Here is a 57,671-nt window from a genome sequence, read left to right as displayed (position 1 = left end):
GTGTTGTACGTCTCGGCCAGCAGGATGCGGCCCGTCTTGCGGTCCACGACGGGCGCGGGGTTGCCGTGCGTGTCGCCGCCGCCCTCGTTGACGATCTGGAGGGGACCCCAGGTGCGCCCGCCGTCGGTGGAGCGCTTGACCACGATGTCTATGTCGGCCGCATCACCGCAGTTGAGGACACGTCCCTCGGCGAACGCCAGCAGGGTTCCCTTGGTCGTCTTCACGACGGCCGGGATGCGGAAGCAGGCATAGCCCGGGTCCTGCGAAGCCTTGAAAAGAACCTGCTGTTCGAACTCGCCGGTCGTGGCCGCCTGTTCGGCTCCGGCTGGGCTCGGGAGCGCCAGTAACGAGGCGGCGGTGACAAGAATCGTCAGGGTGGATCTCAGACGGGTGCGGAGAGTCGATCTCAGACGTGCGCGGTGGCTTGACGGCATGGTGCGACCTGCCCTTCATGCGTCTGGGCAATCCGGATACTCTGGACATCCCACGTCCAACGTTCTTGTCACGGACGCTACTTGGGCTCTCAGGCACCCCACAAGAAGCGTGCATCGGTCATGTTCACACCAGATCGCACCAGTGCCTCGCACCCCGGACGGGAGGTTCTGCGCGGCGGACCAGGTCCGCCGGAGGTGAGGGAGTGTCAGGGGCGCGCTGTCACTTTGCCGAGATTGCTCCGCGACGCGATCGCCTCGTACGCCTTCGGGGCGTCCTCCAGCACGAACTCCCCGTGCACGGCGGGCTTCAGCGTCCCGTCCGTGACGGCGGCGCGCGAGGCGAACGGCACCCTGCTGGAGCGACTCTCGACGGCTGAACGGGCGCAGTTCATGGGCCTGTTGACGCGGATCTCCGGCACGCAGTCGCAGCAGCAAGCGTAGGCGGGAGGGCTGAAGCAGGGCTGAGGCGGGGCCTCTCCGGCGCAGGGGGCGCTCCCCGCCGTTCGAGGCCCCGCCGCCGTGTCGCGGGGGAGCCGGTCAGCCCTGGCCGGCCGCGGCCCGCAGGGCGAGGCGATGCTCACCCGCGTACACGTTCATGGAGACGCCGCGCAGGAACCCGACCAGGGTCAGGCCTGTCTCCGCGGCCAGGTCGACCGCGAGGGACGACGGAGCCGAGACCGCCGCGAGCACCGGAATGCCCGCCATCACCGCCTTCTGCGCCAGCTCGAAGGAGGCCCGGCCCGAGACCAGCAGAACCGCCCGGGACAGCGGGAGCGTGCCGTTCTGCAGGGCGCGGCCGACCAGCTTGTCGACCGCGTTGTGCCGGCCCACATCCTCGCGTATGTCGACGAGCTCGCCCTCCTCGGTGAACAGCGCCGCCGCGTGCAGACCCCCGGTCCGGTCGAAGACCCGCTGGGCCGCCCGCAGCCGGTCGGGGAGGCTCGCGAGCAGTTCGGGTTCCAGCCGCACCGGGGGAGTGGTGTCGCCCTCCGTGTCGTCGATCGTCCAGCGGGCCGTCGTACGGACCGCGTCAAGGCTCGCCTTGCCGCACAGACCGCAGGACGACGTCGTGTACACATTGCGTTCGAGCGTGATGTCAGGGATCACGACGCCGGGTGCCGTCCGCACGTCGACGACGTTGTACGTGTTGGAGCGTCCCCCACTCTCGGCTCCGCTCGAGCGGGAGGTGCCCCCATCCGTCGCGCCCGCGCAGTACACGATGTTCTGCAGCTCGTCGGCCTCGCCCAGCACGCCCTCGCTGACGAGGAAACCCGCCGCCAGCGCGAAGTCGTCGCCCGGCGTGCGCATGGTGATGGCGAGCGGCTTGCCGTTGAGGCGGATCTCCAGTGGTTCCTCGGCGACGAGCGTGTCCGGGCGGGTGCTCAGGGCCCCGTCCCGGATACGGATCACCTTGCGTCGTTCCGTGACGCGTCCCATGTCGATCAGCCCCGCTTCTGTACGTGCTGGTGGCCGAGGAGGCCCTCGCTGGGGTGCTCGGCGATGCCGGGCGTCCGGTGCGGCAGCCGGGTGCGCTCGTCCCGGGCGTACGCGCGCGCCAACTCCCGTATGGCGGACACCGGTACGCCCGTCACCTTTGCGGCGAGCGACGGGGTCCAGGGCTCGACCAGTTGTCTGTACTCCTCGAACTCGCTCGTCGCCCGCTCGATGAAGGCGTGGTCGGCGAGCCCCGCGTGGATGATCTCGCGGCCGACCGCGTGGGCCAGAGCGATGTCGGTGCCGACGTCCAGGACCAGCGGGTCCGCGGGCCGGGCGTAGACCTGCGGGTGGGGTCTCCTCATGCCGCCGTCCTCAGCGCGAGCAGATCCGAGATGGCGTGGACGGTACGGAGCGTCGGCACCGGGACCTCGGTGATCTCCGCCAGCTCCACGACGGCCGCGAGCAGCACGTCGAGTTCGAGCGGTTTGCCGCGCTCCAGATCCTGGAGTGTGGAGGTGCGGTGATCGCCGACGCGCTCCGCGCCGGCCAGCCGCCGTTCGATGGAGACGCCCACCTTGCAGCCAAGGGCCTCCGCGACCGCCAGCGTCTCGGTCATCATGATCTCGATGACCTTGCGCGTGCCGCCGTGCAGGCACATCTGCCGCATCGTCGCGCGGGCCAGCGCGCTGATGGGGTTGAAGGAGATATTGCCGAGCAGCTTGAGCCAGATGTCGTTGCGCAGGTCCTGCTCGACCGGGCACTTGAGCCCGCCCGCCTGCATGGCCTCGCTGAACGCCTGACAGCGCTCGGAGAGGGACCGGCCGGGCTCGCCGATGGAGAACCGGGTGCCTTCGAGATGACGTACGACTCCCGGTCCTTCCAGCTCTGTTGCGGCATACACAACGCAACCGATGGCCCGTTCGGGCGCGAGCACCGCACTGACCGCGCCGTCCGGGTCCACGCTCTCGATACGGTGGCCGTCGTGCGGGCCGCCGTGCTGGTGGAAGTACCACCAGGGGATGCCGTTCTGGGCGGCGATCACCGCCGTGGTGTCGTGCAGCAGTGGCTCGATCAGCGGCCCGCACGCCGCGTACGAGTTGGCCTTCAGGCCCAGGAAGACGTAGTCGACCGGGCCGATCTCGGCCGGGTCGTCGGTGGCGTGGGCACGCGCGGTGAAGTCACCGCGGGGGCTGAGCACGCGGACTCCGTGCTCCCTCATGGCCGCCAGATGCGGTCCACGGGCGACGAGGTGCACATCGGCGCCTGCGCGGTGCAGCGCGGCGCCGACGTAGGCGCCGATCGCACCGGCGCCGAGAACTGCGACTTTCACTGTGTGGCGCTCCGTTCGGTCGAGGGTACCGAGGAACTGCCGAACTCTTGTCGACGAAATATTGTCTACAGGATGGAATGATGAGCGGCAAGGGTTGGGGCAGGCATCCTGGAGAAGGCCGCCCCGATGATCACGGACTTCTTCGCGGACACCTCCACGCCCGTGTCGGTCTCGGCGGCCGCGGGGTTCGTCGCGCTGCTCTCCGCGGCCAACATGGCGGGCCGTATCGGCTGGTCCTCGACGTCCGACCTGATCGGCCGCAAGAACATCTACCGGGTCTACCTCGGGGCGGGCGCGCTGATGTACGCGCTCATCGCCTGGTTCGGGGACTCGTCGAAGCCGCTGTTCATCATCTGCGCGCTGGTGATCCTGTCGTTCTACGGGGGCGGCTTCGCGACGATTCCCGCGTATCTGAAGGACCTCTTCGGCAGTTACCAGGTCGGCGCGATCCACGGCCGGCTGCTCACCGCCTGGTCAATGGCGGGTGTCCTCGGCCCACTGATCGTGAACTGGATCGCCGACCGGCAGGAGGAGGCGGGCAAGCACGGTTCGTCCCTCTACGGACTGTCGTTCCTGATCATGATCGGCCTGCTCGTCGTCGGGTTCATCGCCAATGAGCTGGTACGTCCCGTCCATGCCCGCCACCACATCCCCGCACCGAGGGAGGCTGTCGATGTCCAGCGAGAGCAGCCCGCCCCATAGGCGGCCACTGATCGCCTTCGCCTGGCTGTGGGTGGGTGCGCCCCTCTGCTACGGCCTGTACGAGCTCGTACTGAAAGCCAAACAATTGTTCACGGGGTGAGTTCCCGAGGGTACGGGTTGAACTCGTGTGGGCCCCGGCCCGGGCGTGCGTACGGAACGCGCGCGGGCCGGGGCTCGCGCGTGCGTACGGAAGATGATCGGGCATCCGAGCGTCTGACAGAAGCCGACAAGCCTGGCGTCCCTTTCCTGTGGAATCACCCTCCGCCGTACCCGTGAGTCACTGATCAGACTGGAGGATCCCGCTACCGAAAGCACGAGGGGGATCGCTCATGAACGGCTCACGGATCGCCGCTGTCGGCCATTACCAGCCCGCCAGGATTCTCACCAACGAGGATCTGGCAGGCCTGGTCGACACCAGCGACGAGTGGATCAGAACCCGGGTGGGCATCCGCACACGCCATATCGCCGGGCCCGACGAGCCGGTCGACGAGCTGGCCGCGCACGCCGCCGCCAAGGCGCTCGCGGCGGCGGGCCTCGGTGCGGTCGACATCGATCTCGTCCTCGTCGCCACCTCCACCGCCGTCGACCGCTCCCCGAACATGGCCGCCCGTGTCGCCGCCCGGCTCGGCATCCCCTCCCCGGCCGCGATGGACGTCAACGTCGTCTGTGCGGGCTTCACGCACGCCCTCGCGACCGCCGACCACGCCGTACGTGCCGGTGCCGCGACCCGTGCCCTGGTCATCGGCGCCGACAAGATGTCCGACGTGACGGACTGGACGGACCGTACGACCTGCGTCCTCGTCGGGGACGGCGCCGGGGCGGCCGTGGTCGAAGCCGCCGAGGAGCCCGGCATCGGGCCGGTGCTGTGGGGCTCGGTGCCCGAGATGGGGCACGCGGTACGGATCGAGGGCACGCCCGCGCGGTTCGCGCAGGAGGGGCAGAGCGTCTACCGCTGGGCAACCACGCAACTGCCGTCCATCGCACGCAAGGCGTGCGAGCGCGCGGGCCTCGCCCCCGAGGACCTCGCGGGCGTCGTCCTGCACCAGGCGAACCTGCGCATCATCGAGCCCCTTGCCCTGAAGATCGGCGCGGTCAACGCCGTCGTCGCGCGGGACGTCACGGAGTCGGGGAACACGTCCGCCGCGAGCATTCCGCTCGCCTTCTCCAAACTCGTGGAGCGCGGAGAGATCTCCGCGGGCGACCCCGTCCTGCTGTTCGGCTTCGGTGGGAACCTGTCGTACGCCGGACAGGTGGTCCGTTGCCCGTGAGCTGCCCGTACGTCACGGTGTGAGGAGCCCCATACCTGTGCTTGCCGGCGTTTGTGCGCCGTAGACTGTAGGCGAAAGACAATTCATAATTGACTTTCGTAGTGCAGCGACAACGCTGCCCAGGAGGGGACCGCGATGTTGTCGACAGGACTGCCGCAGGGAGCGGTGCCCAAGCTCGAACGGCCCGGCCCGCTGCGCGACCGCGTCTACGAAGCGCTGCTGGAACTCATCACCACGCGCGCCCTCCAGCCGGGCCAGCACCTCGTCGAGAGCGAACTCGCCGGGCACCTCGGGGTGTCCCGGCAGCCCGTGCGCGAGGCCTTGCAGCGCCTCAGCACCGAGGGCTGGGTCGATCTGCGGCCCGCCCAGGGCGCGTTCGTGCACGAACCGACCGAGCAGGAGGCAGACCAACTCCTGACGGTCCGTACGCTCCTGGAGGCCGAGGCCGCCCGGCTTGCCGCCGCCAACGCGGGCGCCGAGGCCATCACCGCCCTCGAAGAACTCTGCTCGCAGGGCGAGCGGGCGGTCGCCGCCGACGACGTGGACGGCGCGGTCGCGATGAACGCCCGGCTCCACGCGAAGGTCATGGAGCTTGCGGGCAACACCGTCCTCGCCGAGCTGGCCGCGCAGGTCGACCGGCGGGTCCGCTGGTACTACACGCCGGTCGCCCGGCAGCGCGGCCGCCAGTCCTGGATCGAACACCGCGAGCTCATCGCGGCGATCGCGGACCGCGACGAGCAGCGCGCCACGACGGTCATGCGCGCCCACACGGAGCACACGCGCAAGATGTACCACGAGCGGGAGAAGTAGTCGGGCGACCCGGCACCGAGTCGGGCGACCCAGTACCTCGCGCAACGCCCTGTCACCCGGCGCACAGCCTTGGCTGTGCGCCTCTGGCGTGCCCGGGACCCCTCTTTGTCCTGTGAGTGGAGAAAGTTGACGGCAATCTGTGCGTTACTTCTTCCCACTCCCGGCAGCCGCTGCTACGTTCCCTTCGAAAGCAGGACCGGCGGTGAGTTGACCGGAACTCGACGTACGACGGACGCAAGGCCGATTGAGGCGGGGAGGGGCTCGTGAGACGTATGACGGCACGACCCGCGAACGCCCACCAGGCCAGGCTGCTGCGCCTGTTGCGCGACGGTGGCCCCAACTCCCGTGCCCAGCTGGGCGATCAGATCGACCTCTCGCGGTCGAAACTGGCCGTCGAGGTGGAACGGCTCCTGGAGACGGGCCTCGTGGTGGCCGACGGACTCGCCGCCTCCCGCGGCGGTCGCCGCTCCCACAACATCCGGCTCGCCCCCGCGCTGCGCTTCCTCGGCGTCGACATCGGGGCGACCTCGATCGACGTGGCCGTCACCAACCCGGAGCTGGAAGTCCTGGGGCACATCAACCAGCCCATGGACGTCCGCGAAGGACCGGTCGCGGTCTTCGAGCAAGTCCTCGCCATGGCCGCGAAGTTGAAGGCCTCGGGGCTCACGGAGGGGTTCGACGGCGCCGGCATCGGCGTACCGGGGCCCGTCCGTTTCCCCGAGGGCGTCCCGGTCGCCCCACCGATCATGCCCGGCTGGGACGGATTCCCGGTCCGCGAGGCGCTCAGCCAGGAACTCGGCTGCCCGGTCATGGTCGACAACGACGTGAACCTGATGGCCATGGGGGAGCAGCACGCGGGCGTCGCACGTTCCGTGGGCGACTTCCTCTGCGTCAAGATCGGTACGGGTATCGGCTGCGGCATCGTCGTCAGCGGTGAGGTCTACCGTGGTACGACGGGAAGCGCAGGCGACATCGGGCACATCCAGGCCGTGCCCGACGGAAGGCCGTGCGCCTGCGGCAACCGGGGTTGTCTGGAAGCCCACTTCAGCGGCGCGGCGCTCGCGCGCGACGCCCTGGAAGCGGCCCAGCAGGGCCGCTCGGCGGAACTCGCGACCCGTCTGGAGACGAACGGCAGCCTGAGCGCCGTCGACGTCGCCGCCGCGGCCGCCGCGGGCGACGCCACCGCGCTCGATCTGATCCGCGAGGGCGGCAACCGCACCGGCCAGGTCATCGCCGGACTGGTCAGCTTCTTCAATCCAGGCCTGGTGGTGATCGGCGGCGGGGTGACGGGTCTCGGCCACACCCTGCTCGCCGCGATCCGCACCCAGGTCTACCGCCAGTCGCTGCCGCTCGCGACCGGCAACCTCCCCATCGTCCTGGGCGAGTTGGGACCCACCGCGGGAGTCATCGGCGCGGCCCGGCTCATCAGCGACCACCTGTTCTCACCTGCGTAAGCACACCTGAGCCGTAGAGCTCACCAGCTCACCGGTTCACCAGCTCACCGGCTCACCAGCACAGCGCGCTGCTCCGCCCTGCACCGACTCCGCACCACCCTTGCCCCGCCCCCGCACCGCCCTGCCCTGCAACCGGCCCGCACGCCCGCCAAGGGGAACCGTCATGGCACCCGAACCACCGCTGCTCACCATGTCCGGCATCACCAAGTCGTTCCCCGGAGTCCGGGCCCTCGACGGCGTCGACCTCGACGTCCAGGCCGGCGAAGTGCACTGTCTGCTCGGCCAGAACGGCGCCGGAAAGTCCACCCTCATCAAGGTCCTGGCCGGCGCCCACCAGCCCGACGCGGGCACCATCGGCTGGCGCGGGGATCATGTCACGCTCAAATCGCCGATCGCCGCCATGCGCCTGGGCATCGCCACCATCTACCAGGAACTCGACCTGGTGGAAGGCCTGTCGGTGGCCGAGAACGTCCACCTCGGACATGAACCCACGGCCGCCGGTTTCGTCGTACGGGGAAAAGCGGCGCGGGCTTCAACGGCCGCTCTGCTCAAGCGACTTGGGCATCCGGAGATTGACCCCGCGCGGCTCGTCGGTGAGCTGTCGGCGGCCCAGCAGCAGATCGTCTCCATGGCCCGGGCGCTCTCCCACGATGTACGCCTGATCGTCATGGACGAACCGTCCGCGGCCCTCGACCCCGACGAGGTCGACAACCTCTTCCGCATCGTGGGCGACCTGACCGCCGACGGCGTCGCCGTCGTCTACATCTCGCACCGCCTGGAGGAGATCCGCCGCATCGGCGACCGCGTGACCGTACTGAAGGACGGGCGCGCGGTCGCGGGCGGACTGCCCGCGAAGTCCACCCCGACGCGCGAGGTCGTCGCGCTGATGACCGGGCGCAATGTCGAGTACGTCTTCCCGGACCGGCCCCGGTCACAGCCAACCGGAGAGCCCGTGCTCACGGTCCAAGGCCTTGCCCGTGAGGGGGAGTTCGAGCCGCTCGACCTGGAGCTGCGCCCCGGCGAGATCGTCGGTCTGGCCGGGCTCGTCGGATCCGGGCGCTCCGAGATCCTGGAGACGATCTACGGGGCCCGCAGGCCGACGGCCGGTCATGTCAGCGTGGACGGACGGCCGTTGCGCACCGGAAGCGTACGCGCCGCCGTCCGCGCCGGACTCGGGCTCGCCCCGGAGGAACGCAAGGCGCAGGCCCTGCTGATGCTGGAGTCGGTCACCCGCAATGTGTCGGTGTCCTCCATGTCCCGCTTCGCGCGCGGGGGCTGGATCGACCGGAGCGCCGAAAGCGGCGCGGCACGGGCGGCGACACGCGAGCTTTCCCTGCGCCCCGACAACCCGTCGGTCCCGGTCCGGACGCTGTCCGGCGGCAACCAGCAGAAGGCCGTCCTGGCGCGCTGGCTGCTGCGCGGCTGCCGCGTCCTGCTCCTCGACGAACCCACCCGCGGGGTCGACGTCGGCGCCCGCGCCGAGCTGTATGCGGTCATCCGCCGCCTCGCCGACGAAGGCCTCGCCGTCCTGCTGGTCTCCAGCGAGATACCCGAAGTCCTGGGACTGGCCGACAGGGTGGTGATTCTCCGCGAGGGCCGGGTTGTCCACTCCGGCCCTTCGCGGGAACTGGACGAGTTTCGCGTACTCGACCTTGTGGTGACTCCGCCGGTTCCCGAAGGAGGTGGCTTCTCACTCGGCCGATGACCGGCCTCATGACGGTCAAGCCCTGACCGTTGCCTTTAGGCAGCAGCCAATCTAGCAGCGTCATGACGGGAGTTGCCCGTGCTCAGCAAACCGCACCCACCGGGACCAACGGCCGAACGAAAGACCGATCGCGCGGCAGACCGGGGCGGCCCGCTGCGTGCTCTCGTCGCCCGCGCCGACGTCCGCACCGTCTCGCTCCTCGGCGTGCTCGCCGCCCTGATCATCATCGGCGGCAGCACCAAGCCCGACGAGTTCCTCGACACCCGCAACCTCCAACTCGTCCTCACCCAGGCCTCGGTGATCGGCGTCGTCACCGTCGGCATGACGTTCGTCATCACCTCCGGCGGAATCGACCTGTCGGTCGGCGCGATCGTCGCGCTCTCCTCCGTGTGGGCGACCACGGTCGCCACCCAGGAGTACGGCTTCGCGGGCATCCTCTTCACCGCGGTGATCGTCGGCGTGGGCTGCGGCCTGGTCAACGGCGTGCTCATCGCATACGGCGGGATGGTCCCCTTCATCGCGACGCTCGCCATGCTCGCCTCGGCCCGCGGCCTGGCCCTCCAGATCACCGACGGCAAGACCCAGATCGTCACCGTGGACGGGATCCTGAAGCTCGGCGAACGGGACTCGTACGTGCTCGGCATCCCGCCGCTGGTACTCGTCTTCGCCGTGGTCACGGTCATCGGCTGGCTGGTCCTCAACCGCACCACCTTCGGGCGGCGCACGGTCGCCGTCGGCGGCAACGCGGAGGCGGCACGGCTCGCCGGCATCGACGTACGACGGCAGCGGCTGTACCTCTATCTGCTCTCGGGACTGTGCTGCGGCATCGCCGCCTTCCTGCTGATCATCCTGTCCGGCTCGGGCCAGAACACCAACGGCAACCTGTACGAACTCGACGCCATCGCGGCCGCGATCATCGGCGGCACGCTGCTCAGCGGGGGCCGCGGCACCATCACCGGCGCCGTGCTCGGCGTCCTCATCTTCACGACGATCACCAACATCTTCGCGCTGAACAACCTCCAGAGCGACGTCCAGCAGATCGCCAAGGGCGCGATCATCGTCGCCGCGGTCCTGGTCCAGCGGCGTACAGCAAACACCCCCTGACAGCCCGGCGCGCACACGGGCACGTACGACCTGACACGGGAAGGGTCCACCGCCATGCCAGAACCCACCAGCCTCACCAGTCGCAGAGGACTGCTCTTCGGGACCGCCGCCGTCTCGGCCGGTGCCTTCCTCACCGGCTGCACCAGCAACGACCCCAAGGACGAGAAGCCGGCCGCGAACAGCCAGCCCGCCGCCGACGACAAGCCCGGCAAGCCCGTCACCATCGGCTTCGCGGGACCGCAGGCCGACCACGGCTGGCTCAACGCCATCAACGACAACGCCAAGAGCCGTGCCAAGAAGTACGCGGACGTCACACTGGAGATCACCGAGGGCTCCAACGACACGGCCGCCCAGATCGGTCAGATCGAGACACTGATCAACAAGAAGGTCGACGTCCTGGTCGTGCTGCCCGCCGACGGCAAGGCGCTCACCCAGGTGGGCCTCCAGGCCATGCGCGCCGGCATCCCCGTCGTCAACCTCGACCGGATCTTCAACTCCCCGCAGGCGTACCGCTGCTGGATCGGCGGCGACAACTACGGCATGGGCCTCAACGCCGGTCACTACATCGGCGAGAAGCTCAAGGACAAGAAGAACGCCCGCGTCATCGAACTCGCCGGGCTCGACAACCTGGAACTCACCCAGCAGCGCACCGAGGGCTTCGACGCGGCCCTCAAGAACTACCCGAACATCAAGAAGGTCGCGCGGCAGGCCGCCGAGTTCACCGTCGAGTCCGGGCAGGCCAAGATGGCCCAACTCCTGCAGGCCCAGTCGAAGTTCGACGCCCTGTGGAACCACGACGACGACCAGGGCGTGGGCGCGCTGCGCGCCATCAAGCAGGCCGGGCGCGACGACTTCCTCATGGTCGGCGGCGCCGGCGCCCTCTCCGCCTTCCAGGCCATCGAAGCCGACAACAGCGTCCTCAAGGCCACTGTCCTGTATCCGCCGACCATGGCCGCGTCCGCGATCGACCTCGCCCGCGCGCTCGGCCAGGGCAAGGGCGTCGGCGGCCTCGCCGAGTTCGAGATCCCTGCCTCGCTCACGCTCTACTCGGCCGTCGTCGACAAGGACAACGTCCAGCAGTACATGGCCACCGGCTTCAAGTGATGCGTCCCGCACCAGGGGTCTGCCCGGCGGATCAGCCGGGTCAGACCCCACCCCCCACCGCGCCACGACGACGAGGAGGACATCCGCATGGGACAGCCGCAGCAGGGCGGCGACACCGAGAAGCCGCCCCTGGGCGTGGGCATGGTCGGCTACGCCTTCATGGGCGCCGCCCACTCACAGGGCTGGCGCACCGTGGGGCGCGTCTTCGACCTGCCGCGCCGCCCGGTCCTCGCCGCGGTCTGCGGCCGTGACGGACAGGCCGTGCGGGCGATGGCGGACCGGCACGGCTGGGCGGCGGCCGAGACCGACTGGCGCGCCCTGATCGCCCGCGACGACGTCGACCTCGTCGACATCTGTACCCCCGGCGACAGCCACGCCGAGATCGCCGTCGCCGCGCTGGCCGCGGGCAAGCACGTGCTGTGCGAGAAGCCCCTCGCGAACACGGTCGCGGAGGCCGAGATGATGGTGGCCGCCGCCGAAGCCGCCCAGGAGCGCGGTCAGATGTCCATGGTCGGTTTCAACTACCGCCGGGTGCCCGCCACTTCGCTCGCCCGGTCCATGGTCGCCGAGGGGCGGCTGGGCACCCTGCGGCACGTGCGGGTGACGTATCTTCAGGACTGGCTGGTGAACCGGGAGTTCCCGCTCACCTGGCGGCTGCGCAAGGAGGCCGCGGGGTCGGGAGCCCTCGGCGACCTGGGGGCGCACATCATCGACCTCGCGCAGTATGTGGCGGGGGAGCGGCTCGTCGGGGTCTCGGGGCTCACCGAGACGTTCGTACGGGAGCGGCCGCTGCCGGGCGGGGCGTCGAGCGGGCTGTCGGCCGTGTCGGGGGCGGGGGGCGGTACGGGGGCGGGTTCCGGCGTCGGCACGGTCACCGTCGACGACGCCGCCCTTTTCACCGGCCGCTTCGCCTCCGGTGCCCTCGCCTCCTTCGAGGCGTCCCGCTTCGCCACCGGCCGCAAGAACTCCCTGCGCATCGAACTCAACGCCGAGCGCGGCTCGTTGGCCTTCGACCTGGAACGTCTCAACGAACTCTCGTACCACGACCACACGGAACCCGGCGCCCACGCGGGCTTCCGCCGCATCCTCGTCACCGAGCCCGACCACCCCTACCTGGACGCCTGGTGGCCGCCGGGCCACGGCCTCGGCTACGAGCACACCTTCGTCCACCAGGCCCGCGACCTCGTGCACGCCATCGCGGCGAGCCGCCCTCCCGTGCCGTCCTTCGCCGACGGGCTGCAAGTGCAGCGCGTGCTCGCGGCGGTGGAGGAGAGCGCCGAGAAGAACTCCGTCTACACACCCATAGCGGTCTGATCCCGAGGAGCCTCGGACATGCCCCGCACCTTCACGCTCTTCACCGGCCAGTGGGCCGACCTTCCCCTCGAAGAGGTCTGCCGCCTCGCCCGCGACTTCGGTTACGACGGTCTCGAACTCGCCTGCTGGGGGGACCACTTCGAGGTCGACAAAGCGCTCGCGGACCCGGCGTACATCGACTCCAGGCACGCGCTCCTCGACAAGTACGGGCTCAAGTGCTGGGCGATCTCCAACCACTTGGTGGGCCAGGCCGTCTGCGACGCCATCATCGACGAGCGCCACCAGGCGATCCTGCCCGCCCGTATCTGGGGCGACGGCGAACCCGAGGGCGTACGGCAGCGGGCCGCCGCCGAGATCGCCGACACCGCGCGCGCCGCGGCCGCCTTCGGCGTCGACACCGTCATCGGCTTCACCGGCTCGGCGATCTGGCACCTGGTCGCGATGTTCCCGCCCGCGCCCGAGTCGATGATCGAGCGCGGCTACGAGGACTTCGCGACGCGCTGGAACCCGATCCTGGACGTCTTCGACGCCGAGGGCGTGCGGTTCGCGCACGAGGTCCACCCGAGCGAGATCGCTTACGACTACTGGACAACGCACCGGGCTCTGGAGGCAGTTGACCACCGACCGGCCTTCGGGCTGAACTTCGACCCGTCGCACTTCGTGTGGCAGGACCTCGACCCGGTCGGTTTCCTGTGGGACTTCCGCGACCGGATCTACCACGTCGACTGCAAGGAAGCCCGCAGGCGCCTGGACGGGCGCAACGGCCGCCTCGGCTCGCACCTGCCCTGGGGCGACCCGCGGCGCGGCTGGGACTTCGTGTCCGCGGGCCACGGCGACGTCCCCTGGGAGGACGTCTTCCGCATGCTGCGCTCCATCGACTACTCGGGCCCCATCTCGGTCGAGTGGGAGGACGCCGGCATGGACCGGCTCCAGGGCGCGCCCGAGGCCCTGACCCGCCTCAAGGCGTTCGACTTCGAGCCGCCGTCGGCTTCGTTCGACGCGGCGTTCGGCAACTGACCTTCTTGTCTTTCCGGGGTGACGGCGCACCCCGGCGTCAGGCATCCCCTACATCACCCACTCGTACGACCAGCCCCGTCATGGAGGCATTTCGTGCACCCGTATGCCAGAAACAGGAAGAACAGGAAGAACACGAGCCACACCAGACGTCCGAGACTTCGCGGGGCGCTCGCCCTGCTGAGCGGCGCGCTGCTCGCGGCCGCCTCCCTCACCCTCACCGCACCCCAGGCCGGCGCAGCCGTCGCCGGCGCGGGGAACGCGGCCTCGGAAAACGCGGCCGCGGCCGAGGACTTCCAGCAAGTCACCCTCGCCAAGGGTGAACCCGAGGTCGGCGAGCCCATGTCGCTCGCCGTCCTCCCGGACCGCTCCGTCCTGCACACCTCGCGCGACGGCGAACTCCGGCTGACCGACAGCGCGGGCAACACGAAACTCGCGGGCAAACTCGACGTCTACGCACACGACGAGGAAGGCCTGCAGGGCGTCGGCCTCGACCCCGGCTTCGCGGACAACCGCTTCATCTACCTTTACTACGCCCCGCCCCTGAACACCCCCGCGGGCGACGCCCCGGAAACGGGCACCGCCGCGGACTTCGCGCCCTTCGACGGCGTCAACCGGCTCTCGCGCTTCGTCCTGAAGACCGACGGCACCCTCGACAAGGCCAGCGAGAAGCAGATCCTGGACGTCCCGGCCACGCGCGGCATCTGCTGCCACGTCGGCGGCGACATCGACTTCGACGCGGCCGGGAACCTCTACCTCTCCACCGGGGACGACACCAACCCCTTTCAGTCGGACGGCTTCACGCCCATCGACGAGCGCGCCGACCGCAACCCCGTCTTCGACGCCCAGCGTTCGTCCGGCAACACCAATGACCTGCGCGGCAAGATCCTGCGCATCAAGGTGAACGCCGACGGCTCGTACTCCATCCCCGACGGGAACCTCTTCGCCCCCGGCACGGACAAGACGCGCCCCGAGATCTACGCGATGGGCTTCCGCAACCCGTTCCGCTTCAGCGTCGACAAGGCGACGGGCATTCTGTACGTCGGTGACTACGGCCCGGACGCCGGCGCGACCGACCCGGCGCGCGGCCCCGCCGGCCAGGTCGAGTTCGCACGCGTCACCGGCCCCGGTAACTTCGGATGGCCGTACTGCACCGGCAAGAACGACGCCTACGTGGACTACGACTTCGCGACCGGCTCCTCGGGCGCGGCCTTCGACTGCAGCGCGCCGAAGAACAACTCGCCCCACAACACCGGGCTGACGGACCTGCCCCCGGCCCAGCAGGCCTGGATCCCGTACGACGGCGCGTCCGTCCCGGAGTTCGGCAACGGCTCGGAGTCCCCGATGGGCGGCCCGGTCTACCACTACGACGCCTCGCTCGACTCGCCGGTGAAGTTCCCGCAGGCGTACGACGGGAACTTCTTCGCCGGAGAGTTCGGCCGCCGCTGGATCAAGCGCATCGTGAGCGACGGCGACGGCATCGTGCAGTCCATCAACTCCGTCCCGTGGACGGGCACGCAGGTGATGGACATGGCCTTCGGACCCGACGGGGCGCTGTACGTCCTCGACTACGGCACCGCCTGGTTCGGCGGCGACGAGAACTCGGGCCTGTACCGGATCGAGAACGCCACCGACGGCCACTCGCCCGTCGCGCAGGCCGCGGCCGACCGCACCTCGGGTCAGGCCCCGCTCAAGGTCCGCTTCTCCTCGGCCGGTTCGTCCGACGCCGACGGCGACGCCCTCACGTACAGCTGGGACTTCGGTGACGGCGGCAAGTCGACGGCGGCGAACCCGGCGTACACCTACAAGAAGAACGGCACGTACACGGCGACGGTGACGGCCAAGGACGCCGGCGGGCGTACGGGCAACGCGAGCGTGCAGGTCGTGGTCGGCAACACCGCGCCCAAGGTGACCCTCGACCTTCCGCGCGACGGCCAGCTGTTCAGCTTCGGTGACACCGTGCCCTTCAAGGTGACGGTGACGGACGCCGAGGACGGGACGATCGACTGCGCCAAGGTGAAGGTCAACTTCATCCTCGGCCACGACAGCCACGGCCACCTGCTGACGTCCGCCAACGGCTGCACCGGCACCATCGAGACCGGCGCGGGCGACGGCCATGACGACGACGCGAACATCTTCGGAGTCTTCGACGCCGAGTACACCGACGGCGGAGGCGGCGGCCAGGCCGCGCTGACCAGCCACGACCAGAATGTCGCCCAGCCCAGGCACCGTCAGGCCGAGCACTTCGGCGAGTCCTCGGGGATCTCGGTCATCTCGAAGGCAACCGCCCACGGCGGCAAGACGGTTGGCGACATCAACAACGGGGACTGGGTCTCGTTCAAGCCGTACGTGCTGAGCGACGCCAAGAAGATCACGGCACGCATCTCGTCCGCCGGATCGGGCGGCACCCTCGAGGTCCGCGCGGGCTCCGCGACCGGCCGACTGCTGGGCTCCGCGACCGTGCCCGTGACCGGCGGCTGGGAGACCTTCCAGGACGTGAGCGCGGATCTCTCCCGCGCGCCGCGCGGCACCACCACGCTCTATCTCGTCTTCAAGGGGAGCGGGACCGGCGCGCTCTACGACGTGGACGACTTCACCTTCACGACGAGCTGACAGGAGAGGAGACGGTCATGCGCGCATCGGTACGGATGCTGACGGCGGGTGCTGCCGCCGCTCTGCTCATCGGCTGTGTGTCGGGACCGGCCGCGTCGCGAGACGCCGGCTCCGGCGCCGCCTCCGACGCCGACGAGAGCCGGGTCCTGGTCTTCTCCAAGACCGCGGGGTTCCGGCACGACTCGATACCGGAAGGAATCGCGGCCGTACGGGCCCTGGGGACGGAGGGCGGCTTCGCCGTCGACGCCACCGAGGACGCGGGCGCCTTCACCACCCGCAACCTCGCCCAGTACGACGCGGTGGTGTTCCTGTCCACCACGGGTGATGTCCTCGACAGCGCCCAGCAGACCGCCTTCGAGCGGTACATCAAGCGGGGCGGCGGCTATGTGGGCATCCACGCGGCCGCCGACACCGAGTACGACTGGGCCTTCTACGGCGGTCTCGCGGGCGCGTACTTCCAGTCGCACCCCGCGATCCAGCCGGCGACGGTCGAGGTCGAGGACCGGGCGCACCCGGCGACTTCGGAGCTCCCGAAGGCCTGGGACCGCACGGACGAGTGGTACAACTACCGCTCCAATCCGCGTGACCACGCCCACGTCCTGGCCTCGCTCGACGAGTCGTCGTACACCGGCGGCACGATGGGCGGCGACCATCCGATCGCCTGGTGCCAGGAGTACCGGGGCGGCCGCGCCTTCTACACCGGGGGCGGCCACACCAAGGAGTCGTACGCCGAACCGGCCTTCCGCCAGCACCTGTTGGGCGGAATCCGGTACGCCATCGGTGCCGCGCAGGCCGACTGCCGCCCGGAGAACGGCTACCGGCCGCTCTTCGACGGCACGGCCGAGTCACTGGCGGCGTGGAGACAGGCGGGACCGGGTTCGTTCGCGCTGAGCGATGACGGCACGCTCACCACGAACGGCGGCCTGGGGATGCTCTGGCACGCGGACTCCGGCTTCGGCGCGTACTCGCTGAAACTCGACTGGAAGGTGGCCGGGGACGACAACTCCGGTGTCTTCGTGGGCTTCCCGGCCTCCGACGACCCCTGGTCGGCCGTGAACAACGGCTACGAGATCCAGATCGACGCGACCGACGCCCCTGATCGCACCACCGGGGCCGTATACAGCTTCCAGTCCGCCGACATCGAGAAGCGCGACCAAGCGCTGAACCCGCCGGGGGAGTGGAACACGTACGAGATCCGCGTGGAGGGCGAACGGCTCCGCGTCTGGCTCAACGGTGTGAAGATCAACGATTACACCAACACCGATCCGGCACGGAGCCTGCGCGACGGGCACGTCGGCCTCCAGAACCACGGGACCGACGACGAGGTGTCCTTCCGTAACGTCCGGATCAAGGAACTGCCCACGAAGTCCGCGGCCCACAGCGGCGGGCCGGCTTCGGCGGGCGACTGAGCGGCGGCGGGCGGGAGGTGCCGTACTCCCGCCCGCCGTCTCGCATTCCCTGTGCGAGCTGATGTACGAGCTGATGTACGAGCTGATGTACGAGCAGATGTACGAGCAGATGTACGAGCTGATGTACGAGCTGATGTACGAGCTGATGTACGAGCTGGCGTACGACAAGGAGGCTGCCCCATGTCCGCGTCCCTTGCTGATCCCCGGGTGGGAGTGTGGCTGATCGGAGCGCGCGGCTCCGTTGCCACCACCGTCATCGCGGGGTGCGCGGCCGTCACCGCCGGGCTGCACGCCCCGACGGGCATGGTCACCGAAACCGGCCTCTTCGCCGACTGCGGCCTGCCCGCGCTGTCGTCCCTCGTCTTCGGCGGGCACGACACGGTGGACTGCCCGCTCCCGAAGCGTGCGGAGTCCCTGGTCGCCGGGGGTGTGCTCCCGCACGGCCTGCCCTCGGCGATCGCGGCCGAACTGGAGGCCGCCGACCGGGAGATCCGCCCGGGCGGGCCCGCACCGGGCGACACCAGGGACCCCGCCGAGCTGGTGGATGCCTTCGCGGCGGACATACGGGACTTCGTACGCCGGTGCGGCCTGGCCCGGGCGGTCGTGGTGAACGTGGCGTCGACGGAGCCGACGTCGCCTGCTGCCGCTGGGGTGGCCTTGACGGAGCCGACGCCATCTGCTCCCGCTGGTCCGGTTGCTTCTGATCTCCCTTCGGTCGGGACCGCGCTGCCGCCGAGTTCGCTGTACGCGGCGGCGGCGTTGCGGGCCGGGTGCCCGTACGTGAACTTCACGCCTTCGACGGGGCTGCACCACCCGGCGCTGGCGTCCTTGGCCGAGTCCAGCGGGCTGCCCTACGCGGGACGCGACGGCAAGACCGGCCAGACGCTGCTCCGGTCGGTGCTCGGGCCGATGTTCGCCCAGCGTGCCCTGACGGTCCGCGCCTGGTCCGGCACGAATCTCCTCGGCGGCGGCGACGGAGCGGCCCTCGCCGACCCGGCCGCCGCCGCGGCCAAGAACGCCGGCAAGGAGCGCGCGCTGGCGGACACCCTGGGCGCGACCCCGGAGGGCGAGACCCACATCGACGACGTCCCCGCCCTCGGCGACTGGAAGACCGCCTGGGACCACATCGCCTTCGACGGTTTCCTCGGCACGCGGATGATCCTCCAAACCACCTGGCAGGGCTGCGACTCCGCCCTCGCGGCCCCCCTGGTCCTCGACCTCGCCCGCCTGACAGCCCGCGCCCACGAAGCCGGCCTCACCGGCCCCCTGAGCGAACTGGGCTTCTATTTCAAGGACCCGGTGGGGGAAGGACCTTCGGCCCTTGGGGAGCAGTACGCGGCGTTGACGGGGTTCGCGGGGCGCCTTCGGGGGTTCGCGGGGGAGGGGCTTTGAGGGGGAGGGGGCCTGGGGTGTGGGGATGGGGTGGGTTGGTCGGCTTGGTCGGGTTGGGCAAGTTGGCCAAGGCGAGTGGGTCCGGCGAGTTGGGCGGGGCTGCCGGGGCGGACAGGTCAGGCGGGCCGGGCGGGCCGGGCAAGCCGGGCGGGCCTGGCGGGCCGGTCACTTCGGGCGGGTCGATCCGGGCAGGCGGGGCAGACAGCGCACACGGACCCAGGGCACACGGACCGAGCGAATTGGCCGGGTCGAGCGGGGCGGGTGGGCCGAGTGGGGTGGGGGAGGCGGCCGGGATTGGCGCGGGTGCGCGGGCCAAGGCCGAGGCCTGGGCTGAACTGCTGCGGCTGCCGGCCCTGTTCACCGTCCCCGGTGACGCCCTCGCCGGGGCCGCCGCGGTCGGCGCACGCCCGAACCCCCGCACCCTGCTCGCCATCGGTTCCTCCCTCTGCCTGTACGGGGCGGGCATGGCCCTCAACGACTGGGCCGACCGCGCCGAGGACGCGGTGGAACGCCCGCACCGCCCGCTGCCCTCCGGCCGCATACACCCGGCCGCGGCGCTCGCGGCAGCCGGAGCCCTGACGGCTGCGGGTCTCGCCCTGGCCGCCCGCGCGGGCCGCCCCTCCCTCGCCGTCGCCGTACCTCTCGCCGCCACCGTGTGGGCGTACGACCTGACACTCAAGCGAACCCCCGCAGGACCCGCGGCGATGGCGACCGCACGCGGCCTGGACGTACTGCTCGGTGCGACGGCCACCGTCGGCACGGCCCCCAGCCGGGGTGGGCTCTTCGGTCGGGCGCCCGCCGGAAGTGCCGCGCACGGTCAGAAGGTGCTCCTCGGTGCGACGGCTACCGTCGGCACGGCCCCCCGCCGGGGTGGGCTCTTCGGGCAGGAGCCCACCGGAAGTGCCGCACACGGTCAGAAGGTGCTCCTCGGTGCGACGGCTACCGGCAGCACGGCCCCCAGCCGGGGTGGGCTCTTCGGTCGGGCGCCCGCCGGAAGTGCCGCGCACGGTCAGAAGGTGCTCCTCGGTGCGACGGCTACCGGCAGCACGGCCCCCCGCCGGGTTGGGCTCGTCGGCCAGGCGGCCACCGGGAGTGCGGTGCGCAGCCTTGACGTAGTCCTCGGTGCTACGGCCACCGCCTGTCGCACCGCCCGTCGCGCGCTTCCCTCCGCGCTGGCCCTGGCCACCCACACCCTCGCGGTGACCACGGTGTCGCGCGGCGAGACGCAGGGCAGTTCGCCGGTGCCACCGTTGGCCGGACTGGCCACGACCGGTGCGGTGGCCTGGGCACTGGCGAACGGCCGGCCGGGCGTGGAGCGAGCTGGCAGCGACTCCCCAACAGCCCTGCAGAAAAGGCGTGTTGGCGGCACGAGGGTGGCCAGTCGCAGCCAAGGGCTCGTCGCGACCCCAGATGGCCCCCGCTCCTCACCGAACCCCTTGTCAGACACCCTGCGCGGAGCCCTCACCCTCGCCTACGCCGCGACCTCCGCCCGCCCTCTCTTCCACGCCGCCCTGAACCCTTCACCTCCGCTCACCCAACGAGCCGTCGCCGGCGGAATCCGCGCCATGATCCCTCTCCAAGCCGCCCTCGCCGCCCGCGCGGGTGCCCCCGTCACCGCAATCCTGACGGCCGCACTCGCCCCAGCGGCCCGCAAGTTCGCGAGGAAGGTGAGCGTCACATGACCTCGAGCCCCCGCCGGACCACCGACGTGAGCCCCCGCCCGGCCGTACCCGCGAGCCCCGCCCCGGACCCGGGTCCTCACCCCCTCCGCTTCGGCTACGGCACCAACGGCCTCACCGACCTCCGTCTCGACGACGCTCTCGCCCTCCTCTCCGACCTCGGCTACGACGGCGTGGGCCTGACCCTCGACCACATGCACCTCGACCCGCTCGCCCCGGACCTGGCCGCCCGCACCGGGAAGGTGGCCCGCAGGCTGGCAAGCCTCGGCCTCGGCGTCACCGTCGAGACCGGTGCCCGCTATGTCCTCGACCCGCGGCGCAAACACGGTCCCTCGCTCCTGGACCCGGACCCGGACGACCGTACGCGCCGTGTCGACCTGCTCATGACGGCCGTGCGGGTCGCCGCCGACCTCGGCGCCCACGCCGTCCACTGCTTCAGCGGCGTCACACCGGACGACACGGACGAGGACACGGCGTGGAAGCGCCTGACCGAGACGCTCGCCCCCGTGCTGGACACCGCCACACGCACCGGTGTCCCCCTCGCCGTCGAACCCGAACCCGGCCATCTGCTCGCCTCCCTCGCCGACTTCCACCGGCTGCGCCGAGCGCTCGGCGACCCGGCGGCCCTCGGGCTCACCCTCGACATCGGCCACTGCCAGTGCCTCGAACCCCTGCCGCCCGCCGACTGCGTGCGCGCCGCCGCCCCGTGGCTGCGGCACGTCCAGATCGAGGACATGCGCCGCGGCGTTCATGAACACCTCCCGTTCGGGGACGGGGAGATCGACTTCCCGCCCGTACTCGAAGCCCTGGCAGCCACCGGCTACCAGGCCCTCACCGTCGTCGAACTGCCCCGCCACTCCCACGCGGGCCCCCACTTCGCGGCACAGTCCCTCCCGTTCCTCCACCGCGCGACCCGGGCGATCCCCCAGAGCCCCGAAGGGAGAACCCCGTGAACCACCCACACCGAACCCAGCAAAGCCAGAAGGATCAGCCGGGCCGGCCAGACCAGCCGGGTCAGCCGGGCCAGCAGAGCCAGCCGGACCGGCAGGACCGGCAGGACCGGCAGGACCGGCAGGACCGGCAGGACCGGCAGGACCGGCAGGACCGGCAGGACCGGCAGGACCGGCGGGACCGGCAGGACCGGCAGGACCGGCAGGACCGGCGGGACCGGCAGGACCGGCAGGACCGGCGGGACCAGCCAAGCCAGCAGGACCGGCGGGACCAGCCAAGCCAGCAGGACCAGCAGAGCCAAGGCGAGCAGGCCAGCCGGCGCAACCCGGTCGGCCACCCGAACCAGCCCGACGAGGCGGCCCAGCCCACCCCCGCAGCCCTGCACACCCGCCTCAACACCCACCTCGACGAGCCCGCCCGCGCCTGGCTCGACCAGGCACTCGACGAGGCGGCCGCCCACCCCGGCACCCACGGCCCCATCTCGGTCTGGGAGTTGCGGATCGCCGAAGCCGGGCGCCGGTGCGGGCCCGAGTACGCCGACGCCGCCCGCGTACTCCTCCTGCACGCCGCCCGAGCCGACACCGGCGCACTCGTCCGCGTCTACCGTCAGGGCACCGCCGCCGAACGCCGGGCGGTCCTGCACGCCCTGCCCCACCTCGTGCCAGGGCCCGACGCGCTGTCCCTCGTCGAGGACGCCCTGCGCACCAACGACACCCGGCTCGTCGCGGCCGCCCTCGGCCCGTACGCCGCCCGGCACCTCGACGCCCACAACTGGCGCCACGCCGTCCTGAAGTGCCTGTTCACCGGTGTCCCCGTCGACGAGGTGGCCGACCTGCCCCGGCGCGCCCACGCCGACGCCGAACTCGCCCGCATGCTCGGCGACTACGCCGACGAACGCACCGCCGCGGGCCGTCCCGTACCCGAGGACCTGTACCGCGTCCTGGCCCTGACCGCGCCGACGGCCACCGGCATGCCCGGGACCCCCGGCCCGTCCCGAAGCCCCGGCCCGTCCGGCGTCCCCGACGCCCACGGCCCGTCTGGCCCGTCCGGCCCGTATGGAACCTCCGGCAAGGAGTCCTGATGCGCATCTTCGACCCCCACATCCACATGACGTCACGGACCACCGACGACTACGAGGCCATGCACGCCGCCGGCGTCCGCGCCGTCGTGGAGCCCTCTTTCTGGCTCGGCCAGCCCCGCACCTCACCTGCCTCCTTCCTCGACTACTTCGACGCGCTCCTCGGCTGGGAACCCTTCCGCGCCGCCCAGTACGGCATCGCCCACCACTGCACGCTCGCCCTCAACCCCAAGGAGGCGAACGACCCGCGCTGCGTCCCCGTCCTCGACGAACTGCCCCGGTATCTCATCAAGGACCAGGTCGTGGCCGTGGGCGAGATCGGCTATGACTCGATGACCCCCGCCGAGGACACCGCGCTCGCCGCCCAGCTCCAGCTCGCCGCCGATCACGGGCTGCCCGCGCTCGTCCACACCCCGCACCGCGACAAGCTGGCCGGCCTGCGCCGCACCCTGGACGCCGTCCGCGAGTCCGCGCTCTCCCCGGACCGGGTCCTGGTCGACCACCTCAACGAGACCACCGTCAAGGAGGCCAAGGACAGCGGCTGCTGGCTGGGCTTCTCCGTCTATCCGGACACCAAGATGGACGAGGAGCGGATGGTCGGGATCCTGCGGGAGTACGGTCCGGAGCAGGTGCTCGTCAACTCGGCCGCGGACTGGGGGAAAAGCGATCCCCTCAAGACCCGCCGCGTCGGCGACGCCCTGCTCAAGGCCGGGTTCACCGACGACGAGGTCGACCGGGTGCTGTGGCGCAACCCCGTGGCCTTCTACGGGCTCAGCGGGCGGCTGAATCTCGACAGCACGACCGCGGACGTCACCCACGAAGGCAATTCCATCCTCCGCGGCGGAGAGTGACCGATGCGCTTCCGCCACCCGGACGGCTCCACCGTCCACCTCGCCTACTGCACGAACGTCCACCCGGCCGAGACGCTCGACGGCGTCCTCGCCCAGCTCCGCGACCACTGCGAACCCGTCCGCCGACGCCTGGGCCGCGATCGCCTCGGCATCGGCCTGTGGCTCGCCAAGGACGCCGCCCACGCGCTGGTCACCGACCCGTCGGCGCTGCGCGGCCTGCGCGCGGAACTCGACCGCCGCGGCCTCGAAGTGGTCACCCTCAACGGCTTCCCCTATGAAGGTTTCGGCGCCGAAGAGGTCAAGTACCGCGTCTACAAACCGGACTGGGCCGACCCGGAACGGCTCACCCACACCACCGACCTCGCCCGCGTCCTGGCCCAGCTCCTTCCCGACGACGTCACCGAAGGCAGCATCTCCACTCTGCCCCTGGCCTGGCGCACCGCGTACCCCGATGAGCGGGCGGCGGCAGCCCGCACCGCACTGGCCAGGCTCGCCGAACGCCTCGACGCCCTCCACGAACTCACCGGCCGCTCCATCCGCGTCGGCCTGGAACCCGAACCCGGCTGCACCGTGGAGACCACCGCCGACGCCCTCGCCCCGCTCACCACGATCGGCCACGACCGCATCGGCATCTGCGTCGACACCTGCCACCTCGCCACCTCCTTCGAAGACCCGCACACCGCCCTGGACGCGCTCACCCAAGCCCGCGTCCCCGTCGTCAAGTCCCAGCTCTCAGCCGCCCTGCACGCCGAACACCCCCATCTCCCCGAAGTCCGCACGGCCCTCGCCGCCTTCGACGAACCCCGCTTCCTGCACCAGACCCGCACCCGGACCGCCGCCGGACTGCGCGGCACCGACGACCTCGGTGAGGCCCTCGCCGGCGACGCCCTGCCCGACGCCTCCCCGTGGCGCGCCCACTTCCATGTCCCGCTGCACGCGGCCCCCGCCGCGCCCCTCGCCTCCACGCTCCCCGTACTCCGTGCCGCACTGACCCGCCTCATCGGCGGCCCGCATCCGCTCACCCGCCACCTGGAGGTCGAGACCTACACGTGGCAGGCCCTCCCGTCCGAGCTGCGCCCCCGCGGCCGTACCCAGCTCGCCGACGGCATCGCCGCCGAACTCACCCTCGCCCGCGACCTGTTGACGGACCTCGGCCTGAAGGAGCTGCCGTGACCCAGCCGCCGGTACCAGCACCTCAGCCCGAGCAGCACTCCGACGAGCACCGCCGTCCCACTCCTCTCCTCGTCCTGGACGTCGTCGGCCTCACCCCCCGTCTCCTCGACCACATGCCGCACCTCAAGGCCCTAGGCCAGTCCGGCTCCCGCGCCCCGCTCGGCACCGTCCTGCCCGCCGTCACCTGCGCCGCCCAGTCCACCTTCCTCACCGGCAGCCACCCCTCCCAGCACGGCATCGTCGGCAACGGCTGGTACTTCCGCGAGCTCGGCGACGTACTCCTGTGGCGTCAGCACAACGGCCTGGTCTCAGGCGACAAGCTGTGGGACGCCGCCCGGCGCGCGCACCCCGGCTACACGGTCGCCAATATCTGCTGGTGGTACGCCATGGGCGCCGACACCGACATCACCGTCACTCCCCGTCCCGTCTACTACGCCGACGGCCGCAAGGAACCCGACTGCTACACCAGGCCCCCGGCCCTGCACGACGAACTCACCGAGAAACTCGGCACGTTCCCCCTCTTCCACTTCTGGGGTCCCGGTGCCGACCTCGTCTCCAGCCGCTGGATCATCGATGCGACCCGCCACATCAACCGCACCCGGCGGCCGGACCTGACCCTCTGCTACCTCCCTCACCTCGACTACGACCTGCAGCGCTTCGGCCCCGACGACCCGCGCTCCCTCCAGGCGGCCGCGGACCTCGACGCGGCCATGGCTCCTCTCCTCGACGACGCCAGGGCGGAGGGCCGTACCGTCGTCGCGCTCTCCGAGTACGGCATCACGCGCGCGGACCGCCCCGTCGACATCAACCGCGCCCTGCGCCGCGCCGGACTCCTGGAAGTGCACACGCAGGACGGCATGGAGTACCTCGACCCGATGGCCTCCCGCGCCTTCGCGGTCGCCGACCACCAGATCGCCCATGTCTACGTGCGACGTCCAGAGGACCTGGATGCCACGAGAGCAGCGCTCGCCGACCTGCCCGGCATCGAGCGGCTCCTCGACGACGAGGGCAAGAAGACCCATCACCTCGACCATCCGCGCTCCGGCGAACTCGTCGCCGTCGCGGAGCCGGACGCCTGGTTCACGTACTACTACTGGCTCGACGACGCCCGCGCGCCCGACTTCGCGCAGCTCGTCGAGATCCACCGCAAACCCGGCTACGACCCGGTCGAACTCTTCATGGATCCCCTCGACCCCTACGTCAAGGTGAAGGCGGCCACGGCTCTGGCCCGCAAGAAGCTCGGCATGCGCTACCGCATGGCGGTCGTGCCCCTGGACCCCTCACCTATTCGAGGCAGCCACGGCCGCCTTCCCATGAGCGACGACGACGGTCCGCTCATCATCTGCTCCACCCCCCGCACAGTCACGGGCCGCGTCGCGGCCACCGATGTGAAGTCATTGCTGCTCCAACTCGCTGGACTCCACTGAATCAGACGCCACTGACAATCCGTATCGAGACAGGAGTCACCCCGTCATGAGCCGCATATCTCCCGACCCGGAGCTGTCCCGCACCCTCAGCAGACGCGGCATCCTCGGCGTCGCCGCCGGTGCCACGGCGGCCGCGTTCCTCGGAGCCGCCGCCACCCCGGCCGCCGCCACCGAGTCGCAGGGCGACGGCCACGGACACAGCCGTCCTGTACTGCCCCCCGGCCGCCTCGGAATCCAGCTCTACAGCCTGCGCGACAAGGTCTCCACCCTCGGCTTCGCACCCGTCTTCGCCGAGCTGCAGAAGTACGACTACGACGAGATCGAGTTCGCCGGCTACACCCAGGGCTCCGCAGGTGCCATCACGCTCGCCCAGCTGAAGCGGCTGGCCCGCGACCACGGACTCAACCCCATCGGCAGCCATGTCGGCTACTACTCCAGCGACCCCAACGCGTACACCTTCGCGACCAACCTCACCAAGGTCCTCGACGACGCCCAGGCGCTCGGCCTCAAGCACATCGGCACCGCGTCCGGGCCCTTCCGGTACGGCTCGACCGTCGACGCCTGGAAGCGGGCCGCGGAGGAGTTCAACACCTACGGTGCCGCGGCCAAGGCGCGCGGCATGAAGTTCTACCAGCACAACCACTCGGAGGAGTTCTCCTTCGCCACCGACCGGCCGGGCGTCCGCCTGTACGACGTGCTGCTCGCCGAAACCGACCCGGACCTCGTCTACCTGGAGATGGACATCTACTGGGCGTACGTCGGCCAGTTCCGCTTCAGCAAGAGGGTGGACGGCACCCCCGCTCCCTTCGATCCGCTGCGCTACGTACTCAAGCAGCCCGAGCGCTACCCGCTGTTCCACGTCAAGGACGGCGTGCGCGACGACACCGTCGAGCACGGCTACCGGATGACGGACGTCGGTGACGGCGACATCGACTACAAGACGTTCCTGTCGTCGGTGACCCAGCGCACCCACCGGGGCCGCACCTACCACCACTGGCAGGCCGAACACGACAACCCGCAGGAGTCCTTCGCCTTCGCCCGTAAATCCAGCGAGCACCTGCACTCGCTCCGGGAGAAGTGCGGCGAGTAACCGCCCGACCGCGCGCACAAAAGGGCACGGCCCCGCCCGAACGGCTTTGGCAGAAGCCATTCCGGCATGACGGCCGTGCCCTTTTGCGTGGATTCACCGCGAATGCGACAGGAGTATATGCGGCCCGCTGATCAGCAGCCCACGGTCCCGCCGTATCCGCCGATGCGAAACCGGGGCGCTTCGGTGTGCACGGTCAATCCCGGCCGAGGACTCAGTCCGTCTCCCGGCTGATGGGCATCGGGTTGGCCTTGACCCCCTTCTTCGGCCGGCCCGGTGGTGTCAGGAACAGTGCGATGAACGCGGCGAACAGTGAGATCGAGCCGGCCAGAGTGAACGCCCCGTTGTGGCCCCAGTTGTCCACCACGACCTTGCCCATGCCGGCTCCCAGCAGGCCGGACACCAGCTTGGAGCTGTAGACCAGGCCGTAGTTGGAGGCGTTGTTGTTCTCGCCGAAGTAGTCCGCCGTCATCGCCGCGAACATCGGGAAGATGGCGCCTCCGCCGAACCCGGAGATGCTGGAGAAGAGCAGGAACAGCGGGAGGTTCTTCATATCGGCGGACCACAGGATGCCGTACTGCGAAAGGCCGAGGACGATGCAGACGAAGATCAGGCACCGCTTGCGCCCGTAACGGTCCGACAGCCAGCCGATCACGCCGCGCCCGGTGCCATTGACGATGGCCTTCATCGACATGGCCGTCGCGACGATCCCGCCGGCGAAGCCGGCCTCCTCGCCTATGTCGACCTGGAAGGCGATGCCGAAGATGTTCACGCCCGAGGTGCACAGCAGGCAGAACCACATCAGCGCTACCCGCCCGGTACGCCAGGCCTCACCCGGGGTGTACTGCCGTACGGCAGGCGGGTTCATGGCCAGCGCCCGCCGGGCACGGGGGTCGTTGGGCGGACGCAGCGGGTCGACCTCGGCCGGCCACCAGTTCTTCGGCGGGTCCTTGAAGAAGGAGCCGGCCACGGCAACCGTCGCGGCCAGGAAGAAACCGACCGTGACAAGTACCCAGCGGAAGTTCGTCAGATCCATGTAGTTGGTGAAGAGGAAGACGAACGGCACGGAACCGTAGGCGAATCCGCCGTTGACGAAGCCGGTCTTGCCTCCCTTTCGTTCCGGGTACCACTTGCCGACCATGTTCACGCAGGTCGCGTAGACCATGCCCGCGCCCATACCGCTGAACATGCCGAACCCGACGTACGCGACGATCACATGCGGCGCGAGCGCGAGGGACAGATATCCGAACAGAGTGCCGAGTGCGCCGAGCATCATCGCCCAGCGGGCCGGCAGTCTGCCGCTTTCCCTGAGCTTTCCGGCGGGGAAGGCCACCGCTGCCTGGAAGAACACCCAGACACCGAGCATCCAGAAGATGTGCCCGTCGTTCCATCCGTGTGCGATATGCAGGGTGTCCTCGGCCGACGCGAATGCGTACTCGGCCGAGCTGATGCCCATCATGCCGACCCACGGCAGGATGACCATCCACTTGCGTGGACGGCCCATGATGTCGATATCGGTCTCACCGATTCGATACTTCCGGCCGTTGGCGTCCGTCACCTCCCTATAGGGGACGGGTGTGGAGATGTCTGTTGTCGCCATGTCGATCGAACCTCTCGTGTTGAAGAAGCCTGGCCAGCGCCCCCTGTCCGTACTTCCCATGCCGGGTCTCGCGGCGAGCGGTTGCCGCGAGTCCCGTGGTTCGAACTCCCTCAGCTCATCGACCGCCCCCCAACAGTCCTGCGGTGTAGGCCCACCGGTACTTGGCGGCGCCGAGCGCCGCGACCGGCTTCCCCGTGGTGTACGGGTAGGCCACGACGCCGTTGCCCGAAGAGGTATGGACAGGCCTCCTCGACCTTGGTGTCACCGGCCGGCGACACCACGACGACTTCTCGATGCCGCGCTCGCGGAACTCGGGAGATGTCGTCACGTCAGATGACCCCGTTCGACTTGAGGAGCCGGAATTCCTCGTCACCGAGGCCGAGTTCGCCGACGTAGACCTCTTCGTTGTGCTCGCCGAGCAGCGGCGGACTGGTCACGTCGACGGGGGAGTCGGAGAGTTTCAGCGGGCTGCCCACGGTCACGAACTCGCCCCGCTCGGGGTGCGGCACCCGTACGATCATCTCGTTGGCGACCAGCGAGGCGTCCTCGATGATCTCCTTGGTGGACAGGATCGGGCCGCAGGGGATGTTGTGGGCGTTGAGCCTCTCCAACACGTGCAGCTTGGGGAGGGTCGACGACCACTCCTCGATCATCTGGAACATCTTCTCCAGCTTGGGCAGCCTGGCTTCGGGGGTGGCCCACTCGGGGTCCTCGGCGAGTTCGGGCCGGCCGATGAGCTCGCTGATCGGCTTCCAGCCGACGGGCTGGACGATGACGTACACGTAGTCGTTCGGGCCGCCCGGCGCACACCTGACCGCCCAGCCGGGCTGGCCGCCGCCGGAGGCGTTCCCCGACCGGGGAACCTCGTCGCCGAAGTCCTCGTTGGGATATTCAGCGAGCGGGCCATGGGCCAGGCGCTGCTGGTCGCGCAGTTTCACCCGGCAGAGGTTGAGCACGGCATGCTGCATGGCCACGTTGACCCGCTGGCCGCGGCCGGTGTGGGTGCGCTGGAAGAGGGCGGCGAGGATGCCCGCGACGGCGTGGATGCCGGTGCCGGAGTCGCCGATCTGGGCGCCGGTCGCGAGTGGGGGGCCGTCTTCGAAGCCGGTGGTCGACATGGATCCGCCCATGGCTTGGGCGACGACCTCGTACGCCTTGTAGTTGGTGTAGGGGCCTTCCCCGAAGCCCTTGATGGAGGCGTAGACGATCTGGGGGTTGATCTCGCGGATGCGGTCCCAGGTGAAGCCCATGCGGTCGATGGCCCCGGGTCCGAAGTTCTCGACCATGACGTCGCTGCGGCGGATCAGTTCCGTGAGGATCTGCTGGCCGCGGTCGGTCTTGGTGTTGAGGGTGATGCTGCGCTTGTTGCTGTTGAGCATCGTGAAGTAGAGGGAGTCGACGTCCGGGAGGTCGCGCAGCTGCTTGCGGGTGATATCACCGGTCGGCGCCTCCAGCTTGATGACATCGGCGCCCAGCCAGGCCAGCAGTTGGGTCGCCGAGGGACCGGACTGCACGTGCGTCATATCCAGGACGCGGATGCCTTCGAGAGCCTTCGTCGTCACAGGTCACCTCACTTGTCCGTGGCTTCCAGCGCCCTGGCGTCGCAGGTCGTGGGCGATGTGCGGCACATTGCATACAGTCGACGGATACTGTATGAAGATTGTTATCCCGCATCCGATGGGTGATGTCCAGGGGGCGTGCAGCACTTTTAAGACGGGAGCCTCATGACGGACCTGTATGAGCATCAAGCACGGGGTCTCTTCCAGGAATACGGCATCTTGGTGCCGCGGGCCGAGGTGACGGACTCGCCCAAGGGGGCGCGGGAGATCGCCCGCCGGCTCGGTGGTCGCGTCGTCGTAAAAGCCCAGGTGAAGACCGGCGGGCGCGGCAAGGCGGGCGGGGTGAAGCTCGCCGCGGACCCGGCGGCCGCCGAACTGACGGCGCGCCAGATCCTCGGCATGGACATCAAGGGCCACACGGTCCGCACGGTGATGCTGGCCCAACCTGTGGACATCGAGAGCGAGTTCTACATCTCGTGCGTCCTCGACCGCGCGGCCGGACGCTTCATCGCGATCGCCTCCGCCGAAGGGGGCATGGAGATCGAGGAGGTGGCGACGAGCAGGCCGGAGGCCGTGGCGCGTATCCCCGTCGACCCGGCGCAGGGTGTCACCTCGGCGAAGGCGACCGAGATCGCCGAGGCCGCGGGGCTGCCACCGCAGACGGTCGACGTGCTCGTACGGCTCTGGCAGGTGCTGACCCGCGAGGACGCCGTCCTCGTCGAGGTGAACCCCCTTGTTCGTACGGCCCGGGGGCAGATCCTGGCTCTGGACGGCAAGGTCACCCTCGACGACAACGCCCGCTTCCGGCAGGCGCGTTGGGGAGAGCAGGATGCCGAGCACGGTGATCCACTGGAGGCGGCGGCCGCCGCCAAGGGCCTCAACTACGTCAAGCTGGACGGCGCGGTCGGCGTCATCGGCAACGGCGCGGGCCTGGTCATGTCGACCCTCGACGTGGTCGCGGGCTGCGGCGCCCGCCCGGCGAACTTCCTCGACATCGGCGGCGGAGCCTCCGCCCAGATCATGGCCGACGGCCTGTCCGTCATCCTCGCCGACCCGGACGTGAAGTCCGTCTTCGTCAATGTCTTCGGCGGGATCACCGCCTGCGACGCGGTCGCCGACGGCATTGTGCAGGCCCTGGACGCCGTCCAGCTGACCAAGCCGCTTGTGGTCCGCCTCGACGGCAACAACGCCGTCCGCGGCCGGGCCATCCTCGACGACCGGGCGCACCCCCTGGTGCAGCAGGCCACCACCATGGACGGCGCCGCGCGCCGTGCCGCCCAACTCGCCCACGCCGGCTGAAGGAGCGGGACATGGCCATCTTTCTCACCAAGGAGTCCAAGGTCCTCGTCCAGGGCATGACCGGCGGCGAGGGCATGAAGCACACACGGCGGATGCTCGCGGCCGACACGGACGTCGTCGGCGGCGTCAACCCCCGCAAGGCGGGCCAGACCGTCGACTTCGACGTCCCCCAGTGCCTCAAGGGCCTGGGAGGTACCCCCATCACCGTTCCCGTCTTCGGGTCGGTGCGCGAAGGCATAGAGGCGACCGGAGCGGACGTGAGCGTCGTCTTCGTCCCACCGGCCTTCGCCAAGGCGGCCGTTGTGGAGGCCGCCGACGCCGGAATCGGACTCGCCGTCGTCATCACCGAGGGCATCCCGGTCCACGACTCCGTCGCCTTCCGCGCGTATGCCGCCACCAAGGGCACGCGCATGATCGGCCCCAACTGTCCGGGCCTGATCACTCCGGGCCAGTCGAACGCGGGCATCATCCCCGCCGACATCACGAAGCCCGGACGCATCGGCCTGGTCTCCAAGTCCGGCACCCTCACGTACCAACTCATGTACGAGCTGCGGGACATCGGCTTCTCGACCTGTGTCGGCATCGGCGGCGACCCCGTCGTCGGCACCACCCACATCGACTGCCTGGCGGCCTTCCAGGACGACCCCGACACCGAACTGATCGTTCTCATCGGGGAGATCGGCGGCGACGCCGAGGAACGGGCGGCCGCGTACATCCGTGACCACGTCACCAAGCCCGTCGTCGGCTACATCGCCGGATTCACCGCCCCCGAAGGAAAGACCATGGGGCATGCGGGCGCCATCGTCTCCGGCTCGTCGGGCACCGCCCAGGCGAAGAAGATGGCCCTGGAGGCGGTCGGGGTGCGCGTGGGCGGCACCCCGACCGAGACGGCGCGGCTGGTGCTGGACCAGCTGGAAACCGAACGTGACGTCACTCATAGTTAATGTGTGGTGACTGCCAGAGACGCGGCGGCCTCACTACGTTCCTCCGTACGGACCTAGCAGCCTCACATCATTCCTCCGTACATACGCGACAACTGCTCGCGCGGGCCCGAGCTTCCTGCGGTTCGGCAGAAGCCGGGCCCCCCGCCCCCGACTGTGCACCGAGAGCGGAGACACCGAATGGCAACCACCCTCAACCCCACCACCCTCGTCGTGAAGTCCGGCACGTCCTGGGCCGACGCCTGGCAGCGCTGCCTCCAGGTCGCGCCCGAGGCGTTCCAGGGCGACCGCGTCCTCAACCTCTGGGGCGCCGCCTGGCGGGCGGACGGCCGGGCGCTGCCCGCCACCAGCCCCGTCGACGGCAGCCCCATCGCGGGCCCGCCGCGCCTGGACGGCGCCACCGCCCAGCAGGCCGTACGCGCCTCACTCGACCAGCACCGCGCCTGGCGCCACGTGCCACTCGCGGAGCGCCGGGCCCGCGTGGCGGCGACCCTCGACGCCCTGACCGAACACCGCGAACTGCTCGCCCTCCTGCTGGTCTGGGAGATCGGCAAGCCCTGGCGGCTCGCCCAGGCCGATGTGGACCGGGCCATCGACGGAGTGCGCTGGTACGTCGACGGCATCGAGCCCATGGTGGAAGGCCGGACTCCGCTCGACGGACCCGTGTCCAACATCGCGAGCTGGAACTACCCGATGAGCGTGCTCGTTCACGCAATGCTGGTACAGGCATTGGCAGGCAACGCGGTCATCGCCAAGACCCCGACCGACGGCGGCGTCGCCTGTCTGACCCTGGCCGGCGCGCTCGCCGCGCGCGAAGGGATCCCCGTCACCCTCGTCAGCGGCAGCGGACGCGAGCTGTCCGAGGCGCTCGTCAGGGCGCCCGAGATCGGCTGCGTCTCCTTCGTCGGCGGCCGCGACACGGGTGCCGCGGTGGCCACCGCCGTCGCCGACCTGGGCAAGCGACACGTACTGGAACAGGAGGGCCTCAATACCTGGGGCATCTGGAACTACACGGACTGGGACGCGCTGACCGCGGTCATCCCCAAGCTCTTCGACTACGGCAAGCAGCGCTGCACGGCCTACCCGCGCTTCGTCGTCCAGCGGGCCCTGTTCGACGAGTTCCTGGCGGCCTACCTCCCAGCGGTCCGCACCCTGCGCATCGGTCACCCGCTCGCGGTCGAGCACCCCGACGACCCGTACCCCGCCCTGGACTTCGGCCCGGTGATCAACGCGGCCAAGGCCAAGGAACTCCACGACCAGGTCGCCGAGGCCATCGACCGGGGTGCCGTCCCGCTGCACCGAGGCAAGCTGTCCGACGCGCGCTTCCTGCCCGGCCAGGACACATCGGCGTACCTCCAGCCCGTCACGATCCTCAACCCGCCCCCGTCCTCACCGCTGCACCACGCGGAGCCCTTCGGCCCGGTCGACACCATCGTCCTGGTCGACACCGAGGCCGAGCTGCTCGCCGCCATGAACGCGTCGAACGGCGCGCTGGTCGCCACGCTGTCGACGGACGACAAGTCGACGTACGACCGCCTGGCACCACAGATCCGTGCCTTCAAGGTCGGCCACGGCAAGCCGCGCTCCCGGGGCGACCGCGACGAGCTCTTCGGCGGCTTCGGCGCGTCGTGGCGCGGCGCGTTCGTGGGCGGGGAGCTGCTGGTGCGTGCCGTGACGCAGGGACCGGCGGGGGAGCGGTTGCCGGGCAACTTCCCGGACTATCACCTCATGCCGTGACGTGAGGTCGGGCGGGCGGCGTCCTTGGCGGGACGCCGCCCGGTCGGCCGCCGCCCAGCCCTCCGGCTTCACCGGTTGCCCAGGTTCATCGGTGGTCCGGCTGTTCGATGCCCTGCCGGTCGGGTCGCAGGGCGAAGGCGCGGTACGCCACCGCGGGGACCGTTCGCTCCACGGCCCGCGTCAGCGGCTCGCCATGTCGTACGAGCGGCTCGCGCGGGTCGGCGGGAGCGACCGGCAGCAGATCGTCGAGTCCGGCGAGCCCGCGCCGTGTGCCCTGCGCGCTGCCCACCGCGCAATCCCGAGCGCCCTCGGCGGCCGCCCTCCCGCGGAGCCCCAGGTAGTCACCTAGTCACCCATGGTGAGACTCCAGGCGCACCCCCTGCCCGACCCGCGCATCCGCTCCGGCGCCCCGGATACGCAGGTGAAAGGCACTCCGAAACCTTGGTATTGTTGTCCATGTCGCCGTGGGGAACACCCCCGGTCAGGCGACAGACACCTGGTCCGGGTGGCGGAATGGCAGACGCGCTAGCTTGAGGTGCTAGTGCCCTTTATCGGGCGTGGGGGTTCAAGTCCCCCCTCGGACACAGAACAGAGTTGCCCCACGGTGCCCTGATTTTGGGCAGGGGACATCGGCACCCGCTTCCGGCTCCCGGCCGGGGCGGGTGTTCGTGGTTTCGGTACCTTCGGCCTGGCTCCTTTCTTCAGCGGCTGTTCACTGGACTTCGAGTTAGCTGATGGTGATCCTCTCTGCCTGGTGTGTGTCCGCGGTCAGGGTCCTGGCCGCGGGGTCGTAGGTCAGGGAGATCTCTTGGCTGCGAAGGTAGGCGATCGCCTGGGCAACGGTGGGCTGCACGGACTCTCTGCTGACCGGATCCGACGTAAACGACTCCGCGTGGCCAGTGAGGCGGAGGAACAGGGCGGGCAGGTGCGGCAGGGCTCGGTCTTCGCGTAGGTAGGTGTTGGGGGTGCGGTCTGGGTCGGGGCGGGTGGCGCTGGTGTGGCCGTGGCGGCAGCGGTAGCCGGTGCGGTGGTGGGTCCAGTGGGATTCCATGCGTCGGCCGCAGATGCCGCAGCACAACAGCCCTGCCAGGAGATAGGTGCGCCCGGGTGTGGTTTCCCGGTGGGTGCGGAGGTGTTGGACGGTGATGAAGTCGGCTTCGCTGACCAGCGCCGGGTGCGCGGGTCGGGCGGAGATGATCCAGTCGTTCGGGGTGTTCCAGCGCATGACGTCGCGGTGGCCGAGTGTGGTGTTGGCGGGGTCGATCAGGTCGTGGTCGGTGCGCTGGCGGTTCCAGACCTGGCGGCCGGTGTAGCGGGGGTTGCTCAAGATCGCGCGCACGGTGGTGAGGGTCCACTGGCGGTGGGTGCGGTGCGGGTTGCGCTGAGGGTCGGCGGCGGACGGGCAGGGGATGTCCGCGTCGTTCAGGGCGCGGGCGATGCGGGACGTGCTGTGTCCGGCCAGACGCTGGGCGAAGATCCATTTCACAATGGGGGCGTACTCGGGGTGGGGGTCGAGGCGCTGGAGGCGGACACCGCGGCGGGCCAGGGCCCGGTTGGGGTGCGGGCCGGCATCCACCAGCCGATATCCGTACGGTGGGCGTCCGCCGAGGTAGCGGCCCTGGTCGCGGGCTTGGATGGTCATGGCAGTGCGTACCCGGATGCGGGTGCGGGCGATCTCGCGCTTGGAGAGGATGCCCAGCAGGACCATCAGCACTTCCTGGGCGAGGATCTTGGGGTCGAAGGGTCCGCCCAGCTCTGGGATCCACACCGGTATCCGGTAGTGCTCGAACAAGGGCGCCAGTGCGGCGAATTGGTTGCCGTAGAAGGCGCGCTCGCTGGAGCCGATGACGATGGCGTCGAAGCCGCGGTCGGGATCGGCCAGGGCGGCCACGAGCGCGGCGGCCCGCGGACGGCGGGTCCAGGGCAGGACGCGGCTATGCCCGACGTCGAAGAACTCGGCCGTCACCCGCCCGTACCCGGAGGTGATCGCCTGTGCGCGGAGCAGCTGCCAACCCCGGGATGTCTCCGGATCCTGATGGTCCTCGGTGGACACCCGGCCGTAGAACGCGAAGCGCAGCCCGTCAGGCGCACCGGGTTCGGAGCCGGGTGAGGGCCGGGCGGTCTCACTCGCCCAGGTGGCCAGCATGCCGGATCGCCCGACGCTTTGATCGGTTCGAGAGCGAGAGTTCGCCCCGCCATTCGTCTCACCTCCCGCGTACGAGGCCGCCGGTCGGGCTCGGTCGGCCCTGGACGGAGAGCGGGTGCGGCCGCGCGTCTCGTCCGGGATGGCTTCGCCTGTGGCTGGGGTGCCCGTTGGGGTGCGGGAGCACAACCAGCGCACTGGCGCATCCGAGGTGTTCGCTTCAGTTCAGGAGCGGGGCCGGGGAGGCGTCAGGGAGCCGTGGGCCGGCCGGTTCGGCTTCCTAAGGCAGTCGTGGGCAGTAGCCCTGGTCGGCCAGCCAGGCACGGGCCCGGCCGCGCTGCCGCTCGTCACTCAGCCGGTGATAGTCGCGCCATGCCTGGTCGCCTGACGCCAAATGTGCTCGGCACGCAGGGCGTGCAGGTAGTCGGCGAACTCGCCTGGGGTGCCGAGCTGTTGGTGGAGCGCACGCAGCGCCTTGAGGTGGCGTACCGCGTACTGGTAGCGGTACTTATTGCCGGTCTCCGCCAGATACCCGGCGATCAAGCGCCGGTAGGGGCCGGTCACGTCGGCCGGGTGCGTCGTGCGCCGTTGTTCGATCAGGTCCTGGAGCAGGTACTTACCCAGGTCGTCAAGGTGGTCGACGGCTACCTGCCAGGCGTCATCGTGCTGTCCGGTCTCTTGCAGGCACAAGATCAGTTCCCGGGCGCCGGCGGGGTTGGCCGGCAGCCGTTCGCGCAGCAGGCCGAGCGCCCACTGAATGGTCTGTGGACTTCCGATGCGGGTGGCGGTGGCCTGCAGCGGATGGAAGACCGCGTGTACGGGGGTGCGCTCGAAGGCCGCGCGGCGCACGGCGAGTGCCTCCTCTTCGTTGCCCGCCCGTGTGAGCAGGTCCACCAGGGCATCGCGCAGCGGCGGCAGGTAAGGGCTGGTGGGGTGGGCGGCCAGACCGCGGCGCGCCCAGACGGTCGCCTCCTCGGTGCGGGCAGCGTCCCGCAGCGCCTCGGTGATCTTCAGATACTGGCCCGGGGTGCGCAGGTCGCGCGCCACCACACCGATGTACCAGTCCGTGTCGCCGACGTTCGCGGCCAGCTGTTCACGCAGATCCTGAATGTGCGAAGCGGCCCCGTACCGGTCCTCATCCGTAAGGCCGGACGCCCGGTCCTCGACCAGGTCAGCGAGGTGCGCCAGTCCGACCGGCCCGAGGCCGGCAGCGAAATCCGCCAGTTGGAGGTCGGGCCAGCCGGGCCCGTCGAACGTGGTCTTGTCGATCCACGTGGCCAACGTCTGCGGACGCCTCGGCGGCGCAGCACAGACGGCCTTGGCGTAGAGGACCGTCAACGCACGCAACGCGTCGCCCACAGTGCCGCCGGAGTCATCCAGGTACATCAACGCCTTCGCCACCCGGTCCACCGCGGTGCGCAGTTTCGGCGCCGCCTGGTCCGCCAGCCCGCCGTCCAGCAGCCGCTCGGCCGCTTCGTGGACGGCCCAGGCCGCATCCAGGTATTCGCCGTGCCCGGCGTAGGGGCCGCGGCGCCTGTCCCGGCGCAGCCCGTCCACCAGCCCGGCCAGCTCCTCAACCTCGCTCATCCGGACATCCCATCAAACCGCCGCGCAGGTAGGCTGCCGGGCCGTGAGCGAGTACCAGTACTACGAGTTCCTGGCCGTCGACCGCCCGCTGACCAAGGCCGAGATCGCCCAGGTAAGAGCGCTGTCTACGCGGGCCCGGATCACCTCCACCAGCTTCGTCAACGAATATCACTGGGGTGACTTCCACGGCGATCCCACCAAGCTCGTCGAGCAGCTTTACGACGCCCACCTGTACTACGCGAACTGGGGCAGCCGCCGTCTTCTGCTGCGTATCCCCGCCTCCGTGCTCCCGGCCAAGACCGCGCAGGGCTACGCGCTTCAGGAGACACTCGCGGTGTGGACGCGCGGCGGCCATACCCTGCTGGACTTCTCCCTGAGCGCCGAGGACGGCGGCGAGTGGGATTTCGAGACCTCCTTCGAGCTCGCCTCGTTCGCCGGGCTCCGCGCCGAGCTCGCGGCTGGGGACCTTCGCCCGTTGTACCTGGGCTGGCTGGCCGCCGTCGCCGTCTGGGAGCTCGCGGACGATGACGAAGAGGAGTACCAGCGCGAAACGGAGCCATCCGTCCCCGCCGGGCTGGCCGAGCTGACCGGGCCGCAGCGGGCCCTCGCGGACTTCCTGCGCGTCCCGCAGGACCTGCTCGCCGTCGCAGCGTCCGACAGCGCTCCGGCCACCGAGTCGGCGGCCGCCCCGGACAGGCTCGCCGCCTTCATCGCCGGACTTCCGGCGCCCGAGAAGGACACCCTGCTGCTCCAGGCAGCCCTCGGCACAGCCCCCCAGCTCGGCCCCGGACTCCTGGCTCGCTTCCGGCAATCCCTACGCACCAGCGAGGGCGGCCCCGGGGTACGCCGCAGCGCGGCCCAGCTCCTGGACGCGGCCCACCGCCACCGCACCGTGCGCGCCCAGCGGGAGCGGGCCGCACGCGGGGCGGCGGAGCAAGCGCGAGTACGGGCAGTCGCCGAGGCCCGCGACGCGCGCCTGGACCACTTGGCCCGCGACCAGGCGACCGCCTGGCGCACCGTCGACGACCTCATCGCCCAGCGCAAACCGGCCGCCTACGACCAGGCCGTCGCGCTGCTCAGCGACCTGCGCGCACTCCACGCACGTCAGGGCAGCGCCGCCGACTTCGACCGCAGATCCGGCGAACTGCGCACCGCCCACCGAGGAAAGCCCTCGCTCATGCGCCGATTCGACGCCCTGGGCTTCCCCAACCCCTGACCGTCCGGCCGGGCGAGCCGAGCCAGGGCGCCTTCATACATGGGTGTTCGCCGAAGCCACCCACTAGGCCGGGCGGCTTTGGCACGGAGTTGGGGACGGCCAGAGGCGGGCGCGTGCGGCACGTCCAGGCACAGCCCGACCGCAGCGCGGCGATGTCGGCCGTCGATACCACATGGCCCGTCCCGGTGTCAGGCCCGTAAAGGAAGGGGGAGTTGGGCTGCCGGTCCTCGGTAGGCTCGCGGTATGAGCAGCGCATCCCCTTCGCCTATCCGAGCCGTCGACTCCCCGTACGAGCAGTTCCTCGCGACGGTGGGCAGGCAGCCGACGGCGGCGCAGTGTGAACAGTGGGCCGACGAGCACCCCGGGGATCCGGACCAGGGCCGCGCGCTGGTGCACGCCGGATGGCTGACCGCCCGCGGCAAGCAGCACCAGGGCGGCGACGACGCAAAGGCGCTGGAGCTGTTCACTCGGGCGACGAAACTCAGCGGCGCGGCCGGCCGACAGGCGCAGGTCGGGGTGGTGGAGACGCTCTACGCGCAGGACCGCGAGCGGGACGCCGAACAGGCCGAGCAAGCCCTACGCGAGGAGCTGACCGAGCAGCCCGATGAGGCCGTGGCCGACCTGCAGGTCTTCGACGACATGGTCGACATGCTCGGGGAGATCGGCAGGTCCGAACGGGCCCTTGACTGGTGTCTGGCCGCCCTGGCACACCCCGCAGCGCGGGAGAACAAGGGGACCGGTGGCGGCGAGGCCGCCCGACTGCGCCACGGGCTGCGCATCAGCCGGGCTCTCCTGCGCCGGGACCTCGGTCTGGAGCCGACCGACGACGACCTGGCCGCCGAAGCCGAGACTGACGCCGAACTAGGGGAATTCGGCGAAGAGTTGGACCGGGCACTGAGTGGGCTGCCGTCGGGGAGGCCGGTGGAGGTGCCCGAGGACACAGCGGCCTTCGACGGGATCGTGCTGCGCTGGGTACGCGAGGACTTCGCCGCAGTACGCACCCGCTGGCCCGAGTCGACCGACTCCTACGGGGACGACTACACCGCCTACGCACAGCGGCTGCAGACCGACGCGCGCGCCTACGCGGAGGCCGGCGCCGCCCGGGTGCACATCGTCAGCGCCACCCTGGCCGCGTACGAGGAGTTCGCCGTCCGTGAAGGGCGCGATGCCGACAACCCGGACACCCGCCGCGCGTTCAGCAGGCATGTGGTGCGCGCCCACCCGGACGAGTCGCTGGCCTGGCCCCCGCCGCGGAACGGGCCATGCTGGTGCGACTCGGGCCGAAAATACAAGAAGTGCTGCGGCGCCCCGGCCAGGAACTGATCTCGCAGGGAAGGACCACACAGTGGAGGGTCTGTCGGACCAGGACCTCGACGCCATGATCGCCGAGGCGCTCGTTGACGCCTACGGCGAGGACGAAGAGCTGGTCGGCTTCCATGCCGTGCTCAGCGACCGCGTTACCGTGCCCTTCACCACCGAAGTGCTGGGAGTCGACGTCATCGTCGAGGAGATCGACCTGCGACCAGGCAGCGGAGTGGTAGCGATCTGCCGCCGCGGACGGATCCTCCAACCCATAGGTCTGCGAGACCTCCCGCTGCCCGACCCTCCGCCCGAGGGCGCCGAATGGATCGAAGCTTTCCGCCACTGGGCCCTGTGAAGCCCTTCGGTGAAAAGCGTCCCGAAGAGGGAGGGATTCGTGCTCCGGAATCGACAGGGCCCTTGCCCCTGCCCCTCGATAAGGCCGGGACCAGAGAGCGCCACCCCTGTGAGGGATGTCGACCGGCGTCCAAGTTCAATACGCTGAGTGGTATCTGCCCTACACCGATAGCTCAAGTACCGCGGTGAGACACGCATTCCGTGGGCTCCCGGTATCGATCCCCCCTCGGACACAACCACTGACGATACGGTGATGAGGGCCTCGACCTTACGGTCGCGGTCCTCGTTGCATTTTCGTAACTGATGGTGATGCCTAGGGCTTCGTAGAGCGGGCCTTTCTTCTCGGCGTCGTACTCGGCCACGATCCGCAGCTTGTACTCGGGGCTGAAAGTGCGGCGCTTCGGCCGGGGGGCCGGGTCGGATCCGGCGGGCTTGGTGCTGGTCATGAGGGGGTGGTTCTCCTGTCGTGCCCTCTCAGGCTGATACGAAAATCCACCCCCTTCGCAGCTCAGGCCGTGTCTGCTGATTGGAGGACCACTTGGTAGCCCAGTTCGTTGAGTTGGCCGACCAGGCGTCGGGTCTTGCGGGCGCGGCCGTCACTGCCGAGGCGTTCAAGGAAGTAGTCGGGGCCGAGGTCGTGGTAGACGACATCGTGGGTGAGCATGTGCCAGGCCGAGACCAGGATCGAGTGCCCGACGGCGACCAGCGCCCGCTTCTTGCCCCGTCGGGCGGCGATGCGTTTGAAGCGGGAGGCGAGGTAGGTGCCTTTGGACCGGCCCGCGCTGGAGGCTGCCTGGCCGAGGACTGCTTTGAGGTAGCGGTCGCCGTGGCGGGTCCGGCCGGACATGCGCCTGCCACCGGACTCGTTGTTGCCGGGGCAGACCCCCGCCCACGAGGCCAGGTGACCGGCGCTGGGGAAGCGGGACATGTCCGCGCCGATCTCCGCCAGGATCACCTCGGCGGCTCGGGTCCCGACGCCGGGGACAGTGACCAGCAGGTCGATCAGCTGCCGAAACGAGCGGCCGTCGGGGGCCTCATGCTGTTCCAGCCGCTGGGCGATCTCGGTGCTGATCCGCTCCTCAGTCGCGTTCGCAGCGTCGATGCGGTCCAGCATGGTGCGCACGACGAAGGCGTGGTGGTCGGTGAACCGGCCGGTGAGGGCCTCGGTCAGGACCGGTATCTTGCCGCGCATCGGGCCGAGCGCCAGTGCGGACAGCACCCGTGGGTCGCGCTCGCCGGCGATCAGGGCCTCCAGCATCGCCCGGGCAGACTTGCCCAGCATGTCCGAGACCACCACGGACAGCTTGATCCCCGCGTCCTCCAGGAACTTTTCCAGCCGCTGGGCCTCGCGGGTGCGCTCCTGGACCACATCGGTGCGGTAGCGGGTCAGGTCACGCAGTTGCCGGATCGGCTCGGGCGGCACGAAGCTGGGCCGGACCAGGCCGTGCTCGACCAGCTCGCACAGCCACTCGGCGTCCTTGACATCGGTCTTGCGGCCGGGGACGGCCTTGATGTGGCGGGCGTTGAGCAGCCAGCACTCGACGTCGTGCTCCAGGACGTAGAAGATCGGCTTCCAGTAGTCGCCGGTGGCCTCCATGCCTACCACGGTGATGCCCTCGGACAGCAGCCAGTCCCGCATCGCCAGCAGGTCGCGGGTCATCGTGGTGAACGTCCGGGTCTCCTTGCGCCGGCGACGACCCTGGCCCGGCACCCGGATGCAGACCTTTGCATCCGCCTTGCTGATGTCGACGGCGGCGCACCGCTCGTGAACGACCTCCATGCCTCATCCCCCTCCGCGTGCCGAACTCCCGCTGACGGCGGGGACGTCCAGCGGGAGCCCAGCAGGCTGAAGAGTCTGATACACGTGCGCGAGGCAACAGTTCCGAGTGCCTGTCGAAGGGGATCCCAGCGTCCTACTAACCCGCGGGCTCGGAACACGCCAAGTCCAGACGACGTCAGCCGGACGCCCCCACCCAGATTTTCACCCCGTCGGGGTGTGCCCGTCAGGGCTTCGGATTACTAACCCGCCGAAGCGGGGCGTCTCACCAGAGGCTGACAGAGAGGGCGGTGAGCCCATCGACAACTACTTCACTAACGCAGCGAAGCGGGTGCAGGTGACCATTCGGTCAAGCGACTACTCATTCAACAGTGAAAACTGTGGGCATTGGCGGCCGGTCGGAAGCTGAAGCGGTTGGCGCCCGACTGCGGCATCACTGAAACCTGCGTGGACGAGACGTGGACGGGTTAGCCGTATGTGGGGCGACTCGCGCAGCCCGTCGCAAGTCAGAAGGGGTGCTTGCGCGCGAACAGCAGACGCCTGTAAAACCGCCGGCGGACGGGAGAGGTCAATGCCCTGAGGACCCCGAACCGCCTCGACTTTCGGGGCTGTCCCTCGTCAGGAGTCCCACCAGTGTCTCGACCGCAACGGGGGCGTCCGAAGTCGTCAGGACGAGCACCGGATCTGGAGTCCGTAGCAGGAATCCACTCCAGACCCGGAAGACAGGGCTGCCATTCTGCCCGCCTTTGTCGAAGGAGATGCACCCAGGCAGTTCATTCACGTCGTCCCGCCCTCCGGGCGCCCAGAACGGAGGACCGTCCACGAACTCCTGGCCGTCGATGCACTTGGCGTAGATCTTGAGTAGGACGTCCACCGAGTGACCCGCGCGAGCGGCGGCCTCCGGCGCCGGCACACCGGAGTTGAGCCACTGGGAGACTCCGGCATGCCGGAGGTCGTGGTGATGCAGTCCACCTGACGCGACCCGCCGCGTTGTTCTGGCGGATCGGCGCACGGGGCCGGCCCGGTTGGAGTCCGGGCCGGCCCCGTGTGGTGGGGTGGGTGTGCGTTACGGAGCGGGGACCTCGTCGAGGATGCCCACCGCGTCGGTGCCCGGGGTGACGACGAGCTTGCGGGTGAGGGTGTAGGAACCGCCCGCCGGCACGTCGACGTTGAATCGGCTCATCACCCAGTTGCCCGCGGCGTAGACGTCGAAGGCGCTGGCCGGCGTGCCGTAGACGAGACCGAACACCTGCGGGTCGGTCCCGGTCATACCGATGTACGGCTTGGTCGGGGTGTACGCCGCCGTCGCACCCGGCGCGACGATGCCGGTGCCCGGGATGACACTGGCCTGGCCGGCCGAGTCGTGGTCCATCGCGTCACCGGTCCACACGCTGAGGGGAGCCGAGCCGGAGTTGCTCAGCTCCGTCGAGACCGTGGCGAAGTTGTCGCCCGGCTTCAGCGTGTACGTCGTCGTCGCCGTCAGACCCGTGAAGCCATTGACTGGCCCGGATACCCGGACGACGCCCTTGTCGCCGGTCGCCTGGACGATCTTGACGTCGGTCGCCCCCACCGTACGGACATCCCACGCGTTACCGCCGGTCGGCTGAGTCGCCGAGACGTAGGGCAGGTTGATCCAGTCGAACTGGTCGGCCATGCCGCGGACGGCGATGTCGACCGGCTTGCCGCGAGTGCTGCCGGAGAGCTGCGAGTCGTTGAAGGCATCGGCGATCGCCATCGAGAGCTTGTCGTTCTCGAGCATGACGTCGCCGTGGCCTGCCTCGACCAGACCCGAGCCGATCTGCTTGCCGTAGCTCGCCTCGACCTTGACCGGGCTCAGCGCGACGTCGGCGACGCCGCTGCCCGCCACCGGCACGGTGACCTTGTCGGCGGCCGTCCGGTAGCCCAGCTTGGACACCCGGACGTCGTACTGACCGGTCGGGGCCTTGACGAGGTACTTGCCCCGGGCGTCGGTGCTCGTGGTCGCGACCACCTTGCCGTCCTGCTCGAGGGCGACCCGGGCACCGGAGACGGCGGCGCCGTCCGCGGTGATCGTGCCGGCCGCGCGAGCGGCGTCCGGGACGGCCTCGTCGTGCAGGTCGATCTCGTCGGCCCACTTCGCGATGTTGCGGGTGGGGTCGCCACCGGCGGTCGCGTAGTCGGTCAGGTGGTAGAAGCTGAACTGCTTGGTGGCACCGGGCTCCATCGTGGCGTCGTAGTAGAGACCCTCGATGTAGCCGTACGCACCGACCGCGGCCGGCCTGTCCTGTGCCCAGGCGAGACCGTGGGCGGCCTGGCCGTTCGTGGTGGCCGTGTCAGCACCGACGTAGACGTAGTTCCCGGTCCAGCCCGAGGTCTTCAGACCCGGGTTGGTGCCGCTGAACCCGGGGATCCGGCCGTTGTCGACCGAGCTGTCGGGGTCGATCATGTAGTTGAAGTAGCCCTGGTAGCCCGTGGTGCCGGTGTTGGTCAGCTTGACCGTCATCTTCACGACCGGAGCGTCGGGCAGGGTCTCGTAGCGGACTTGCGCCTTGATGGCCCCGTTCCCCCGGTACTGACCGTTGCCGACCACGGCCGCGCCGTCGACCGCGAGGTCGGGCAGGTCGATCTGGTCGCCCGGCCGGTCCCACGAGTCGGGCGGCGTGAGGCTCGGACGCAGCAGCATCTCGCCCCAGTCGAGGGTCTCGGCGCCGTTGGCGTCGTTGAGCATGACGTCCGACAGCTCGCCCTGGCCCAGACCGCCGACGCCGTTGTTGCCGCCGGTGTACGGCGTCACGGACGCCCGGACCTTGTCGTTGGCCAGGTAGTAGTACTCCCTGCCCGTGACGACGTCGGTGCGCGTGCTGCCGTTGCCGTAGTCCGGCGCGTACGTCGACTTGCCGGCGACCGGGTGGGTCACCTTGATCAGCTTCAGGTCGGCCGTCTCGTTGCCGGTGGTGCCGACCGTGACGCGGACCTCCGAGCGGTCGTCGACGATCAGGCCGCGCTTGGCCGCCGTGACGGTCCAGGTCGACGCGGGCAGGCCGATGCGGTACTTGCCCTGGGCGTCGGTGCTGGTCACCGCGGTGTCCTGACCGGAGGCGACGGCGGTGACCTTCGCGCCGGCGATCGGATCGCCCGTCTCCGGGTCGGTGACCGTACCGGTCACGGTCGCCCAGCGCTGCGCGGACTCACCGCCCGGCACGTAGGCGTAGAGGTTGCCGTCCCAGGCGCCTGTCACGACGGTGTTGCCGCTGACGGCCGGGCCTGCGCCCACCCAGGTGCCGGTCTCGTGGTTCCACAGGATCTGGCCGGTGTCGGTGGCCAGGGCGTAGAACCTGCCGTTGTTGGCGCCGACGAAGAGCGTGCCACCGGCCACCACCGGGCTGGACATCACGCCACCGTGGTAGATGTCGCCGGGCAGCATCCGCTCCCAGATGACGTTGCCGGTCTGGGCGTCGAGGGCGACGACGGCGCCACTCGGGAAGCCCATGTAGACGACGCCGTCCTTGACGGCCGCGGCGCTCGGGGTCGAGCCGCTCGAGACGAGCGAGGCACGCGGGCTCCGGTACGTCCACAGCGTCGCGCCGGTCTTGCCGTCACGGGCGGCGATGCCGTTGTTGGCGCCGATGAAGACCTTGCCCTCGGCCGCGGTCGGCACGCCGTCCTGCCAGCCGCCGAGCGACTCGGCTCCGGTCCACTTGCGGACGCCGGTGGCCAGGTCGTAGGCGAGCACGCGGTCGGCGGTCTGGTTGCCGAGGTACACGGTGCCGTCCATGACGGCGGGCGTGCCGTCACTCATGGTCGCGCCGGACATCGGGGAGGCCCAGATCTGCTCGCCGGTGCGGGTGTCGAGCGCCTTGAGGACGCCCTGGCTGCCGATACCGAAGCGGGTCTGGTAGGGCCAGAGCACGGTGTGACCGGAGACGGCTGGCGAGTAGTAGCCGTAGGTGCGCTGGTTGTTCGGGGCCGGCGCCTCCTCGGGCTCGGCCTTCCAGCGCAGCTCGCCGGTCTTCGCGTCCACGGCGTACAGCTCCGAGCCGAGGGTCGGCGCGAAGATCAGGCCGTCACCGTAGGCGAGGCTGCCGTGGATCGACTGCGGCACCTCGAAGTTCCACAGCTCCTTGCCGTTCTTGAGCTGGACGGCGTGGATCCGGTTGTTGCCGTCGCCGTTCTCGTCGCGGGTGCCCGCGTAGACGACGCCGTCGTGGATGACCGGCGACCCGGTGAGGAAGGTGCCGTTGGTGCGGAAGCTCCAGGCCAGGCGGCGGCCGGCCTCCTGCTCCCGCGCGACACCGGAGTGGCCCTCGTTGCCGTGGTGCTGGTCCCAGTCACCGCCGGCGACCGGCTTGAGCGCCGGCTCGTCGGTGAGGGCGAAGTCCGCCGACTTGGTCCAGGTCTTGCCCGCCGCGTCGACCACCTTCACGTCGACGCTGTGCTCACCGACCGTCTGCAGGCTGTCGGGCAGGTTGCTCTGCCAGGTGAACTCGCCGCTGCGGTGCAGCGGCCTCCACTTCTTGTCGCCGGCGATCCGGTAGCTCGCCGAGACGACCTCGTCGCCGGTGTCGTAGGCGTTGATCTGGATGCCCGGGAACTTCTCGGCCGGCACCTTCGAGCCCGGCGCGGGGCTGACGATGGTGAGGTGCTCGTTCTCGCCGTACATCCGGAACGGGTTCTCGAAGCCCGGACCCGCCATGTGGATGTAGCGGAAGCCGCGGGGCGCGTTGTCGATCGTGTAAGAGCTCGACACGGTCTGGATGTGCTTGGCGGTCGAGGCGAACGCCGACTTGTTCTCGACGTGGTTGGAGTGCTCGTGGCCGACCAGGATCAGCTGCGCCTTGTACTGCTCGAGCACCTCACCGAAGGCGTCGTACGTCGACGGCGAGCCGAACGGGACGTTCATCGGCTGGTGGGTGAGGACGACGACCTCGATGTCGTTGGCCGGGTCGTCGTCGAGCGGAACGCTCGCGGCGAGGTCGTCCTTGAGCCAGTTCAGCTCCTCCTCGAACGGCGCCGAGCCGTTGTTCTCGAGCACCACGAAGTGCCGGTTGCCGTAGTTGAACGAGTACCACTCCGGACCGACGTTCTTGCGATAGTTGTCGATCCTGTCCGCGTACGCCGACCCGCTCGCGTACTCGTGGTTGCCGACGGCCGGCCAGACACCGACGGCCGACTGCTGGGTGCCGCGACGGTACGCGTCGAACTGCCCCTGGCTGGCGTCGTTGGTGAGGTCGCCGCTGACCGCGATGAACCGCAGGTCGGTGCCCGTGGAGTTGATCTCGCGTACCTGATCGGGCAGCTGTGCGTTGACGTGCGGGTCGGCGATGTTGGCCCAGGAGAAGGTGTCGCCGTCGGAGAGTTCGTCACGGACGAGCGCGAAGTCCGCGGTCGGCGTGGCGTCGTCGGCGAGCTGGCCGAGGTTCGCCCAGAACCTCGGCTCCTTGTACTCGTCCAAGCCGAACCGGTAGCCCCGCGGCTGGCCGGCCCACACGATGTCCGTCTTACGACGGTCAGTGGAGATCGTCAGCGAGTAGGAGCCGTCGGCGGCGGTCGTGGTGGTGACCGTGCCGTCGGAGACGCGCACACCGGCCAGGCCGGCCTCGTCGGAGCTGCGCTGGCCGTCGCCGTTGGCGTCGACGTACGCGACGCCGCTGACGGTGGCCTCCGGCGGGTCGATGGCGGTCGCCGCGTACAGCGTAAGCGGGCCCGCCACCACACTGGAGGCGAGCCCCAGCATGGTGGTGTACAGGACAGCGCGCATGTGCGCGCGTGTCCAGGTGAACACGGACATCGGGATCCTTGAGAGTGCGGGGAGGTGGGTGTCAGGTCAGGAGCGGGGAACGTTCGACGAACCAGACCAGACCGGCACCTGCGACGACGACGGTCGCCGCGACGGTGCCGAGCGTGAGGGCGCGAGCGGCGACCGGCGTGGTCGCGGCCCTGCGCAGGAACAGCAGCGCCGGGAAGGCGAGCGCGATAATCGTCAACTGGGCGAGTTCGATGCCGACGTTGAAGGCGACCAGGTTGGCCAGCATCGAAACCGACAGCGGCCCGTCGATGCTGAGCGCGCCCGCGAAGCCCAGCCCGTGCAGCAGCCCGAAGCCGAAGACCACGGGCAGCCGGTGCCTCGTCCTCGTCGAGAGCAGGTTGTCGAGCGCGACGAACGCGATCGACAGCGCGATGAGCGGCTCGACGATCCACCCGGGCACGCTGACCCAGCCGATCGCGGCCGGCACCAGGGTCACCGAGTGCGCGACCGTGAAGGCCGTGACGACCCCGACGACGTCGCGCAGCCGCTTCGCGCCCAGCAGCAGCGCCAGCAGGAACAGCACATGGTCGAGCCCGAAGTACAGGTGCTCTGCCCCGAGCTTGACGAACCGCGGGATCTCACCGAGCAGATCGGTGTGCCCCACCGTGACGCTGGTGCGGGCGGTGTCGAGCAGCGTCGAACCGCGGCTGCCATCGATGTCGTAGACCACCTTCGTGGTGGTGCCGTCGATGACGCCGTCGGAGGGGCGGAAGATGTCACTGCGGACGGTGAGCGCCCCGGACGCCGGGCAGTCGTAGGCGAGCGCGACCCGCGCCGCGCCGGAGTCGGCGAGTTCGACGCGGGCACCGTCCGCAGCGGTGCACCCGATCGAGCCGCGGCTCAGCCGCAGCCGCTCGCCGACGTACGCCTCCACGTCGCTCGCGTGCGCGTCCAGCGAACTGCGCCGCACCCCGGTCGGCACCTCGGCGGCCGTGCCGTCCGCGCCGGCCGCGTCCGGGCTCAGGGCACCGTCGAGGCTCAGCAGCCGGGCGAGGACGTCGTACTCCACGTCGACGACAGCCGCGACGCCGTCGCCCTGGCCGTGCAGGTCGACCACGACCGAGGTCTCACGGACGTGTGCCTGCGCCGGAGGGGCGACGAAGAGAACGGCAACAAGGGCGACGAGAAACGTCAGCAGACGCACAGTCGAGCACTTCCGTGGTGAGGGGAACGGCGGTCGGCCCCAACCCTGCAGTGCTCGCTCCACACCCGGCAACTAGAGATGACCCAGTTCACCGACCCTTCCACTGCCGGTCACCCACCAGGCGAGGGCCGGGTTTCTGCGCGTCGAAAGCCGGGCTTTAGGGCCCGGCTACGAGGCCCGCGTACGAAGCCGGGTAAGCCGGCGCCCAAGGCCCACCCGCACGAGGTGAGCATGACGTCGTTGACGTCGGCGGCGCGGCTCAACAGCAACTGGCCGAGCCCGATGAGCAGCGACAGGCCCGCACCCGCCCGTGACCACCGCCCCCGCCTGCGGCAGCACCACGCGCAGCAGCCATCCCACGGGGACGAACATCGCGACGTTCCCGACGATGTCGACGATCCCGAGTGCCCGGTTGACGTTGTCCTATGCGTCGTGGACCGGGCCAAGCCCCTCCGCTCCGACCACTCCCGCACACGATCAACGCACCAGGGAAGATCAGACACCTGGAGGTCCGCCGACGAGACCGACTTGGCGGAACCCTGCACGAGTACCAACATGCCGCCTGACCAGGCTGGATGATTTATCGGCACCCGCAGTGTTGGGCGAGGACGGAAGCCCGCAGCCCCCTCAGAAAAGTCGGCGAATGACCTCGATCGTCCGGGCCAGGTGGGGTTCGTTGCGGTCGGTGCGGTGGGCTACGGCCAGTTCGATCGACGCGGCCGGGCGGATCAGGGGGCGGTAGACGACGCCGTCGAGTGCGAGTGCGGTCACCGGCTCGGGGACGACCGCGACTCCGAGGCCGCCGGAGACGAGCGTGATGAGTGTCGAGGTCTCCCCGACCTCGTGTCGGATGTGCGGCTCCACGCCGACGTCTCGCAGGACGCCGAGCACGACATCGTGCATCACCGAGTGGCGGTCCGCGGAGTGCATGATCAGGTCGAGGCCGGCGAGGTCGGTGGCGCGCACCCGGGGCTTCGCGGCGAGTGGATGGTCGGACGGGAGTGCCACCACGAGGCGGTCGCGGCGCAGGGTGTGGACGGTGAGGGACAGGTCGGCCGCGGGCGGGCGCAGCAGGGCCACGTCGATCGCGCCGCCGCGCAGCGCCTCCACCTGATCCGGGGCGAGCATCTCCCCGCGGAAGGAGAAGTCGATGCCCGGCAGCTCGGTGGCGAGGTGACGCGACAGGGTCGGCAGCAGGCTGTACGTCGCCGAGCCGACGCAGCCGAGGGTGAGGTGTCCGACCGCACCGGCGGCGACCCGGCGGGCGTGGTGGGCGGCCTCGTCGACCTCGGCGAGGATCGCCCGTACCCGGTCGAGGTAGGCGCGGCCGGCGTCGGTGAGGTCGACCCGGCGTGTGGTGCGGTGGAAGAGGGTGATGCCGAGTTCACCCTCCAACTGCCGGATCGATTGGGAGAGCGGCGGCTGTGCCATGTGGAGACGCTGGGCCGCACGTCTGAAATGGCGGTCTTCCGCGACGGCGACGAAGTAGCGGAGCTGGCGCAGATCCATAGTCTCAGAGTTTCAATCGACGTCGATATTGATACTTCACAGTATCGGCGGTGCCGTCTAGCGTCGAGTCATGAACAGTGCATACCTGTACGCCGCTACACGGACTCCGTTCGGCAAGTTCAACGGCGCGCTGGCCGGCGTCCGGCCCGACGATCTGGCCGCCGCCGCGATCAGCGGTGTGCTCGCGCAGGCGCCTTCGCTGGACCCCGCCGCGATCGACGAAGTCGTCTGGGGCAACGCCAACGGCGCCGGCGAGGAGAACCGCAATGTCGGCCGGATGGCCGCGCTGCTGGCCGGGCTGCCGACCAGCGTGCCCGGCTCGACGATCAACCGGCTCTGCGGCTCCAGCCTGGACGCTGCGATGACCGGCTCCCGCACGATCGAGACCGGTGACGCCGACGTCGTACTCGTGGGCGGGGTCGAGTCGATGACGCGGGCGCCGTGGGTGCTGCCCAAGCCGTCGCGGGCCTTCCCGGCGGGCGATGTCACCGCGGTGTCGACGACCCTGGGCTGGCGGCTGGTCAACCCGCGGATGCCGAAGGAATGGACCGTCTCGCTGGGGGAGTGCAACGAGCAGCTCCAGGAGCGCTTCGGCATCTCCCGCGAGCGCCAGGACGAGTTCGCCGTACGCTCTCACCGCCTCGCGCACCAGGCGTGGGAGGACGGCTTCTACGACGCGCTGGTCACCCCGGTCGGCCACCTGGTCCGCGACGAGGGCATCCGCCCGGACTCGGACACCGAGAAGCTCGCCGCGCTCAAGCCGTCCTTCCGGCCGAACGGCACCATCACCGCGGGCAACGCCTCCCCGCTCAACGACGGCGCCTCCGCGGTGATCCTCGGCAGCGAGGCAGCGGCAGCGACCATCGGCCGCGACCCGATCGGCCGGATCGTCGGCAGAGGCGCGATGGCGCTGGATCCGCGGGAATTCGGCTACGCCCCGGTCGAGGCCGCGGGCCGAGCGCTCGCCCGCGCCGGGATCACCTGGGACCAGGTCGGTGCGGTCGAGCTCAACGAGGCGTTCGCGGTCCAGTCACTGGCCTGCGTCGACGCCTGGCTCAAGGAAGGCCTGCGCGAGCCCGGCATCGTCAACCAGCGCGGCGGTGCCATCGCGATTGGGCACCCGCTGGGCGCCTCAGGCGGCCGGATCCTCGGGACCCTTGCCGCAGTCCTCAGGGAACGCCGCGAGCGGTACGGCGTCGCCGCGATCTGCATCGGCGTCGGCCAGGCGCTGGCCGTCGTACTGGAGAACCTGGGGGTGTCGAAGTGAGCCGCACCGCCGTGCTGGACTCGGCCGACGAGGCCGTCGCCGGGATCGAGGACGGTTCCACCGTTCTGGTCGGCGGCTTCGGCCTGGCCGGGATGCCGTTCGACCTCATCGACGCCCTCATCCGACAGGGCGCGAAGGACCTCACGATCGTCTCCAACAACGCCGGGAACGGCGACGTCGGACTCGCGGCGCTGCTCGCGGCCGGCCGGGTCCGCAAGGTGCTGTGTTCCTTCCCGCGGCAGGTCGACTCCTACGTCTTCGACGCGCTCTACCGCGAGGGGAAGATCGAGTTGGAGGTGGTTCCCCAGGGCAACCTCGCCGAGCGGATGCGGGCCGCCGGCGCCGGGATCGGCGCGTTCTACTGCCCGACCGCGGTCGGCACCCCGCTCGCCGAGGGCAAGGAGGTGCGCACCATCGACGGACGCGACTACCTGCTGGAGTATCCGATCAAGGGCGACTACGCCCTCATCTCCGCACACCGCGCCGACCCGATGGGCAACCTCGTCTACCGCAAGACCGCCCGCAACTTCGGCCCGGTGATGGCGACCGCCGCCACCACCACGATCGTCCAGGTCGACGAGGTCGTCCCGCTCGGCGAGCTCGAACCGGAGGCGGTCGTCACGCCGTCCGTATACGTCGACCGCGTCGTCCCGGTCAAGTCCCGCCACTACACCGTCCAGGGGGCACGATGACCACCGACTCCACCGCCTCGACCCGCCCGGCGTCCGCGAGTGGGGCGCCGATCGCCGTCGACCGTCCGCTCAGCATGGACGAGGTGGCCGCGGTGATCGCACGGGACATCCCGGCCGGCGCGTTCGTCAACCTCGGCATCGGCCAGCCCACCAAGATCGCCGACCATCTACCCGAGGAACTCGGCGTCGTCCTCCACACCGAGAACGGCATGCTTGGCATGGGGCCGAAGGCCGAGGGCGACCAGATCGACCCCGACCTGACCAACGCGGGCAAGGTTCCGGTCACCGAGCTCCCGGGGGCGGCGTACTTCCACCACGCCGACTCCTTCGCCATGATGCGCGGCGGCCACCTCGACGTCTGCGTGCTCGGCGCCTACCAGGTCTCCGAACGCGGTGACCTGGCCAACTGGCACACGGGCAAGCCCGGCGACATCCCTGCTGTCGGCGGCGCGATGGACCTCGCCATCGGAGCGAGGGACGTCTACGTGATGATGACACTCTTCACCAAGTCCGGCGCTCCCAAACTGGTCCGGCAGTGCACCTACCCGCTCACCGGCGTCGGCTGCGTCAGCCGCATCTACACCGAGGTCGCCACTTTCGACCTGCGGCCCGACGGCGTCCACGTGCTGGAGACGTACGGCACCACCCTCGACGAACTGCGCTCCCGCCTCGACGTCGAACTGCTCTGACCTCCTGAGGCACCTACGGCGTCGGCCCTTCTCCCATCGCTTCGGAGAAGGGCCGACGTCAATAGGCCGATCAGCGTGCCGTATAGCCGCCGTCGATCGGCAGGTTCACGCCCGTCACCCAGCTCGCTTCGTCCGAGGCCAGGTAGAGGACCCCGTAGGCGACATCGATCGGACGACCCAGGCGACGTAGCGACTGATTGCTCGTCATGTACTCCTCGTACGCCGGCAGCCCACCGGGGAACTCAGCCGCGATGCCCTCGACCAGCGGGGTCAGAACCGTGCTCGGGTGGACCGAGTTCACGCGGATGTCGTACTTGCCGTAGCTGGCCGCGTCCTGCTTGGTCTGCATCGAGACCGCGCCCTTGGCCACGTGGTACGCCGTGAACTCGTCGTTCCCGATCATCCCGTAGATGGACGAGTAGTTGACGATGCTGCCCTTGCCCCGCTCGATCATGTGCGGGACGGCATGCTTGGTGCAGAAGAAGACGCCCTTCACATCGACGGCGAACAGGGCGTCCCACTCAGCCTCGGTGAGCTCGTGGGTCGGCTTGTCGACGCCGATGATGCCGGCACAGTTGACGAGGATGTCGAGACCGCCGAACTCCGCTGCCGCCGCGTCGATCACCGATTTCGCCTCGGCCTCCCGGGCGACGTTCAGGCTCCAGAACTCCGCAGTCCCGCCTGCCGCGCGGATCCCCTCCACGACCTCCTTGCCCTTGCCCTCGTCCAGGTCGGTGACCGCGACCTTGGCGCCCTCGGCCGCGAACAGCTCCGCGGTCGCCCGGCCCATGCCCATCGCGGCCCCGGTGATCAGGGCGACCTTGTCGTCCAGACGTCCCATACCGATTCCCCTTCCCTGTCGAGTTCTCAGGCCTTGACCGACGGGTCGGCCAGGAAGGAGCGGTAGCCGTCCTCCTCAGCCTCACGGCAGAACTGCTGGTACACCTGCCCGCCGCCCATGTAGACCTGGAACTCCTCAGGCTTGCCGGGGAGGTTGTCGCCCAGGAACCACGCCTTGGCCTTCTTGCCCTCGGAGTACATGACGGTGGCCTTGCCGGCCCGCTCGGTCTCCTCCATCCACCAGGCCTCCGACTCGGGGGTGGCCTCGAGGAACGGAACGCCGTTCTCACGCGCCCACGCGATGGCCCTCTGGAGCCACTGGGCACCGAGCTGGATCGGGACCGGCAGGTTCGAGTACGGCGTCTGCGGGCCCAGCGACATGAAGAAGTTCGGAAACCCGTTGGCGTTGATGCCGAGGTTGGACTTCAGGCCGTCGGCGAGCCACTTCTCGCGCAGCGTGCGGCCACCGCGACCCACGATGTCGATGTTGGTCAGGGTGCCGGTCATGGCGTCGAAGCCGGTGGCGAAGATCAGCACGTCGAGCTCGTACTCGGTGTCGCCGACCACCACGCCACGCTCGGAGATCCGGCTGATCGGCTGCGAGGCGACGTCGACGAGGTGCACGTTCGGCTGGTTGAACGCCGCGTAGTAATTGTGCCCGGTCGGGACACGCTTGCCGTTGAAGGAGTAGGTGGTCGGCGACAGAAGGTCGGCGACGTCCTTAACCTCGACGATCTCGCGGATCTTCTTGCGGATGAACTCCGAGGCGAGCTCGCTGGCCTCGTGGTTGGTGGCCAGGTCGGTGAAGCACTCGTTGGCGAAGTGGAATCCGCCCTCGTTCCACTTGCTCTCGAAGATCCTCTCGCGCTCCTCGGCGGAGACGTCGAGGGCGCTGTGCTCGGCCGGCTCCATCGCGACGCCGAAGGGGTGGTTGGCCGCCTTCTCGTAGATCTCGTCGTAGTGGTCACGCAGGTAGGCCATGTCCTGCTCGGTGACCGGGTCGTTCGTGCTCTCGACGATGAAGTTCGGTGTGCGCTGAAAGACGTGGAAGTCGCCGGCGACCTTGGCGATCTCGGGGACCATCTGGATGCCGGAGGCACCCAGCCCGATGAGGCCGACCCGCTTGCCGGTCAGGTCCGCGCCATCGCGTGGCCACATCGCGGAGTGGTACTTCTCGCCTTGGAAGGTGGCGATGCCGTTGATGGCCGGGAAGATCGCCTGCGAGAGGACGCCCATGCCGGAGACGAGGTAGGTCGTGGTCAGGGTGGTGCCGTCGCCGAGGTGGACGGTCCAGGTGTTCGCGTCCTCGTCGTAGACGGCTTTCTCCACGCGGGTGGACAGTCGGATGTCCTTGCGCAGGTCGAGCCGGTCGGCGACGAAGTTGAGATACGTCAGGACCTCCGCGCCGGCCGGGTACCGCTCGGTCCAGGTCCACTCGTCGCGGACCTCCTTGGAGAAGGAGAACGAGTAGTAGCTGTACTCGCTGTCGGTGCGGACGCCGGGGTAGCGGTTGACCCACCAGGTGCCGCCGACGCCGTCCTCGCCGTCGACCACGAGGGTCGACAGACCGATCTCGCGCAGGTGGTGGAGCATCGCCAGGCCGGAGAAGCCGGCGCCGATGACGATGGCGTCGTAGTCGGGCTTGCTGGTCATGTAAGTGTCGGTCCTTTCACCGAGTGATGACAGATGGGCACTCAGGGAGGAGCGCGCAAAAGGAAAAACGGGGTAAGACGCGGTCAGAGCTCTGGCCAGGGCGCCGGTACGGTGCTGGTCAGGACCGGTACCAGGCGGCCATGGCGGCGATCTCCTCGTCGGCGCGCGTAAGGCGCCCGGCCTGGAACGGGAAGACGTGCTGCATGCCCTTGCCGATGGAGAACGTCACGTCTACGCCGGCGCGCTCGGCCAGGTCGACCAGGCGCTCGGAGTCCTCGAAGAGGGACTCGGTGTCGGCCGCGCAGACGTAGAGCCGCGGGAAGCCCTCATAGGTGGCGTAGAGCGGGTTGACGTAGGGGTCCGTCGGGTCCGCGCCGCCGGAGAGATACCGGGCGATGTTCCCGGCGAGGCCCTCGCGCGTGATCAGGAAGTCGGTGTCGTTGTTGGTCTCGATCGTGGCACCGCTGTTCTCCATGTTCAGCCACGGCGACATCGTCAGGACTCGTCCGGGCAGCGGGCGGCCGTCGCGGCGCAGCGTGAGCGTCATCGCGATCGCCAGGTTGCCACCGGCGCTGTCGCCGACAAAGGAGACGTCGTCGGCCTTGATGCCCTGATCCAGGAGGGCCTGGTGGACGGCGAGGCCGTCCTGGATCTGCGCCGGGAACGGGAACTCCGGCGCGAGCCGGAAGTCCAGGACGAACGCATGCGTTCCGCAGGCCTTGGCCAGGTGGCCGGCGAGCTTGCGGTGGCTGGCGGAGGAGCCGAGCGCGAACCCTCCGCCGTGCATGACCACCATCACCTGGGAGGGATCCGCGTCGAGGGGGGTCACGAGCACGCCTGGCACGCCGCCGATGGTGGTCGTGGCGTAGGTGACCCCTTCAGGCTCCGCGGTCGCGCGCTGCCAGTCCTCGAAGACCCAGCGCATCAGCTGGAGCGACATCTCCGGGTTGGCCTCGAACTCCGCGCTCCACTCGGCGTAGATCTCCCCAAGCGGGTCTGAAGGACCAGGAAGCGGCATGGGTGCTCCTCAACGTCATCGTTGCTGGTACTGGCTGTTCCTCGGGCCGACAGACGGTCGGCCCGGCCAGTCGAGGATCACCACGCCCAGGCGTCGAAGGTGAACGCTGTCACAAAATGAGGCACTGCGGTCTCACAGTGACTCGCGTCATACGGTCCTGCTCGCGACAGCCTTCTGCCGGGGCCCTCACCGAGCCCGTTTCCCTCACCCAGGCGATCACATC

At 69.8% G+C, this 57,671-nt stretch carries 46 protein-coding genes, 1 tRNA gene and 2 pseudogenes (1 of these 49 running past the window's edge); 32 read left to right on the top strand and 17 right to left on the bottom strand.

The window, feature by feature from the left end:
* Positions 1–434: the 5' end (the start) of a sialidase family protein gene (locus tag C4B68_RS06220; RefSeq protein WP_099498415.1), read on the bottom strand. It extends 1,462 nt beyond the left edge of the window; only the first 434 of its 1,896 coding nucleotides appear in the window; it begins with the start codon at positions 432–434; the stop codon falls past the left edge of the window.
* Positions 435–659: 225 nt separating this feature from the next.
* On the opposite strand from C4B68_RS06220, the gene C4B68_RS44655 reads away from it, so the two are divergent.
* Positions 660–875, top strand: a complete 216-nt coding sequence (locus C4B68_RS44655) for a hypothetical protein (RefSeq protein ID WP_373682165.1) — start codon at positions 660–662, stop codon at positions 873–875.
* Positions 876–971: 96 nt separating this feature from the next.
* On the opposite strand, the gene fdhD is transcribed toward C4B68_RS44655, so the two are convergent.
* The 3 genes and pseudogenes from fdhD to C4B68_RS06195 all read right to left on the bottom strand — a co-directional run bounded on the left by fdhD (position 972) and on the right by C4B68_RS06195 (position 3,201).
* On the bottom strand, positions 972–1,871 hold the full coding sequence (gene fdhD, locus C4B68_RS06205) for a formate dehydrogenase accessory sulfurtransferase FdhD (protein ID WP_099498414.1): 900 nt from the start codon (positions 1,869–1,871) through the stop codon (positions 972–974).
* Positions 1,872–1,924: 53 nt separating this feature from the next.
* Positions 1,925–2,188, bottom strand: a pseudogene (locus C4B68_RS06200) (formate dehydrogenase); the annotation flags it as partial.
* 41 nt (positions 2,189–2,229) lie between these two features.
* Positions 2,230–3,201, bottom strand: a complete 972-nt coding sequence (locus C4B68_RS06195; RefSeq protein WP_099498413.1) for a 2-dehydropantoate 2-reductase — start codon at positions 3,199–3,201, stop codon at positions 2,230–2,232.
* Between the two features lie 96 nt (positions 3,202–3,297).
* On the opposite strand from C4B68_RS06195, the pseudogene C4B68_RS06190 reads away from it, so the two are divergent.
* From C4B68_RS06190 to C4B68_RS06095, 21 genes and pseudogenes are all read left to right on the top strand, one after another.
* Positions 3,298–3,903, top strand: a pseudogene (locus C4B68_RS06190) (MFS transporter); the annotation flags it as partial.
* Complete coding sequence (locus tag C4B68_RS44650; protein ID WP_420824023.1) at positions 3,875–4,003, top strand: MFS transporter small subunit; 129 nt, start codon at positions 3,875–3,877, stop codon at positions 4,001–4,003. The pseudogene C4B68_RS06190 and the gene C4B68_RS44650, both read left to right, overlap by 29 nt.
* Positions 4,004–4,232: 229 nt before the next feature.
* Positions 4,233–5,171 carry a beta-ketoacyl-ACP synthase III gene (locus C4B68_RS06185; protein WP_099498412.1) on the top strand — a complete coding sequence of 313 codons (939 nt, stop codon included), beginning with the start codon at positions 4,233–4,235 and terminating at the stop codon, positions 5,169–5,171.
* A gap of 135 nt (positions 5,172–5,306) precedes the next feature.
* Positions 5,307–5,981 carry a GntR family transcriptional regulator gene (locus C4B68_RS06180; RefSeq protein WP_099498411.1) on the top strand — a complete coding sequence of 225 codons (675 nt, stop codon included), beginning with the start codon at positions 5,307–5,309 and terminating at the stop codon, positions 5,979–5,981.
* 272 nt (positions 5,982–6,253) lie between these two features.
* Entirely contained in the window at positions 6,254–7,435 is a 1,182-nt protein-coding gene (locus tag C4B68_RS06175; protein WP_099498410.1) for an ROK family transcriptional regulator, read from the top strand.
* Positions 7,436–7,598: 163 nt separating this feature from the next.
* Complete coding sequence (locus C4B68_RS06170) at positions 7,599–9,140, top strand: sugar ABC transporter ATP-binding protein (protein WP_099498409.1); 1,542 nt, start codon at positions 7,599–7,601, stop codon at positions 9,138–9,140.
* A 153-nt stretch (positions 9,141–9,293) separates the two neighbouring features.
* Entirely contained in the window at positions 9,294–10,244 is a 951-nt protein-coding gene (locus tag C4B68_RS06165; protein WP_099498975.1) for an ABC transporter permease, read from the top strand.
* A 54-nt stretch (positions 10,245–10,298) separates the two neighbouring features.
* Positions 10,299–11,348: a substrate-binding domain-containing protein gene (locus C4B68_RS06160; RefSeq protein ID WP_099498408.1), complete on the top strand. Its 1,050-nt coding sequence runs from the start codon at positions 10,299–10,301 to the stop codon at positions 11,346–11,348.
* Between the two features lie 87 nt (positions 11,349–11,435).
* Positions 11,436–12,662 (top strand): Gfo/Idh/MocA family protein, encoded by a 1,227-nt coding sequence (locus C4B68_RS06155; protein ID WP_099498407.1) that lies wholly within the window; start codon positions 11,436–11,438, stop codon positions 12,660–12,662.
* Between the two features lie 18 nt (positions 12,663–12,680).
* Positions 12,681–13,679 carry a sugar phosphate isomerase/epimerase family protein gene (locus C4B68_RS06150; protein ID WP_099498406.1) on the top strand — a complete coding sequence of 333 codons (999 nt, stop codon included), beginning with the start codon at positions 12,681–12,683 and terminating at the stop codon, positions 13,677–13,679.
* 93 nt (positions 13,680–13,772) lie between these two features.
* Positions 13,773–16,289: a PQQ-dependent sugar dehydrogenase gene (locus C4B68_RS06145; RefSeq protein WP_099498405.1), complete on the top strand. Its 2,517-nt coding sequence runs from the start codon at positions 13,773–13,775 to the stop codon at positions 16,287–16,289.
* Between the two features lie 17 nt (positions 16,290–16,306).
* Positions 16,307–17,698, top strand: coding sequence for a ThuA domain-containing protein (locus C4B68_RS06140; protein WP_099498404.1), 1,392 nt, complete (start codon positions 16,307–16,309; stop codon positions 17,696–17,698).
* A gap of 61 nt (positions 17,699–17,759) precedes the next feature.
* The gene (locus tag C4B68_RS41760) at positions 17,760–17,921 is read left to right on the top strand and encodes a hypothetical protein (protein WP_167459018.1); all 162 of its coding nucleotides are present in this window, start codon (positions 17,760–17,762) and stop codon (positions 17,919–17,921) included.
* Positions 17,879–19,090 carry an inositol-3-phosphate synthase gene (locus C4B68_RS06135; protein ID WP_099498403.1) on the top strand — a complete coding sequence of 404 codons (1,212 nt, stop codon included), beginning with the start codon at positions 17,879–17,881 and terminating at the stop codon, positions 19,088–19,090. The genes C4B68_RS41760 and C4B68_RS06135 overlap by 43 nt, the downstream gene beginning before the upstream one ends.
* Before the next feature lie 275 nt (positions 19,091–19,365).
* Positions 19,366–20,772, top strand: coding sequence for a UbiA family prenyltransferase (locus C4B68_RS06130; protein ID WP_240634196.1), 1,407 nt, complete (start codon positions 19,366–19,368; stop codon positions 20,770–20,772).
* A complete protein-coding gene (locus C4B68_RS06125; protein WP_099498402.1) occupies positions 20,769–21,722 on the top strand; it encodes a sugar phosphate isomerase/epimerase family protein in 954 nt (317 codons plus the stop codon). Before C4B68_RS06130 ends, C4B68_RS06125 begins: the two co-directional genes overlap by 4 nt.
* Before the next feature lie 377 nt (positions 21,723–22,099).
* Positions 22,100–22,801 carry an EboA domain-containing protein gene (locus C4B68_RS06115; protein WP_180289146.1) on the top strand — a complete coding sequence of 234 codons (702 nt, stop codon included), beginning with the start codon at positions 22,100–22,102 and terminating at the stop codon, positions 22,799–22,801.
* The gene (locus C4B68_RS06110) at positions 22,801–23,649 is read left to right on the top strand and encodes a TatD family hydrolase (RefSeq protein WP_099498401.1); all 849 of its coding nucleotides are present in this window, start codon (positions 22,801–22,803) and stop codon (positions 23,647–23,649) included. The genes C4B68_RS06115 and C4B68_RS06110 overlap by 1 nt, the downstream gene beginning before the upstream one ends.
* Before the next feature lie 3 nt (positions 23,650–23,652).
* Complete coding sequence (gene eboE / locus C4B68_RS06105; protein ID WP_099498400.1) at positions 23,653–24,822, top strand: metabolite traffic protein EboE; 1,170 nt, start codon at positions 23,653–23,655, stop codon at positions 24,820–24,822.
* Complete coding sequence (locus C4B68_RS06100) at positions 24,819–26,249, top strand: alkaline phosphatase family protein (RefSeq protein ID WP_099498399.1); 1,431 nt, start codon at positions 24,819–24,821, stop codon at positions 26,247–26,249. Before eboE ends, C4B68_RS06100 begins: the two co-directional genes overlap by 4 nt.
* 46 nt (positions 26,250–26,295) lie before the next feature.
* Positions 26,296–27,339, top strand: a complete 1,044-nt coding sequence (locus C4B68_RS06095) for a sugar phosphate isomerase/epimerase family protein (RefSeq protein WP_099498398.1) — start codon at positions 26,296–26,298, stop codon at positions 27,337–27,339.
* Positions 27,340–27,550: 211 nt separating this feature from the next.
* Here C4B68_RS06095 and C4B68_RS06090 read toward each other — a convergent pair whose 3' ends face one another.
* From C4B68_RS06090 to frc, 3 genes are all read right to left on the bottom strand, one after another.
* A complete protein-coding gene (locus C4B68_RS06090; protein WP_099498397.1) occupies positions 27,551–28,936 on the bottom strand; it encodes an OFA family MFS transporter in 1,386 nt (461 codons plus the stop codon).
* 115 nt (positions 28,937–29,051) lie between these two features.
* Positions 29,052–29,264, bottom strand: coding sequence for a hypothetical protein (locus C4B68_RS43010; RefSeq protein WP_373682164.1), 213 nt, complete (start codon positions 29,262–29,264; stop codon positions 29,052–29,054).
* Between the two features lies 1 nt (position 29,265).
* A complete protein-coding gene (gene frc / locus C4B68_RS06080) occupies positions 29,266–30,498 on the bottom strand; it encodes a formyl-CoA transferase (protein WP_104879961.1) in 1,233 nt (410 codons plus the stop codon).
* A 162-nt stretch (positions 30,499–30,660) separates the two neighbouring features.
* Between frc and sucC the strand changes: the two genes are divergently transcribed.
* The 3 genes from sucC to C4B68_RS06065 all read left to right on the top strand — a co-directional run bounded on the left by sucC (position 30,661) and on the right by C4B68_RS06065 (position 34,472).
* On the top strand, positions 30,661–31,794 hold the full coding sequence (sucC, locus tag C4B68_RS06075) for an ADP-forming succinate--CoA ligase subunit beta (RefSeq protein ID WP_099498396.1): 1,134 nt from the start codon (positions 30,661–30,663) through the stop codon (positions 31,792–31,794).
* A gap of 11 nt (positions 31,795–31,805) precedes the next feature.
* The gene (sucD, locus tag C4B68_RS06070; protein WP_099498395.1) at positions 31,806–32,738 is read left to right on the top strand and encodes a succinate--CoA ligase subunit alpha; all 933 of its coding nucleotides are present in this window, start codon (positions 31,806–31,808) and stop codon (positions 32,736–32,738) included.
* Between the two features lie 177 nt (positions 32,739–32,915).
* Positions 32,916–34,472, top strand: coding sequence for an aldehyde dehydrogenase family protein (locus C4B68_RS06065; RefSeq protein WP_099498394.1), 1,557 nt, complete (start codon positions 32,916–32,918; stop codon positions 34,470–34,472).
* 85 nt (positions 34,473–34,557) lie between these two features.
* Here C4B68_RS06065 and C4B68_RS06060 read toward each other — a convergent pair whose 3' ends face one another.
* A complete protein-coding gene (locus tag C4B68_RS06060; protein ID WP_099498393.1) occupies positions 34,558–34,761 on the bottom strand; it encodes a hypothetical protein in 204 nt (67 codons plus the stop codon).
* A 210-nt stretch (positions 34,762–34,971) separates the two neighbouring features.
* Between C4B68_RS06060 and C4B68_RS06055 the strand changes: the two genes are divergently transcribed.
* Positions 34,972–35,056, top strand: a tRNA-Leu gene (locus tag C4B68_RS06055).
* Positions 35,057–35,199: 143 nt separating this feature from the next.
* Here C4B68_RS06055 and C4B68_RS06050 read toward each other — a convergent pair.
* Positions 35,200–36,618, bottom strand: coding sequence for a recombinase family protein (locus C4B68_RS06050; protein ID WP_099498392.1), 1,419 nt, complete (start codon positions 36,616–36,618; stop codon positions 35,200–35,202).
* A 348-nt stretch (positions 36,619–36,966) separates the two neighbouring features.
* Positions 36,967–38,202, bottom strand: a complete 1,236-nt coding sequence (locus C4B68_RS06045) for a tetratricopeptide repeat protein (RefSeq protein WP_099498391.1) — start codon at positions 38,200–38,202, stop codon at positions 36,967–36,969.
* Positions 38,203–38,245: 43 nt separating this feature from the next.
* Here C4B68_RS06045 and C4B68_RS06040 point away from each other — a divergent pair, with 43 nt between their 5' ends.
* The 3 genes from C4B68_RS06040 (at position 38,246) to C4B68_RS06030 (ending at position 41,075) form a co-directional block, all read left to right on the top strand.
* On the top strand, positions 38,246–39,418 hold the full coding sequence (locus C4B68_RS06040; RefSeq protein ID WP_099498390.1) for a hypothetical protein: 1,173 nt from the start codon (positions 38,246–38,248) through the stop codon (positions 39,416–39,418).
* Between the two features lie 243 nt (positions 39,419–39,661).
* The gene (locus C4B68_RS06035; protein WP_099498389.1) at positions 39,662–40,741 is read left to right on the top strand and encodes an SEC-C domain-containing protein; all 1,080 of its coding nucleotides are present in this window, start codon (positions 39,662–39,664) and stop codon (positions 40,739–40,741) included.
* 22 nt (positions 40,742–40,763) lie between these two features.
* Positions 40,764–41,075, top strand: a complete 312-nt coding sequence (locus C4B68_RS06030; RefSeq protein ID WP_099498388.1) for a hypothetical protein — start codon at positions 40,764–40,766, stop codon at positions 41,073–41,075.
* A 507-nt stretch (positions 41,076–41,582) separates the two neighbouring features.
* Here the strand turns inward: C4B68_RS06030 and C4B68_RS06025 are convergent.
* The 4 genes from C4B68_RS06025 to C4B68_RS06000 all read right to left on the bottom strand — a co-directional run bounded on the left by C4B68_RS06025 (position 41,583) and on the right by C4B68_RS06000 (position 51,289).
* Positions 41,583–42,854 (bottom strand): IS110 family RNA-guided transposase, encoded by a 1,272-nt coding sequence (locus C4B68_RS06025; protein ID WP_099506022.1) that lies wholly within the window; start codon positions 42,852–42,854, stop codon positions 41,583–41,585.
* Between the two features lie 1,063 nt (positions 42,855–43,917).
* The gene (locus C4B68_RS06015) at positions 43,918–48,618 is read right to left on the bottom strand and encodes an outer membrane protein assembly factor BamB family protein (RefSeq protein WP_099502877.1); all 4,701 of its coding nucleotides are present in this window, start codon (positions 48,616–48,618) and stop codon (positions 43,918–43,920) included.
* A 31-nt stretch (positions 48,619–48,649) separates the two neighbouring features.
* Positions 48,650–49,780, bottom strand: coding sequence for a HupE/UreJ family protein (locus tag C4B68_RS06010; protein WP_167459017.1), 1,131 nt, complete (start codon positions 49,778–49,780; stop codon positions 48,650–48,652).
* Between the two features lie 627 nt (positions 49,781–50,407).
* On the bottom strand, positions 50,408–51,289 hold the full coding sequence (locus C4B68_RS06000; protein ID WP_099502873.1) for a LysR family transcriptional regulator: 882 nt from the start codon (positions 51,287–51,289) through the stop codon (positions 50,408–50,410).
* 70 nt (positions 51,290–51,359) lie between these two features.
* Between C4B68_RS06000 and C4B68_RS05995 the strand changes: the two genes are divergently transcribed.
* The 3 genes from C4B68_RS05995 to C4B68_RS05985 are packed head-to-tail and all read left to right on the top strand — an operon-like array spanning position 51,360 to position 53,937.
* A complete protein-coding gene (locus tag C4B68_RS05995) occupies positions 51,360–52,556 on the top strand; it encodes a thiolase family protein (protein WP_099502871.1) in 1,197 nt (398 codons plus the stop codon).
* Positions 52,553–53,248 (top strand): 3-oxoacid CoA-transferase subunit A, encoded by a 696-nt coding sequence (locus C4B68_RS05990; RefSeq protein ID WP_099502869.1) that lies wholly within the window; start codon positions 52,553–52,555, stop codon positions 53,246–53,248. The genes C4B68_RS05995 and C4B68_RS05990 overlap by 4 nt, the downstream gene beginning before the upstream one ends.
* Positions 53,245–53,937, top strand: a complete 693-nt coding sequence (locus C4B68_RS05985) for a 3-oxoacid CoA-transferase subunit B (protein ID WP_099502867.1) — start codon at positions 53,245–53,247, stop codon at positions 53,935–53,937. The genes C4B68_RS05990 and C4B68_RS05985 overlap by 4 nt, the downstream gene beginning before the upstream one ends.
* A gap of 70 nt (positions 53,938–54,007) precedes the next feature.
* Here the strand turns inward: C4B68_RS05985 and C4B68_RS05980 are convergent, their stop codons facing one another.
* The 3 genes from C4B68_RS05980 to C4B68_RS05970 form a co-directional block, all read right to left on the bottom strand.
* Complete coding sequence (locus C4B68_RS05980; RefSeq protein WP_099502866.1) at positions 54,008–54,778, bottom strand: SDR family NAD(P)-dependent oxidoreductase; 771 nt, start codon at positions 54,776–54,778, stop codon at positions 54,008–54,010.
* Between the two features lie 26 nt (positions 54,779–54,804).
* The gene (locus tag C4B68_RS05975; protein WP_099502864.1) at positions 54,805–56,430 is read right to left on the bottom strand and encodes a flavin-containing monooxygenase; all 1,626 of its coding nucleotides are present in this window, start codon (positions 56,428–56,430) and stop codon (positions 54,805–54,807) included.
* 118 nt (positions 56,431–56,548) lie between these two features.
* Positions 56,549–57,448, bottom strand: coding sequence for an alpha/beta hydrolase (locus C4B68_RS05970; protein ID WP_099502862.1), 900 nt, complete (start codon positions 57,446–57,448; stop codon positions 56,549–56,551).
* Positions 57,449–57,671 lie beyond the last annotated feature (223 nt).

Origin of the sequence: Streptomyces dengpaensis (genome assembly GCF_002946835.1) — a bacterium.
Classification (GTDB): Bacteria; Actinomycetota; Actinomycetes; order Streptomycetales; family Streptomycetaceae; genus Streptomyces; species Streptomyces dengpaensis.
This window is presented reverse-complemented; position numbering and strand designations above follow the sequence as displayed.

What these genes read in the sequence shown, in the direction of transcription:
- fdhD (WP_099498414.1), bottom strand. Translation starts at nt 1,871, where the DNA reads ATGGGACGCGTCACGGAACGACGCAAGGTGATCCGTATCCGGGACGGG.
- C4B68_RS44650 (WP_420824023.1), top strand. Translation starts at nt 3,875, where the DNA reads ATGTCCAGCGAGAGCAGCCCGCCCCATAGGCGGCCACTGATCGCCTTC.
- C4B68_RS06185 (WP_099498412.1), top strand. Translation starts at nt 4,233, where the DNA reads ATGAACGGCTCACGGATCGCCGCTGTCGGCCATTACCAGCCCGCCAGG.
- C4B68_RS06180 (WP_099498411.1), top strand. Translation starts at nt 5,307, where the DNA reads ATGTTGTCGACAGGACTGCCGCAGGGAGCGGTGCCCAAGCTCGAACGG.
- C4B68_RS06175 (WP_099498410.1), top strand. Translation starts at nt 6,254, where the DNA reads ATGACGGCACGACCCGCGAACGCCCACCAGGCCAGGCTGCTGCGCCTG.
- C4B68_RS06170 (WP_099498409.1), top strand. Translation starts at nt 7,599, where the DNA reads ATGGCACCCGAACCACCGCTGCTCACCATGTCCGGCATCACCAAGTCG.
- C4B68_RS06160 (WP_099498408.1), top strand. Translation starts at nt 10,299, where the DNA reads ATGCCAGAACCCACCAGCCTCACCAGTCGCAGAGGACTGCTCTTCGGG.
- C4B68_RS06155 (WP_099498407.1), top strand. Translation starts at nt 11,436, where the DNA reads ATGGGACAGCCGCAGCAGGGCGGCGACACCGAGAAGCCGCCCCTGGGC.
- C4B68_RS06150 (WP_099498406.1), top strand. Translation starts at nt 12,681, where the DNA reads ATGCCCCGCACCTTCACGCTCTTCACCGGCCAGTGGGCCGACCTTCCC.
- C4B68_RS06140 (WP_099498404.1), top strand. Translation starts at nt 16,307, where the DNA reads ATGCGCGCATCGGTACGGATGCTGACGGCGGGTGCTGCCGCCGCTCTG.
- C4B68_RS41760 (WP_167459018.1), top strand. Translation starts at nt 17,760, where the DNA reads ATGTACGAGCTGATGTACGAGCTGATGTACGAGCAGATGTACGAGCAG.
- C4B68_RS06135 (WP_099498403.1), top strand. Translation starts at nt 17,879, where the DNA reads ATGTCCGCGTCCCTTGCTGATCCCCGGGTGGGAGTGTGGCTGATCGGA.
- C4B68_RS06125 (WP_099498402.1), top strand. Translation starts at nt 20,769, where the DNA reads ATGACCTCGAGCCCCCGCCGGACCACCGACGTGAGCCCCCGCCCGGCC.
- C4B68_RS06110 (WP_099498401.1), top strand. Translation starts at nt 22,801, where the DNA reads ATGCGCATCTTCGACCCCCACATCCACATGACGTCACGGACCACCGAC.
- eboE (WP_099498400.1), top strand. Translation starts at nt 23,653, where the DNA reads ATGCGCTTCCGCCACCCGGACGGCTCCACCGTCCACCTCGCCTACTGC.
- C4B68_RS06095 (WP_099498398.1), top strand. Translation starts at nt 26,296, where the DNA reads ATGAGCCGCATATCTCCCGACCCGGAGCTGTCCCGCACCCTCAGCAGA.
- C4B68_RS06090 (WP_099498397.1), bottom strand. Translation starts at nt 28,936, where the DNA reads ATGGCGACAACAGACATCTCCACACCCGTCCCCTATAGGGAGGTGACG.
- sucC (WP_099498396.1), top strand. Translation starts at nt 30,661, where the DNA reads ATGACGGACCTGTATGAGCATCAAGCACGGGGTCTCTTCCAGGAATAC.
- sucD (WP_099498395.1), top strand. Translation starts at nt 31,806, where the DNA reads ATGGCCATCTTTCTCACCAAGGAGTCCAAGGTCCTCGTCCAGGGCATG.
- C4B68_RS06065 (WP_099498394.1), top strand. Translation starts at nt 32,916, where the DNA reads ATGGCAACCACCCTCAACCCCACCACCCTCGTCGTGAAGTCCGGCACG.
- C4B68_RS06050 (WP_099498392.1), bottom strand. Translation starts at nt 36,618, where the DNA reads ATGCTGGCCACCTGGGCGAGTGAGACCGCCCGGCCCTCACCCGGCTCC.
- C4B68_RS06045 (WP_099498391.1), bottom strand. Translation starts at nt 38,202, where the DNA reads ATGAGCGAGGTTGAGGAGCTGGCCGGGCTGGTGGACGGGCTGCGCCGG.
- C4B68_RS06035 (WP_099498389.1), top strand. Translation starts at nt 39,662, where the DNA reads ATGAGCAGCGCATCCCCTTCGCCTATCCGAGCCGTCGACTCCCCGTAC.
- C4B68_RS06025 (WP_099506022.1), bottom strand. Translation starts at nt 42,854, where the DNA reads ATGGAGGTCGTTCACGAGCGGTGCGCCGCCGTCGACATCAGCAAGGCG.
- C4B68_RS06015 (WP_099502877.1), bottom strand. Translation starts at nt 48,618, where the DNA reads ATGTCCGTGTTCACCTGGACACGCGCGCACATGCGCGCTGTCCTGTAC.
- C4B68_RS06000 (WP_099502873.1), bottom strand. Translation starts at nt 51,289, where the DNA reads ATGGATCTGCGCCAGCTCCGCTACTTCGTCGCCGTCGCGGAAGACCGC.
- C4B68_RS05995 (WP_099502871.1), top strand. Translation starts at nt 51,360, where the DNA reads ATGAACAGTGCATACCTGTACGCCGCTACACGGACTCCGTTCGGCAAG.
- C4B68_RS05985 (WP_099502867.1), top strand. Translation starts at nt 53,245, where the DNA reads ATGACCACCGACTCCACCGCCTCGACCCGCCCGGCGTCCGCGAGTGGG.
- C4B68_RS05980 (WP_099502866.1), bottom strand. Translation starts at nt 54,778, where the DNA reads ATGGGACGTCTGGACGACAAGGTCGCCCTGATCACCGGGGCCGCGATG.
- C4B68_RS05975 (WP_099502864.1), bottom strand. Translation starts at nt 56,430, where the DNA reads ATGACCAGCAAGCCCGACTACGACGCCATCGTCATCGGCGCCGGCTTC.
- C4B68_RS05970 (WP_099502862.1), bottom strand. Translation starts at nt 57,448, where the DNA reads ATGCCGCTTCCTGGTCCTTCAGACCCGCTTGGGGAGATCTACGCCGAG.